The organism is Brevibacillus sp. IT-7CA2, assembly GCF_949767855.1.
Taxonomy (GTDB): Bacteria; Bacillota; Bacilli; order Brevibacillales; family Brevibacillaceae; genus Brevibacillus.
In genome coordinates, this window is the sequence record NZ_CATKQT010000054.1 from 173015 (window position 1) to 230685 (window position 57671).

Below are 57671 nucleotides of genomic sequence, written 5' to 3' on the forward strand. Positions count from 1 at the left end.
TTTCTTTATCCGGGCAAATAAATCGGAACAAGGCGAGAACACGAAGAGCCTTCATTGCCGGAGTGCGTCCTTTATCCTCCAACGGGGTTCCGGGAATCGCATTTAAAAAATTGATCGGGATGGAATCTGCGTCGAGATTGCGCAAGGCAAATGCCATTTCGACGATCTCCTCATCGCTCTCCCCCATGCCGATGATCACGCCTGCGCATGGCGACATCCCTGCTCTTTTCGCGGTATCGACTGTCTGTACACGTTGATCGTACGTATGTGTCGTAGTAATCGTTTCGTAATGATTGCGACTCGTGTTGAGATTATGGTTATAGCGGTGAACACCAGAATCTTTTAGGCGCGTTGCTTGTTCGTCGCTTAATATCCCTAAGCACGCGCAAATTTTCAGCGGCATCGTCTCGCGGATTTCTTTGACTGCCTCGATGACCTGACCCAGCTCTCTTTCCGTGGGACCACGACCTGAGGCGACAATACAGTATGTACCTGCTTTTCGATTCATGGCTTCTTGCGCACCTGCGAGCAATGTCTCCTTGTCCAGCATCGTGTACTTGGATACGGGAGCGTTCGAAACAATCGACTGCGAGCAGTAACCGCAATCCTCCGGGCAAAGGCCGCTCTTGGCGTTAATGATCATGTTCAGTTTGACCTTTTTTCCGAAAAAGTGCCTTCTGACCCGAAAAGCTTCGTTCATGACCAGCAGCAGCTCATCATCAGGCGCTTGCAATACCTTCATTGCCTCTTCCTGCGTGAACTCTTCTTTGATAATCGCTTTATGAGAGTATCCCTTCCAATCCAGACAGGTGCTTTGCTTCATTTTCTCGTCTCCCCTTCTTATTATTTATGGCTCCACTGACACAACTGTCCGATGTCTACACACTCTTGGATCAGCTGTGTCAACTGCTGACGCTCTAGCGGTTGGTCTATCCATGGAAGCACGCCCCATACGGGAACTCCCCCATAGCTCTCAATCATGCTCGCGTTTGTTTTAACACTCTCATCGGTGACGCCAGCTGAATTGTTTTGATTCAGGATGACACCTACAACCTCGATCCCGAGTTCCCGTGCATACCAAACGGACAAGAGCGTATGGTTAATCGTGCCGAGCCCAGCCCGTGCCACGATGAGCATTGGCAGGTTCAGTCGAGCAGCAAGATCCGCCATCGTTTCGGTTGGTGTCAATGGAACAATCAGACCACCTGCTCCTTCGACAAGGAGTGCCGGATAACGTTCCATCAGGGGTCGCCCGCAAGCGATTACGTCCTCCATAGTCAAGCTTTTCCCCTCTGCTTCCGCAGCCAGAAAAGGGGTAAGCGGTGCCTCAAAACAGAGCGGGGCTATCTCCTCACACGCGTCAGGAACTCCGCTCCACGACCTCAATTGCAATGCGTCACTGCCCTCATCATGTGCTCGTGCTCCTGACTGGACTGGCTTCCAAACCCCTATGTCCACTCCTGTCTCACGCAACACGGATGCGATTCCGCCAGTCACAACCGTTTTGCCTACCCCTGTATCTGTCCCTGTGATGAACAATCCGGAAAAGGGTCGATCAGCCATATCTATTACTCCTCCGTATCACCTGTCGTTACATCTTGAATCGATTCCGTTAAAATCCGAACCATGTCAGCTAATTCTTCAGTTGTAGATACAAGCGGTGGAATAAAAACGATGACGTTGCCCAACGGTCGTGTCAAAAGCCCTTTTTCTCTCGCTATCTGACAGACACGCACACCGATCCGCTCATTCCAGTGATAAGGCTCCTTGGTCCCTTTATCCCGAACCAGCTCAATTCCCGCCATCAAGCCTTTTTGCCGGATTTCCCCTACATGAGGCAGGTCGCGAAGTGGCTTTAACAATTGATCCAGATCGGTTGCTTTTTGTGCTACTTGTTGAACGACTCCTCGCTCCTCCATCAATCGCAGGTTGGCGAGAGCAACTGCACAGCCAAGTGGATTTCCCGTGAACGAATGTCCGTGGAAAAAAGTTTTCTGTTCCTCATAGTCAGCGAAAAAGGCATCATAAATTTGCTCGGTTACTAAGGTAGCCGCTACTGGCAAATACCCTCCCGTGAGCCCTTTTGCGACCGCCATGATGTCTGGCACGACCCCATCATGCTCACAAGCGAACATTTTGCCCGTGCGTCCAAATCCTGTCGCTACTTCGTCTGCGATCAGCAATACATCATAGGCGCGCAACAGCTCCGCGATTTTTTTCAAACAACCGTCCGGCATGATAATCATGCCGCTTGCTCCCTGCACGACAGGCTCCACGATCATCGCCGCAATCTCATGAGCTTTTTCCTTAAGCAAACTCTCCAGACTGCTCAATGTGGCCTGAACGGCTGCTTCTTCGCCGCCTTGCCGGTATGGATATGGGTATGGAATGACATGTGGAGAAAAGAGCAGTGGTTTGTAGACCTGATGGTAGAGAGGAATGGCTCCCACACTGGTGGCTCCAATCGTATCGCCGTGATAGGCGTTGTTCATCGTGATAAACGAATGCTTGCCGGTCTGCCCGCGATTTTGCCAGTATTGGAACGCCATTTTCAGTGAGATTTCGACCGCCGTTGCCCCGTTGTCAGAGTAAAAGACTTTGCTCAGTCCTTTTGGAGCGAGTTGGATCAGCTTTTCCGCTAATAGAATGGATGGGACGTTTGCCATGCCAAGCAAGGTAGAGTGGGCAATCTGGTCGAGCTGCTCCGTGATCGCCTGATTCAGCTCGGGAACATTGTGGCCATGGACGTTCAACCACACAGAGGAAAAACCGTCGTAGTAAGCCTTGCCGTTCACGTCGAACAGCTTGATCCCTTCTCCTCTCGCAATAATTAGTGGCTCCTGTGCGACATAGTCTTTCATTTGGGTGAAGGGATGCCAAACGTATTGCTTATTTTTGGCAGAGAGCTCTGCATAACTATTTAACAACCAAACCACAACCTTGGTTAACATATATTTGTTAACCTTTATTTTAAATTGGTTAACCTATTTTGGCAAAGATTTTTTCTGACTTTGAAAAATTAGCAAGATCTAAGAAGGTCCTTCTAGTTTGAGTCAACATAGTGGAGGAGAAGAAAAAGCACAGTTCTCTTCGACTCTGACACGCCAGCAGGGGGATTCACTGTCCGTCTCCACTTCCAAAAGGGGACCGTCGAGCCAAAGCCACCCTACGGGCGGAGGCTTCTCAAGGAAGAAGTGGTCGACAAACGTGGTCTCCTTTTGGAAGTTCCGACTGGGTAGGCGTGTCAAGGTCTACGAGCCCTGCGCTTTTTCTTCTCTTGGAAGGCCTATCTATTAGAAAACTCGGCCCTTCTGTCGATATGAATTTTATAAATTCTTATCGACAGAAAAAGGTCAAGCTCCTCTTCGTTAGAGAAGCTTGACCTTTTATATTCCGATTCTATTTATCTTGATGCATAATGCGATAAAGCGCTACGACACACACTGCTCTCGTCGTCGGTTTATTCGGCTGATAATTTCCTCCAACTGGATCAATCAGACCAAGTCCGACCATGTTGTTGATGGATGTAGATGCCCAGGATGGCCATGTCCCTTTATCGGAGACCTTTTTCGTCGCTCCCTTTTTATTCACGAGACGATCGAGAATGACTGCGGCCTCTGCGCGAGTCACCGGCTGATCCGGACGGAAAGTATTATCGTTATACCCCTTCACCAGGCCCTTGGAAACAGCTACCTGTACGGCACCTTGCGCATAGGAAGGCACCTTATCCTTGAATTTCAGCTTTGGTGAGGATGGAAGTTCCCATTCAAAAGTGCGCGCGAGCAAGGTGACGAACTGTGCTCTGGTCAAGGAAACCTCTGGGCCGAAAGTCGTCTCCGTCAAACCCTTCACGTAGCCCTGTTCCGTCATGTAGGTGATTTCTGCCTTGGCTGGATGCTTCGCGATATCTGTAAATCCAGTGCTGCTCGTGCCTGCATTGTCCAGGTAGTACGGAATGTACTTGCCGTAGCTATTGACTTCATATACCCACTGACCTTGAGCATTCATGGTTCCCAGTAGCGGATCCAATGTATTGTTCACTTCGTTTACGTACAGTAGTCCAACGCCTTTTCCAGCGAGCCATTGCTTCGGTGCCAAGGTCAACTGAATCGAGGAAGTGGAAATCGCGTCCTCTTGTCCTGCTTTTAGTTCGCCCGGCTTAATCGTAAACGAATAATCAGCAGGCACATATCCTGGCATCGGCTGAGTCACGATCGACTCCACATCAATCAGCGCACTATCCAGGTAAGGTGCAGTATTTGCAAGGGAATAATGGAGATCGAGCTCCGCCCCGAGGGACATGCTACCTGGCAGTTCAGGGACAACGGCTACATCGCTCGGTTGACCTGTCTGGTTGCCCAAAAGAAGCGAGAATTCGTCGATGTACAGTGTTCCTTTGTCATGTGTAATGCCATCATTGGCTTGGTCAACGACATACACACTCTTCAGTTGCAACGGATACGCAACATTGCTCGGGAAGTATCCTTTAACCTGTTTCCAGCCTGTCCAATTGATCTCTTTTGCCAGATCGAGGTAGACCGGCTTGCCGTTTGCATCGACTACTTCTGCACGGAGCCAATGTCCGCTGTTGTCACCATTGACCCACAAGCCCAATCCGAGTGGTTTGCCAGGGATGGTCACAGGTTTTGCCCCCAGAACGCCGTACGAAATCCGCATGTTGTTCGCTGGTGCTCCAGAGAAGTTGTACACCAGCTTCGCTGCCTTCTTCGTGCGGAATGTCTGATCGGAAACGAGCGCGAACGAACCAGCGGAACTGATGCTGGATGGATTTGCCGCATGGTACATACCGGCCTGATTATCGAAGGTGAGCCATGGCTGCTCAAATTGTCCGACAGCAAATGGTACGGTTGTCGACACGCCATCATACGTAATGGTCAAGTTTCCGTTGCCCGGCTCATTGCCTGCTACCAGTTGCAGATTGTCGTTAATCGTCGCTACAGAAGAATCGACACTCGCTTTTACGCTAAGTGGAGTCGCTTGTACGGTAGAGCCCTTTTTCGTTTTAATTTTGACATCGAGATTAAGGGATTGTCCCGGTGCAATCGTGATCGGATTCGGCGAAACGATGATTTGCTGCACATCGTTGCCGGAAATCACTTGAATATCTTTATTTTGCGTCACATTGCCCAATCGCGCAGTCAATGTGATCTTGCCGGATCGAGCTGGTGTGAATTGCTTGCCATTTACGGTTCCCGCTTCGGACTGACTACCATCCCAACTCACATCGCCTGCATTGATCGCATACGGCTGGTAATGAACGTCATATCCTTTGGATGCGTTGAGCGTGATGGTTTGTCCGATAAGCACATCTGACGGTACATCGATTTGGAAGCCTCTCAATTCTCCAGCAGGTGCCGTGTTGTATACAGCCAGTCCAGTAGGCACACGACGCTCAGCACCGCCGCTCGGCTTATTCGCCAAATTCGCGTGTGTCTCACCCAGCATGCGAGCTGCCATGGTCGTAGAGCCACCACCGTCAAAGTTTACAGCTCGATAAGAGCCGAGCTCCGCCATGATCTTTGCCAGCTCGTCCAAATAAACGCCTTGGCTCGCATCGATCGTGACCATGTACAAAGTCTTTCCGTCCTGAGAAACACCGACCGCTGTGCGCGCCGTTTTGTTCGTGATGGACTTGTCCGCTTGAAAGGATGACAGTGCTTTCCCTTGATCGACCAAAATGACATTGCCACCCACCGCATGTTTCAAGTCGAAGGTTTGCGGTGTCGTTTGATATTCAACTGTCGCAGTAGCGCCTACTGGGAAGTTTTGTTTGAGAAATGCTCCTGCTGCTCCATGTCCCCAAAGGACATAGCCGTTGTAAGGTATGTATACGCCAGGTTGATTCACACGAACTTCTTTGGCTACGTTGTCTACAAACAGAATCTCGACGACATCTTTATAGCCCGATATCGTCCCCAAGCTGTTTTTGCCAAAGGAAGGGGTATAGACGTTCAGTTGGTTCTGGTGACTCTTTCGTCCTTCACTTGGGTTGTACTCTTCCTTGTTAACTCCCTGAATCGAATAGGTAGCACCATTAGGAGCAGTAACCTTGCCGCCAAAACCAAACTTATCGACGATGGCCATCTTGTCTCCCGTCAAACCTAGGGCGTACCAGTAGGAGACCAAGCCCATGGAAGAAATGAGTTCATCGTCTTTCATGACAATGCCAAACGGCGCTCCCCGCTTCGACATGTTAAAAAAGTCGGCATTGATTGCTGATACAGCTCCTGTTTCACGCGCCATTTGTGTAACCGTCTGCCTGTCAGTCAGCTTGCCTTTCGTTCCGTATACCGGTTTTACCTCAACGTAAGGATTGTTCAGATCAACCTTGGTCACCATGATCGTGACTACTTGATTGGCAAATGATTTCGTATATTTCTGCAAAGTGGTCCCCTCACCAATTGGGGTTTGCCACATCATATTCAATGCACTGGTCTCCGCTCTGGCGTGTGCGACATTGGTCGCAAACGGCACAAACGGAACAAAAGCTCCCCAGGCCATAGTCGTGGCCGTGAGCAGCGTCACTATCCTTTGCGCTCTCATGTTGGTAACTCCTCTCCGTATTCCAAACTCTGTCTTTCTACCCTCTAAGCCAAGCAGCTAAATATTAGACGCAAAAGGTCATGGATAGTTTCGCCAATTCTCTCGATTCTCTATTAGAAAAACATACCAAATCGTCAGTCATCGAAAACAAAAATATCCCTCTACAACAAGAAACCCGCCCGGTTTTGACGAACGGTACCTGGCGGGTTTTCCTAGCTGTATGTTACTGACCTGGTTGGAAAGGCTCTGGTTGTTCAGCTCGCAAACCAAAATGATAGAGGATTGCTTCTACGATACGGCGGGAAGCCTCGCCATCCCCATACGGGTTGACAGCGTGCGCCATTGCATCGTAAGCCGCTTGGTTGGTCAGCAATTCTTTTGCCATTGCATAAACTTGCTCTTCGTCGGTTCCCACGAGCTTCAACGTGCCTGCTTCAATCCCCTCAGGACGTTCTGTCGTATCGCGCAGAACCAGGACTGGTACGCCAAGAGACGGCGCTTCCTCCTGCACCCCGCCAGAATCGGTCAGGATGAGATGGGCACGACGAGCGAAGTTATGGAAATCAAGGGCATCCAATGGTTCGATCAACGAAATGCGATCGTGGTTTCCGAGAATCTCCTGCGCCACTTCTTGTACAGCAGGATTCAAGTGAACCGGATACACAACCGCAATCTCAGGATGCTCGTCCACCAGTCTTCGAACTGCACGGAAAATACGGCGCATCGGCTCGCCCAAATTTTCGCGGCGGTGTGCCGTCATCAGCACCAGCTTCTGACCAGCTACGCGATCTAGCACCGGATGCGTGTAATCCTCGCGAACCGTTGTTTTCAGCGCGTCAATCGCTGTGTTTCCTGTCACGTAGATGCTCTCTTCCGGCTTTGCTTCGCGACGAAGATTGTCAGCCGATCCATCGGTCGGAGAGAAGTGAAGGTCAGCCATTACACCTGTCAACTGACGGTTCATCTCTTCCGGGAACGGCGAATACTTGTCCCATGTGCGCAAGCCCGCTTCCACGTGTCCGATCGCTACCTGATTGTAAAAAGCAGCCAGACTCGCAACAAAAGTGGTTGTCGTATCCCCGTGTACGAGGACAATGTCCGGTTTAACTTCCTTCATCGTTTCATCCAGACTCTCCAATGCACGAGTGGTCACACCCACCAGCGTTTGGCGATCCTTCATGATGTTCAAATCAATGTCTGGTTGAATATCAAAAATGTCCAAAACCTGATCGAGCATTTGACGATGTTGGGCCGTCACGCAAACGACCGATTCGATCTGCTCGCTGTACTTGTTCAATTCATGGACAAGCGGCGCCATTTTGATCGCTTCTGGACGTGTGCCGAATACCGTCATTACTTTTACAGTTTTCATCCGTTTTTCCCTCTCCGACTACTTCGTGCCGTACAAGCGGTCACCCGCATCGCCCAAGCCTGGCACGATATATCCATGGTCGTTTAAATATTCATCAACAGCCGCTACGTAAATATCTACATCAGGATGCTCGTCCTGAACTAGCTTGATTCCTTCTGGAGCAGCGATGAGGCACATCAGTTTCAAGTTTTTCGCTCCACGTTTTTTCAAAGCAGTAAGAGCGGCAACAGCAGAGCCACCAGTCGCCAGCATCGGGTCAGTTACGATCAACTCACGCTCAGCAACATCAGATGGCAGCTTCACATAATACTCAACAGGCTGCAGGGTTTCCGGATCACGGTAAAGACCTACGTGTCCTACTTTGGCAGCAGGAATCAGCCTCATCAGGCCATCCACCATACCAAGACCAGCACGCAGAATCGGTACCAACCCTACTTTTTTACCAGCAATTACATTCGACTGACAGGTAGCCACTGGTGTTTCGATGGTGGTTTGCTCCAACGGCATATCACGGGTAATTTCATAGCCCATCAGAGTAGTCACTTCATCTACCAGTTCGCGAAATTCCTTGGTCCCTGTATTCTTGTCACGAATATACGTAACTTTATGCTGAATCAGCGGATGGTCAAACACATATACACGGCTCATGTCATTTCCTCCGTTTCCCTATCAATACATCCTTTCTATAATAGCTGGTGAGAGTGGCTCCGTCAATTTGCCTAATCTTCGTACTTTTTCGCATCCTCGATCCCTATCTACAGCCGAGAAGTGAAAAAAAGCAGACCCGTATAGGAAAATTTCCACTGGGTCTGCTTCTCGTTGCCTTGATTAGATATTCAATCCTTCGTACATCGGGAAACGTTGGCACAAAGCTGCCACACGTTGACGTGCTTCCTCGTGCTTCGCAGCATCCTCTGGATTTTTCAATGTCAGAGCGATAATCGCTGCTACTTCCTTCATCGCTTCCTCATCAAAACCGCGGCTTGTTACTGCTGGCGTACCCATGCGCACACCGCTTGTAACAAACGGACTTTGTGTATCGTAAGGAATGGTATTTTTGTTCGTGGTAATGCTTACTTCGTCCAACAGATGTTCAGCCACTTTACCTGTCAGGCCGATTTTGCTTACATCAACCAAAACGAGGTGGTTATCCGTTCCGCCGGAAACAAGCGTCAGACCTTCAGCAGTCAAGCTTTCCGCAAATGCACGTGCATTCTTGATGATGCGAGCTGCGTAATCCTTGAACTCTGGTTGCAGGTTTTCGCCGAAAGCAACCGCTTTTGCTGCGATCACGTGCATCAACGGACCACCTTGAACGCCTGGGAACACGGATTTGTCGATGCCTTTCGCGAACTCTTCCTTGCACAAAATCAAACCGCCACGTGGTCCACGCAGAGTCTTGTGCGTCGTAGAAGTAACGAAATGCGCGTGCGGTACTGGGTTTGGATGCAGACCTGCCGCAACCAGACCAGCGATGTGCGCCATGTCCACCATGAAGTATGCGCCCACTTCATCCGCGATTTCACGGAACTTGGCAAAATCAATCGTACGCGGGTAGGCACTCGCACCACAAACGATCAGTTTTGGCTTGTGCTCCAATGCTTTTGCACGAACAACTTCATAGTTGATCAGGTGAGTATCTTCGTCTACCCCATAATCAACGAAATTGTACAGAGTACCGGAGAAGTTTACTGCACTACCATGCGTCAAGTGACCACCGTGGGACAGATTCATTCCCAGTACAGTGTCGCCAGGCTGAAGAATTGTGAAGTATACAGCCATGTTCGCCTGAGCACCGGAGTGTGGTTGTACGTTTGCATGCTCTGCGCCAAAAATTTCTTTTACGCGGTCGCGCGCGATATTTTCCACGATATCCACATACTCGCAACCACCGTAATAGCGACGACCTGGATATCCTTCTGCGTATTTGTTCGTCAAAACGGTTCCCATTGCTTCCATAACTGCGCGGCTTACGAAGTTTTCAGAAGCAATCAGCTCAATCTTGTCGCGTTGTCTCCCGAGCTCCAGTTGAACGGCTTCCATTACTTGTGGATCTTGATTACGCAAAAAATCTAGCATAATAGTTTCTCCTCCTCTTTTACGTGCAGCTTTCATTCGGTGGTGTCTTCTCATACACGGCACGCGGTCCGCCAATCAGCTTGGGGCGCGTACGCGCTGCCGTAACATGTGCTTGTCCAACGAGACGCTGTGTCGGACGCACCGGTACTGCCACATGCTTCAGATGCATGCCGATAAGCGTATGGCCGATATCAATGCCTGCGTGCGCGCGAATATGCTCCACAACGGTTGCATCCGTGAACTGTGTAAATGCATGCGCAGCCATAGAGCCACCAGCAGTCGGAACGGGAACAACCGAGACTTCTTCCAGTCCGTATCGCAATGCAACCTCACGCTCGACGACCAGAGCCCTGTTCAAATGTTCACAACATTGAAAGGCAACAGCAAAGCCGCGCTTCTCTACAACAGATTGAATCCCACGATACAGAGCTTTCGCTACGTCTTGGCTGCCAGCTTTACCGATATGCTCCCCAAGTACTTCGCTGGTACTGCACCCAACCACCATGAGTTGTCCAGCTTTCAGCTCTGCCATATCGACTACTTCTTCGACAATGTCACTGATTTGTTTTTCGATAGCGGATAAATCCACTTACTTCACTCCCGCATGCTTCGCTTCAATTTGGGAAATCTTTTCCACACGGCGCTCGTGGCGACCACCTTGAAACTCTGTTTCCAACCAAATTTTCACGATATCAAGCGCAAGACCCGGTCCAATGACCCGCTCACCCATCGCCAACACATTGGTGTTGTTATGCTCACGGGTAGCGCGTGCAGAAAACGTATCATGCACAAGTGCACAACGGATGCCTGGAACCTTGTTGGCTGCGATCGACATACCAATACCTGTTCCGCAAACGAGAATGCCTCGATCAAACTCCCCCGCTGCCACCTTTTCCGCTACCGGCAAAGCATAATCGGGATAATCAACCGATTCCTCGCAGGTGCAGCCGAAGTCTTCCGTCTGGATGTTCATGGAGGCCAGCAGAGTCTTGATCTCCTCTTTTAGCTTGTATCCACCGTGATCAGCAGCAAGTGCTACTTTCATCTGTCATCCCTCGCTTGTCTCATAATCTTCGTCTAGTATACATCAAAAAACAATAAGTAAAAAGTGAACATTTTTATCAAACCACTAAAAAATCGTTCGTACTCTCACAAAAAACAAGGCCCTGGCTATACACCAGCACCCTATTCATCCACTGATTTACGAAGACCTGGGTCCTTGAGCATCATAGAGAGTCTCTCCAGTGACTCTTCGATTTCTTCGGCACACCTGCGATAATCCATCAGTGATCCCCCATATGGATCAGCAATATCACTAAAGCCTTCTACCCCAACGAACTCCTGCAGGGTATGTACCTTTTCAGCCGCTGAGGGGAAATACGTCAAGATCGCGCGCTTGTGACCGTGTGTCATCGTCAAAATGACATCAGACCATTCAATCAACCCTTCGTCTACCTTGCTGGACTTATGATCGTGGGCAATTCCTCGTTCTTCTAATACTTGTTTGGCGTGCAAGGAGGCATCCTGACCGGCAAATGCCGCCACGCCAGCTGAGCGTATCTCAAGTCCCTGCCCGTCTGTCTTCGAACGGAACATCGCTTCTGCCATTGGGCTTCGGCACGTATTTCCTGTACAGACGAAAAGTATCCGTTTCACGTATCGTTCCTCCTCTCCTATTAATCAGTCCGGTTATATCATAAATTTTAACCCAAAACCAAACAAAATAAGTCCACCTACTAATTCGCTATAATCCCCAAGCCACCCTCCCACACTCCTGCCTAACAATAAACCGAAGTAGGACATGGTGGCACCCATTAATCCAAAAAGGGAGATGGCCAAAATTCTATTGACCTCGATCAAGCCGAACGAGAAACCGACGGTGAAAGCATCCAGGCTGACACTAAAAGCAAAGAGCATCAGTCCGAACCCTTTTGTCTTCAATACACTTTTTTGATCCCCTTGAACGAAGCCGTTCCATAGCATATGCAAGCCGATGATCATCAGGACACCGCCGCCAATAAACACGGCTATATCTCCAACCAAATCGGACAAGTACGCTCCAACGACAATCCCGATGATCGGCATCATAATGTGAAACAGTCCGATGGTGATACTTACTTTGATAATCTCTCGTAACCGAATCCCGACCATCCCTACGCCAATTCCTAACGAAAAGGCATCCATACTTAAGGCGAAAGCAATAATGAGCAACGTCAAAAATTGCCCCCATTGGAATAACACCTGGTCCAAGCAGCTCCCCTCCCGTCTCTTCACCTTATGCGGACAAGGGGGAGTTTAGGACAGGTTTACACGGACAAAACACGGCCTCCAGCAGCCTTTTCCAAGCGATTCATTACGGCCATACCCAACCCGTTTCGCGGGAAAGTCTCACCGACAATATACTGTACTTCTTGATCGTCGAATTCTCGCAGCACAGCATAAAGCTGTTGGGCAACCACTTCCAGATCCGCTTGTGATCCGATCACTAAAACGACATCTGCCGCGGCGTGACTTTGCCAAAAGGGAGCTATTTCTTCCGTTGCCAGCACACCCGTTTTTTGACCGTGCTGCTTCGCCTGTTGCAGCATGTCTTCCATTTTCGCCCGAACTTTCTCACTCTCTCCTGATACTAACCACATTTCCCCTTCAGGAGCGTAATGCGTATATTTCATCCCTGGAGAGCGCGGTGCCTCGGCTGCTCCCACTTGAAAAGATGGATCGAGCTCCACGTAGCCAATCACTGGTTCCATTTGCTCTCGTGTGATGCCGCCTGGGCGCAAAATCATGGGCGGGTCCTGCGTTACATCAATAACAGTAGACTCTACCCCAACACCTGTTGCCCCACCATCGACCACACCTGCTACGCGTCCATCCAAATCAGCCAATACATGCGCCGCAGTCGTTGGACTCGGACGTCCAGAGCGATTGGCACTCGGAGCTGCAATCGGTACCCCCGCTTCCTTGATCAAAGCCAAGGCAATCGGATGATCAGGCATGCGAACCCCGACTGAATCCAATCCTGCCGTTACCAGCGAAGCTACCTGATCCGTTTTTGGCAAAATCACCGTCAACGGTCCAGGCCAAAACGCCTCCATCAGCTTTTTCCCTTTCTCCGGAACCTCACTTGCTACTGTGGACAACTGGTCCCACGCCCCAATATGTACAATCAGCGGATTATCGCTGGGTCTGCCTTTTGCTGTAAATATTTTTTCCACTGCTTCATCTAATAATGCATTCGCTCCCAAGCCGTAAACCGTCTCTGTGGGAAACGCGACAACTGCCCCTTCTCGAAGAAAACGGGCCGCATCCACAATCTGTGCACAACTATGCTGATTTTCCACATCGTTATCCACAGACCAGACTTTTGTCACAAAATTCATTTCCATCGTTAAAAAATCCTTTCTCTAGCTCGTTTCTTTGTAAGGAGTGCCTTAAGTATAGATGTGCACCAAAAAGTTTTCAACAGGCTGTGGGTAACTTGTGAATAACTTTTCTGAACAGCGTGGAAAAGAGAACATTGTTACCTTTTTTTAACTTCATCCGTCTTTGCCTTGTAGTAGAATGAACACGAAAACAAAACAATAACTTTCCCTTTATCGAAAGGACCGTGAATGAAATGTCATCTTTTAAATCCTTAGCTTCCAGTCTGCTTGGCACTGCTGTCTTGTTAACAGCCGTCGCTGCTCCAGTATTTGCAGCACCTGCTTCACCTGCAACCTCCACAAAGCCTGCTGTACAAGCGCCAAAGCCACAAGCTAACGGTGTCGTGTTCACACCAAAAACCATTACGGTCGATACGAAAGAATTTCAAGGTAAAGTATCCATCCCAGTGATTAGCGGGATGAAGGATAAAGCTTTTGAAGCAAAACTGAACGCTACTCTGCTGAAAGAAGCACAAACAGGCCTGGCGGAAGGACAAAAAGCCGGCAAAGAGGATGCGGCAGAAGCGAAAAAACACGGCTGGGAGCCCCGCCCTCACGCACTCGACATCTCCTATGAGGTACACAATGCTGGCAAACTCGTTTCTTTTTCCGTACAAACATACATTTATACGGGCGGAGCACATGGCATGACGGATGTTACGTATTACTCCATCGATAATCAGGCCAAGGCAAAAGAGCTGAAGCTGGCTAACCTGTTCCAGTCTGGCTACGACTACCGTACCATTCTCAATCAAATCATTTCACAACAAATCAAAGCAGAGACCGAGGCGGATGGCTTTAACCCTTACGATGCATTCGAAAGCATCAGAGAGGATCAAGGCTTCTCCTTTAAAGACGGCAACCTGGTCATTCATTTTGGTCAATACGAAATTGCCGCTTATGCAGCAGGAATGCCAGAGTTCGCGATCCCTGCACATCGTTACCAAAGTCTGTTGAAGCCTGAGATTCGTGAGGCTTTGTTCAAAAAGTAATCGTAGCAATTCAAAACGACACCTGCACGTGCGGCGGGTGTCGTTTTTTATGTCCAACTTAGGAGAGCCAGCTCTCGATTTTTTCCCATAAGTAAAATCGCACTTCTACTTCAGGAGCAGAGGCTGTTACTTCTTCTACCTCTACTTCTGTTTGCTCAGCGTCCACCTTATTTGATTCGGAATTTAGCCCTACTTCATTCTCTTCTAGGGGTACGACCGCTACTTGCTTTCTATCAGATCGATCGTAGTCCTCCTCTTCCTCGGATACAGCTACTGTCGTTTGCTCAGATTCTTCAGGCTCTGGAGTTGGCTCAGCTTGTACAGCGTCGCCATTGGACATGTCAATAAAGCAGAGCGGCGGGAACAAGACACACCACCAGTTTTGACCTTTTGCCTCTCCAATTTGTACACGGACTGCTCGGTAATTACCCGCAGGATACACATAGGAGCCGTACAGCTTCGTCGGAAAAGGGACTTCGCCAAAATCCACTACAGCTTTGTACGAAAAACCGCGTTCCTTGATCGTCTTGTCTACGACTTGTTGAAGGACAGGCAATTCGGATTGAATGACTTGCTCTGCTTCCTCCAAAGTCTCGATATCGTCCGCCCACGTATTCATTTGAGCGATTATCGCATCTCTGACTTCGCGCTTTAACCATTGATCTTGGACAGAATCGCTGTTCGCAATAATGCGCAAGCGAACGGATTCCTGAGGGATCGGCCCATTATCCAACACATTGGCCGAAGTAAGCTGCCCCTCCCAGCTCATCATAAGCATAAACAGGCTAAATGCCATTAACAACATCCGTTTCATCGTTATCCGTCTCCCTCTATACTGATCTTCTCTCTTTAGCAATCAGTATGGACGGATTCACACGATTTCAAACATTCATTCCCTATATAAAAAAGGCGAGACGAGTCAGCGCTATCGTCTCACTCCGATAACAACTCGCTCGATCCCCGCCAAATCTGGAACAATCTCTACCTCATCCATGACACCAGATGCTTTCATCAATTCTGCTACATCCCCAGCCTGATAAATGCCTACCTCAAACGCTACGACCGCTCTTTCTTTCAATAGAATCGGCAGCGCCTCACACAGTCGACGATAGCAATCCAGTCCATCTTCGCCGCCATCCAAAGCCAAGCGAGGTTCATGTACGCGCACTTCATCGTCCAGCTCCTCGACATCGCGACTCGGGATATATGGTGGATTGGACACGAGAATGTCTACCTTTTCGCCTGCTTCCAAAAGCGGTTGCACCAAATCCCCTTGTAGAAAGCGGACATCTGCACCAAGACGACTTGCATTTTCCCTAGCGATTGCCGTTGCCTCAGGAGACAGGTCCACCGTAGTCACGCGCCATTGCGGTTTTTCTAACGCGAGCGTAATGCAGATGGCGCCGCTCCCTGTGCCGATATCCACCACGGATTGCTCTTCCCGCTCAGGCCATAGCTTTGCTGCTGCAGCCATCACTTGCTCTACCAGTATTTCCGTTTCCGGTCTTGGGATCAGCACACCTGGTCGCACTGTAAAAGGACGCCCGTAAAACTCCTGTTCGCCAAACATGTATTGTAATGGCTCGTTATTCGCCCTGCGCACGCACAGTCCGTCCAGCTTCACCAATGTTTCTGGATCGATTGAATCCGTCATCGCCATTAAAAAGCGCGTCCGATCCCAGTCGAGACAATGACGAATCATTAGCTCCGCTTCGAACAAAGGATCCTTTGTCCCTTTTTCCCGCAAAAAGGAAGAAGCCCGTAATAGGGCTTCCCGAATCGTCGTGACATCAGACCAATCAAGCTGAGTGTGCATGGCTTTTCAAAAGCTCCGTTTGTTCATGCATGATCAGGTTGTCGATCACTTCATCCATTTCGCCTTCCAATACCGATTCCAGTCGGTGCAAGGTCAGACCGATGCGGTGGTCGGTCACGCGGCTTTGTGGATAGTTGTACGTGCGGATGCGCTCGCTTCGGTCACCAGTACCCACCAAGCTTTTGCGCGTAGCATCTGCTTCCGCATTTTGTTGTTGCATATAGAAATCATACAGACGTGCGCGCAATACACGCAACGCTTTGTCTTTGTTGGAATGCTGGGATTTCTCGTCCTGACAAGAAACCATGATCCCTGTAGGAATATGCGTTACGCGAACCGCTGACTTGGTCGTGTTAACGCTCTGACCGCCTGCACCACTGGAGCAGAACGTATCGATGCGGATATCTTTTTCGTGTACTTCCACTTCCACGTCTTCTGCTTCTGGCAGAACCAGTACAGTTGCAGTAGAAGTATGGATGCGTCCGCCGGATTCAGTAGCCGGGATGCGTTGCACACGATGCGCGCCGCTTTCGAACTTCATTTTGCTGTAAGCACCGCGGCCAGACAGCGAGAAGACAATTTCCTTGTATCCGCCGATATCGGTTGGGCTTGCCTCCAGCACTTCAATTTTAAAAGCGTTGCGCTCCGCAAAACGTGTGTACATCCGGAAAAGCACCGCTGCAAACAGTGCAGCTTCATCGCCGCCCGCAGCACCGCGGATTTCCACAATCACGTTTTTCTCATCGTTCGGGTCTTTTGGAAGCAAGAGGATCTTCAAGCGATCTTCCAGTTGTTCCTTGCGTGCTGACAATTCACTGAGTTCGAGCTTGACCATTTCACGCATCTCGTCATCCAGTTTCTCTTCCAGCATCGCTTTCGCGTCGTCGATTTGACTCACCACTGATTTATATTCACGGTATGTCGTTACCGTCTCTTCCAACGAAGATTGTTCCTTAGACAGTTCACGCAAGCGTTTTGTATCACTAATGACGTCGGGGTCACATAGGAGATTCGTTACTTCTTCAAAACGCTCTTCGACTGCAGATAAGCGTGTAAACATTTTTATTTCACCCCATCGCAAAGAATAATAGCCTTTTGGCGCAGGCGAAGCCTTGGTAGCATGTATGTTAGATATGAATTGCGATAAAATGCTATCTACCATAAAAACGGTTATAACAGATAAATTATAGGAGGAAAGGCGTAAGAAGTCAAAGTGCATTATTACTGGAAATGTTTTACCGATGCCAAACAGGCCCGGCTATGCCGAGCCTTGCTACATACGTCCTGCTCACCTGTCAGCGATGGTAACCGTCATGCGAGGTTAAGTGAAAATCGTAGTTTGGAATTCTTTCCCGTAAAAGTGAAATCACCTGCTGCTCGATGGTACGCGCTTGATTCGCAGTGATGTTATGCACAAGGTCAAGAGTAACATATGCATTGGCATCGCTGAGTGTGATGCGAGCATTTTCTACACCTTTCACCGACATAGCCATCCTCTCCATATTGGTTACTTCGACTGGTGTATTGCGCACATTCGTTTGACCGGTAACCATATTCGGATTTTGATTGCGCCCCATTAGCGGGTCTCGATCTGCAGCAACAGGAGTACGGCCTTGCAGCGTATTGCCGCTTTGATCCCCTCTGACCTTCATATTGTGCTGCGTATTCCTCATATCCGTACTATAGCCCTGTTGCTTAGCTGTATTTCCTCCGCAGCCGACGGTGAGGGCAGAAGTGAGTGCCATCAAGCCCAGAATGACCAACGAGCTTCGCCAAATAGGCTGTGTCCGCATGAAAAAGCCACCTCCTGTTTTGCTTAGTCTGCGCATTGCCTCTTGGGCTCATGCACGGGACAAATAGGGGGTGGCTTATGCTTTCTTTATTCGGCAACTGGAGGCGTATAGTAATGCTTGCGACAGACGCTGCTGTACGTATCATTTCCAGCAATTTCAATCGTCTCCCCAGAGTAGACGGGTTGTCCATTTTTGAACTTGAGAATATGCGTCGCCTTTTTATTGCAATAAACACAAACGGTTTTAATCTCTTCGACCTTGTCAGCCTCGCACAACAGGGCGGCACTGCCAGGGAAGAGTTCATTCTTGAAGTTTTTCAACAGGCCATAGACGATTACGGGTATGCCCAGCTTGTCTACGATCCTGACGAGTTGATCCACATGGTGGCGGCTGATGAACTGAGCCTCGTCAACCAGCACGCAATGCGGCTTGACTGACTCTGCCTCTACGATTTGATACAGATCAGTCTCTTCGCTAATCGGAATTGCTTCCCGGCTAATCCCCACACGCGAAGCAACTTTTCCCACGCCATAGCGATCATCAACTGCCGGAGTAAACACTACTACTTTTTTCCCCGATTGCTCGTAGTTGTGGGCAACGGTCAATAATTGAATGGATTTGGAAGCGTTCATCGCTCCATACCGAAAATATAGTTGTGCCACGTCTCTATCTCCCTTTGCCTAAAAGTTGTTACTCAGTCTTTGCATGGCGGTCTTTTGCCTCCTGAAACAAGGCCATGGCCAGCTTTCTTCTTTGTGCATGTTCCACACAAGGAATCGGGTAGTCGAAGCCAATCTTACAGCCAGCTTGCTCTTGGATTTGCTCCGGCATGTCCCACGGTTTATGAATATATTGTAGAGGTACTTCACGCAAAACGGGAAGATATTTTTTGACGAAAACGCCGTCTGGATCAAACTTTTCCCCTTGTGTGACAGGATTAAAAATCCGAAAATACGGTTGCGCATCGGTACCAGTCGAAGCACTCCACTGCCAGCCCCCGATGTTTGCTGCTTCATCGAAATCGACCAACTGCTGTGCGAAATAGGCCATTCCCCAACGCCAATCAACAAGCAAATCCTTTGTCAAAAAAGAGGCAGTAATCATCCGCAGCCGATTGTGCATCCATCCCGTCTCATTCAACTGCTTCATTGCTGCGTCGACAATCGGGTAGCCCGTCTCCCCATGACACCAACGAGTGAATAGGTCCTTCCTGTTTTCCCAAGCAACCGTTTCAAATTGCGGAAGGTAGGCATGGTCAGTCGTGTGTGGATGGAAATAAAGCACCTGCTGATAAAATTCTCTCCAAATGAGTTCCGTAAGAAAAGCTTCGATCGAAGTAACCTGCTCACCCCGCGCCCCAGCAAGCACTTCCTGTACACTATGATACACCGTCCGTATAGACAGAGTACCTGTGTTTAGGGCAAATGACAGCCGGGAGGTCGCGTTCACCCCTGGCATGTCACGTTTTTCTTTATACGTATAAATGTCACCATCTAAAAATCGCTGCAATCGTTTCCGTGCCGCTCGCTCCCCGAACTGCTCCATTTCCCACTCGGTACCGATCGGTCGTTTTCGTCCAAACGCCTCCACAGTAGGAACTGGCTCACTCGCCAACTCCTTCAACCGATCAAATAGATTCCATCTTGTCGGCTGAGGGAACGGTCGGTCTTTTGGGAGCGTCTGCCAAACGCGGCGATAAGGGGTAAAAACGGCATACGGTGTCCGCTGTTTCGTCATAATTTCCCCGGGCTCATGCAAAATCAGATCCTTGCATGTATGTACAAACACGCCCTGACTGCTCAACACTTCTGATACGAGCTCGTCTCGCTTGCGAGCTTCTGGAGCATAATCGCGATTAAAAAACAGCTTATTTGCACCCGTCTCTTGCGCTAATTGACAGAGCACTTGCTGTGGGTTGCCGTGGCGAATCAAGAGGCGTCCTCCCAATTGAGTCAAAGCGTCGCCGAGTGCAGCTATCGCGGCAAAATGCGCATGCAGTCGCTTATCTCCTACCGCCGTAGAACGACAAAGCGAATCCTCCACTATATAAACAGGAATAATCGGATCGCCTGCGAGCATGGCTGCGTGCAGAGCAGCATGGTCGTACAAGCGCAGATCCCGACGGAACCAGACTATAGCAGTCATCGTTTGTCCTCCCGAAAAAATTAGTGCCAGAAAAAGACAAAACCAGGCAGATTGCTCTACCTGGTTGTTCCCATACATTCTGATTATTACAGATTGTATTTGCGTTTGAAACGGTCTACACGGCCGCCTGCATCAACGAATTTTTGTTTTCCTGTGAAGAAAGGATGGCAGTTGGAGCAGATCTCCACTTTCAGCACTTGTTTCACGGAACCGGATTCAAATTCGTTACCACATGCGCAGCTAACGGTTACTACGTTGTACTTAGGATGAATGTTTTGTTTCATCTCTTCTACACCTCTTTCCGCCCTGAATCGTTTGCCGAAACAGAGTTATATAAACACATATCAGATAGTAGCATGAATCACTGCCGAAATGCAACTGGTTGGCCGATTACGCCATGTTTTTCCTACGCTGAAGTTGATCTGGAGGAATGTGTGTAAACGAACCGATCACCACATCTGGCAGCTCCTGCTGATAAATTTCGATGGCTTGTTTCATCCCGAATACTTCGCCTTGTGCCTTTGGAATCATCGCCAAGTAGCTCTCTGGATCGATATTCAGATTCCGCAGCTGAATCAGCTTAATGCCTGTTCTGCGGATGAACTCGATCATCGCTTCCATTTCCTCTTCGCGGTCAAACACGCCAGGGAAGCACAAGTAGTTAATCGATGTATACACACCCTTGGATGCAGCGTACTCAGCAGAACGCGCTACATTTTCCAACGTGTAGTTGCGCGGGCGGTAGTAGGCATTATAGTGTTCGTCAATCGCACTGATGATACTCACGCGCATCAGATCAAGTCCGGCATCGACAATGCCTTTGATGTGATCCGTCAAGCCCGCATTCGTATTGATGTTGATAAAGCCCATATCTGTCGTTTCCCGTACACGACGCATAGCAGGAACAATGATGGAAGCCATCGTAGAAGGCTCACCCTCACACCCCTGTCCGAAGCTGATGATACTCTCCGGTGTCTTCAGGTGGTGTAGCATGACTTCCACCAGCTCGTCCTCTGTCGGCTTGAAATTCATCCGCGTCTGTGGAGAAGGGAATCCACTATCATCTGGTTGCTCGGAAATACAGCCGTAGCAACCGGCATTACAGGTATAGGAAACAGGCAAGCTGCCTTCCCAGCGGTTGAAAAAGTTATTGGAGGCCGTCAAGCATTCGTACTCCAACGCACAGTGGGACAAGTGGTTCAAAATGCGGTTTTGCGGAAACGTCTCCAACGTCTTTGCCACTCGCTGGCGCAGTTCATCCATCGGGAAATTCAACGGGTCCCATTTGTAGATATCGTCACTAGCCCGACCCGTTACCCAGAAACGGTTATCCTTCCAAACGACTGCGGAATAGCCAAACAACGGCAGCTTGCTTTCCTTGTTCGTTTTCACGTAGCCTGGCAGCAATAGCCTTGTAATTCCTTGTGGCACAAGTGCACCTACTGCTGTACAGCCATCCAACTTGACCATTTCACCTGTGTCAGGGTCCATTCCGATCGGCTCGGTGTCTGGCAAACTGACCAACGTCGATCCTTCCGGGAGCGGGATCAGTTCTTCTTCCAGAATTTCTGTCAATATATCTCCGTTACGAGCCACTGCAAAAAGACCTGGGTGGTCGTATACATTGCCTTTTTCATCTGCGTAAACTAAATACATGGGAAAATCGCCTCGCTTCTTTGCTTTGCCCATTGTATCGCATTGAAAAAGCAATGTAAATTGTATAGGGTTACCTGCCAAGATAGGGAAGTGGATTGATCGGCACATCATCCTGGCGCACTTCAAAGTGCAAATGGTAGCCCGTAGAGTTACCCGTTTGCCCCATGTATCCCAATATCTCACCCGCATCTACGGTTTGACCAGGTGACACGAGCAAGAGACGCATATGGGCATAAAAGGTTTGCAAGCCATCTCCGTGATCAATCACGACCATTCGCCCATACCCTGATCGGTTGGCGCCTGCCTCCACAACAACTCCTGCCCTCGCTGCCAAGATCGGGGTCTTTGATTCCTGTTCATTCCACAAATCCACACCCTTGTGTTCTTTTCCCCAACGCGCTCCAAATCCGCTTGTAAGCGTTGCTTCTCTGACAGGCCAACTTAGACTGCCGCGAATTCTTGTAATGACTTGCCGACTTGCCGCTTGAACGGCACTTCGCTTCTGCTGAGGATCATTGCCCAACATCGGATTGCCTTTAGCGATGGGGACGTACACGACCTGTCCTACATACAGGTTGTCCGACAGCCATTTTAGCAGCGGATTTCGTTCGATTAACGATTCCCGACTCACACCGTACCGCCTTGCTATGTAATCCAGTGTTTCTCCGCGTTTCACCATATGTCCGACTTCATCACGCTTGATGATTAGCTTCATGCCCACACTTAACAGATGGGGATTCGTAAGGCTATTAGCCTCTACCAAATTTTTTAAAGAAAGACCGTAGCGCTGGGCAATACCGGATAGCGTATCTCCTTGCCGAACAGCGTACACCACTGAATTTCCTTTCGTTGCTGGTGCAGGTGAAGCCAGACTGGCATAGGGATTAAACGCTTGAAATAGCGCCTGCTCCACGACTGCTTTTTTCGCTTCCATCTGTGACTCCACCGGAGCGCTAACTTGCACGTACTCCACGAAGCATCTCCTCCTTCTTTTCCAGCTCCCTTCCTAACGGTATGCCAACGCCACAAAAAAAATGACGGTGAGTCATCATGAACTCACCGTCGTGCTAGCTGCTTTCCCTCTGCCCTGTTGCTTAGACTCAAGGGTTTGCAAAAATTCTTCGTTTGTTTTTGTATCTGCCAACTTTTTAATAAAGGAGTCTACAAACTCATTTGTTTCATTCATGTTCTTCCGGATCATCCATAGCTTATCCAGCTCTTCTTTGGTGAGCAGAAGCTCTTCGCGGCGCGTACCCGAACGGCGGATATCGATCGCCGGGAAAATTCTGCGCTCCGCCAGCTTGCGATCCAAATGAAGCTCCATGTTTCCGGTTCCTTTGAACTCCTCATAGATCACATCGTCCATACGAGAGCCAGTCTCAACCAAAGCCGTAGCCAAAATGGTCAAGCTGCCGCCTTCTTCAATGTTCCGCGCTGAACCAAAAAAGCGCTTCGGACGATGGAAAGCTGCCGGATCAATACCACCGGACAACGTTCGACCACTTGGAGGAATAACCAAGTTGTAGGCACGCGCCAGACGCGTAATGGAATCCAGCAGGATCACCACGTCTTTTTTGTGCTCAACCAGTCGCTTCGCACGCTCCAAGACAAGCTCAGCAACTTTGATGTGATTCTCAGGCAACTCGTCAAAAGTCGAGGCAACTACCTCTCCTTTGACAGATCGCTGCATATCTGTCACCTCTTCCGGACGCTCATCAATGAGCAAGACAAACAAGTGGATATCCGGGCGGCTTTCAGTAATGCTGTTGGCAATCTCTTTGATCAGCATGGTTTTCCCCGCTTTTGGCGGAGCCACAATCAATCCACGCTGACCCAGTCCAACAGGAGAGAGAAGATCCATTAGGCGAGTGGAAACACGTGCAGGAGCTGTCTCCAGTACAAGCTTGGTTTGAGGATACAACGGTGTCAATGCGGGGAAATGCAGACGCTCTGCAGCTATCTCAGGGTCTTCTCCGTTCACTGCCTCTACTTGAAGGAGTCCAAAATAACGTTCATTCTCCTTCGGTGGTCTTGCTTTTCCTGATACTACATCCCCCATCCGCAGATCAAAACGGCGAATCTGCGACTGGGAGATGTAGATATCTTCCGAGCTGGGGAGATAGTTAATGGGGCGGAGGAAGCCATATCCCTCCGGCAATATTTCGAGAACCCCCTCCATAAACATGAGACCATCCCGCTCCGCACGCGCCCGAAGAATCGCGAAAATCAATTCCTTCTTCTTCAGCTGGGAGTAGTACGGAATATGGTATTCCTTGGCCAGCTTATAGAGGTCGGTCAGCTTCTTTTCTTCTAGTTCAGAAAGTAACATACATCCACCACTCTTTATTTACTCTTGAAAAACCTAGCTCAACATATAAATGCGAAAATTGTTTTCTTACAAACCGTTACTCGGATTGCGTTCTAAGCGGTGGTTCCCTTCAATGAAACGTACCGTTCCGGTTTTTGCACGCATAACAACGGAATTGGTCGTGGCACGAGTTCCTTGGAAGCGAACCCCTTTGAGCAACTCGCCATCCGTTACACCCGTCGCTGCAAAAATGGCGTCATCACCTTTCACCAAATCATCCATGAACAGTACTTGATGAGGGTTCGTCAATCCCATTTTGACACAGCGTTTAATCTCATCTTCATTTTGTGGCAAGAGCTTGCCCTGAATTTCTCCCCCGAGGCATTTCAAGGCAACAGCTGCCAGAACACCTTCAGGAGCTCCTCCAGAACCGAACAAAATGTCTACACCTGTATCTGGGAAAGCGGTATTGATCGCAGCCGCTACGTCTCCGTCTGAGATGAGGCGAATACGCGCGCCTGCCTCACGAATTTCGTGGATCACCTTAGAGTGACGATCACGGTCAAGCACAATAGCGACCAAATCGCTGATATCTTTCCCCTGTGCCTGCGCTACCGCTTTCAGGTTGTCACGAACCGGTGCGTTGATATCGACTTTGCCGATTGCTTTAGGCCCTACTGCCATTTTCTCCATATACATGTCAGGAGCATGCAACAAATTTCCACGGTCTGCAATGGCAATGACCGAAATCGCTCCCCATGTACCTTTTGCGAGGATATTTGTTCCCTCCAAAGGGTCAACAGCCACATCGACTGCCGGAGCCACTCCCTGACCCAGACGCTCACCGATGTACAGCATTGGGGCTTCGTCCATTTCGCCCTCACCAATAACTACGATGCCATCCATCGGTACTTTCATAAATTCATTGCGCATTGCGGTCGTTGCCGCATCGTCAGCCTCATCTTTTTTTCCGAGACCCATCCAACTGGCAGAAGCCAAAGCAGCTGCTTCAGTCACACGTACCAGTTCAAGTGTTAAACTGCGTTCCATTCTGGAAGACTCCTCTCCTGGTGATTGGTTAACGCTGGTGGTTTTCCATGCTTTGCAGGCCTACCCGAGTAATATCGGCTCCCAAGGCTTGCAGCTTGCCCACCAAGTTTTCGTAGCCACGATCTATATGTTCGAGTCCTTCTAATTCTGTCGTGCCGTTCGTTGCCAAGCCAGCAATGAACAAAGCTGCTCCCGCACGCAAATCCGAAGCTACCACTTTGGCACCATTCAGTTTGCTTCCGCCTTCGATGACAGCGGATCTTCCTTCAATCTTCAAGAAAGCTCCCATACGGCGCAGTTCATCTACATGTCGAAAACGCGAGCTGTAAATATTGTCCGTCACGATGCTTGAGCCTTTTGCAAGAGTCAACAAGGTCGTGATCGGCTGCTGGAGATCCGTTGGAAAGCCCGGATACGGACTCGTTTTCACATCGATTGATCGATAAGAATCATGTCCGATGACTTGAATACTGTCATCCTGCTCTACCACTTGCGCACCGATTTCGCGCAGCTTGGCCGTTACAGACTCCAAATGCTTCGGAATAACATTCTCCACCATCACATTGCCGTTCGTAGCCGCTGCCGCAATCATGTACGTCCCCGCTTCGATTCGATCTGGGATAATCGTATGACGGCATCCGCGCAAGCGTTCTACGCCTTTAATGCGGATCATGTCCGTTCCGGCACCTTTGATGTTTGCTCCCATGTTGTTGAGCAAGGTCGCTACATCGACGATCTCAGGCTCACGGGCAGCGTTTTCAATAATTGTCACACCGTCTGCTTTGGCAGCAGCCAGCATGATGTTAATGGTCGCACCAACACTGACCAAATCAAGATAAATTCGCGCACCCTGCAAACGTCCATTTTGGGCACGGATGGTCATGACGCCGTTTTTGTTCTCCACCTCGGCGCCCATCGCCTCAAAGCCTTTGATATGCAAATCTACTGGACGCGGGCCCAAATCACAGCCACCTGGCAAGCCAACCTGCGCTTCACCGAACTTGGCGAGCAAGGCTCCCCACAAATAGTACGAGGCACGAAGCTTTTTAATGCGACCATTTGGCATGAGCATCAGTCTCATACTACGTCCGTCGATTTCCATCCAATCATCTTCGAACAGCACGTCAGCTCCCATTTCCTGCAAGAGCTCGTGATAAATACCTACATCCTGAATACGGGGGAGATTCTCAATAACAACGGGTCCATCTGCCAGCAACGCTGCTGGGATGAGTGCGACTGCGCTGTTTTTTGCTCCGCTGATGGTCACCGTCCCCGCGAGCGGTTTTCCACCGTTGATGATCAGCTTATCCATGCTTTGCTCTCCTCAGGCGTAATCGGGAAAGAAGCACCTTCCCCAATGGAAAAGGTGCTTGGACTTTCAACACGTGTCCTTATTTTTGCATGCTTGCCCAGTCAGCGAGGAATTTCTCCAAGCCACTGTCTGTCAGTGGATGGGCAATGAGTTGTTTGAATACTTTCGCTGGAATGGTAGCGAAGTGAGAACCACGGCGTGCTGCCTCCGTTACGTGAACAGGGTGGCGCACAGATGCCGCAATGATCTCGGTGTCGATACCGTGAACAGAAAAGATTTCTGCAATATCTTCGATCAATTGCATGCCATCTTGACCAATATCATCCAGGCGTCCCAAGAACGGAGACACGAAGCTCGCACCTGCGCGCGCAGCCAAAAGTGCTTGGTTCGCAGAGAACACCAGTGTTACGTTTGTTCTGATTTTGCGTTTAGCAAAATACTTGGTTGCCTTCAAACCTTCTGCGGTCATCGGCAGCTTGATGACGATGTTTTTCGAGAGAGCAGCGAGCTTTTCTCCCTCTTCGATCATTCCTTTTGCATCTGTACTGATGACTTCGGCACTGATCGGACCGTCAACAATATCGAGAATTTCTTTCAGAGTTTCTACAAAATCGCGTCCTTCTTTGGCAACCAGGGACGGATTTGTCGTTACGCCCGCTACAACTCCCCATTCGTGAATCTCGCGGATTTCTTCAACGTTTGCTGTATCAATCAAAAAACGCATGATTATCCTCCCAGTTACGCGCGGTTGCTACTTCCGAACAGGCGCATTTTTCCTTTTACTACTTCCTTGATCGCATCGCGAGCAGGGGTCAGGTATTTGCGTGGGTCGATCTCATTCGGCTTGGCAGCCAGCACTTTGCGAACTGTTTCCGTGCATGCGACTTGGCTTTCTGTATTTACATTGATTTTTCCTACGCCCAAACGGATGGATTCGATGATCGCTTCGTCTGGTACGCCGGAACCACCGTGAAGAACGATCGGCGCTCCAATGTTGCTCGCTACTTTTTCGATGATGTCGTAGCGGATCTTTGGAACTCCTTTGTACATACCGTGTGCTGTACCTACAGCAATCGCTACGTAGTCGACTTTTGTTTCTTCCCAGAAGCGGATTGCTTCCTCAGGATTCGCCAGAGTAGCATCTTCCTCGTCAACAGACAAGTCGTCTTCCACCCCGCCGATGGTACCGAGTTCACCTTCTACCGATACGCCTACAGCGTGAGCAGCCTCTACAACCTGTTTGGTCAGGCGGAGGTTATCTTCAAACGAATGATGGGAACCATCAAACATAACAGAAGAGAACCCAGCGCGAATGCACTTCATTACCATGTCGAAATTGCTACCATGGTCAAGATGCAAAGCAACAGGAACTCCTGCGCGTTCAGCAGCCACTTTTGCAATCGCTACTGTATAATCGATCCCCATATATTTCAGTGCACCCTCAGAAACACCAAAGATCACAGGCGACTTTTCTTCCATCGCGGCTTCCGTAATCGCTTGAGTAAACTCCAGATTGTTCAGGTTAAATTGTCCGACGGCGTATTTATGCTTTTTGACGTCTTCGGTAAAAGCGGTCATAGGTACCAGTGGCATTTTGTAAATCCTCCTCTAGCAGACTTCAGTCATGTGGCTTATTATACCACAGACAAGCATTTGTTAACAGGGACGCTTGTACCCTGACCTTAGCAGTCAGTTCTTAACAAGCTAATTGCTGATGTACCGCCATTCGTAGTTCATCGATATCAAATGGCTTTGTAAAATGAGTCAATGCTCCCAGTTGTGTTGCTTCTTTGATCATATCCAGCTCTCCGTAAGCTGTCATCATAATGACTTTGATTTCCTGATTGATCTTCTTGATGTGTTTCAAGATCTCAATACCATCCATCCCAGGGATCTTCATGTCGAGGATAACCAAATCTGGCGATTCTTTTTCCACGATTTCCAATGCCATTTTCCCGTTTGCTGCCTGAAAGGTCTTGTACCCTTCTTTTCCCAGCACCTCATACAGTAAAATGCGAATCCCATACTGGTCATCCACAACCAGTACCTTTTTATCTTGTTTGTCGAACATTCTGATTCCCCCCCTGACGAATGCGTTTTCTTAATTATTATGGGTTCGCCTAAAATCAGGAAACTCCTTCACCTTTTTTGCTGAACCTCTGCTTAAAATTTCCCACAGGCCTCATTTCGAGTATAATGGGAAAAACTAATTTCCCCTACACACAAGGAGCCAGATACTTACTATGGATGCTCTGTGGCTGATTTGCTTGTTAACATTTATTATCCATACGACAGAGACACTTACCTACGGAATCCGGTTTGCAGGGGTACAAACGGGCAGGATAGCTGTAGCGATGTCTCTGGTCGGGATCGTGTTGCTCCTCTCTCGTACTTCCAACCTGATTCAAGGACCATTCACTGGGGGGGTGATGGATCAAGCCGCGATCGAGCACTTTGATCCTAGCACGCAATTGCACGTGATTATTGCAGCGTCCTCGCTCGGAACCTTGGCGGCTATCGTACTGTTTCCCACTTTTGTCCAAATATCGAAACGAATGATCTCGCACTTGGAGCTAGCGGGCTCGATTCCGCAAATGATTCGCACGGCAGTTACTGTCGAAACCATTCGCCGTGTCCACCAGCATGTCCGGATTCCTAGCTGGCAAGCCATCTCTCGGTTTCGAATCAAAGGCGTTCCCAAACGATTACTGTTATTAAATGCATTGGGGACAGCTATCTACACAAGCAGCGTACTGTCCGTGTTGTACGCGACATTACTAGCCCCGGATTACAAAGCAACCGTTCTGATGTCTTCTGGATTAATCAATGGTTTTGCCACGATTTTCATGACGATTCTGGTAGACCCGCAAATTGCCCTTTTGACAGAAAAAGCAATGCAAGGAAAAACCACGCAGCAATCGATTCGTGACATGTACTTGTGGCTAATGATCTCACGTTTTATCGGAACGATTTTGGCTCAATTCCTGCTCATTCCGTCCGCCTACTGGGTAGCCTGGCTATCGCCCTTGTTCCATTGATCTGCTTTTGAAAGCACAAGACGCACCTGCGACCATACATCGCGGGTGCGTCTTTCTATTTATCTGCCTATGTTATCTGTTCAGGTTCAGGGAAGCCTTCACGAAATCACGGAACAGTGGCTGTGGACGGTTCGGACGGGATGTGAACTCTGGATGGAACTGTGTCGCTACATACCATGGATGTTCTGGAACTTCCACGATTTCAACCAGACGACCATCTGGAGTTGTACCCGCAAAACGCAAGCCCAATTGCGCCAATTGATCGCGGTATTCGTTGTTCACTTCATAGCGATGACGATGACGCTCATACACGAGGGTACTTCCGTATGCAGCCTCAGTCAGCGTGCCTTCTTCCACTTTGGTTGGACCGAGACCCAGACGCATTGTACCGCCCTTGTCCTCGATATCTTTTTGCTCTGGCAAGAGGTCAATAACCGGATACGCTGTATTCGGGTTGATCTCGGAGCTGTTTGCGCCGTCCATACCCACTACGTGGCGAGCGAACTCGATCACAGCGATTTGCATACCCAGGCAAATTCCGAGGAAAGGTACTTTATTTTCACGAGCATAGCGCGTAGCGATGATTTTGCCTTCGATACCACGATCGCCAAAGCCGCCTGGTACGAGGATACCATTTACATCACCGAGCAGTTCGCCAACATTTTCTGGCGTAACTTCTTCCGCGTGCACCCATTTGATTTCTACTTTGGAGTCGTTCGCATAGCCACCATGGTACAGCGCTTCTGCTACGGACAAGTACGCATCATGCAATTCTACATATTTACCAACGATTGCAATGGTAGTCGTCTTGGACAGGTTTTTGATTTTCGATACGAGCGATTTCCACTCGGTCATATCCGCTTCCTGGCAAGTCATACCCAAATGGCGGCATACATAATCGTCCAAGCCTTGTGCTTGCAATTGCAGTGGTACATCGTAAAGGCTATCAGCGTCTACACATTCCACTACCGCGTTTTTATCGATATCACAGAACAGAGCCAACTTGTCTTTCATTTCTTGCGTCATCGGTTGCTCCGTACGTGTCACGATCACATTTGGTTGAATACCCAAGCTGCGCAGTTCTTTCACGCTATGTTGCGTAGGCTTGGTTTTCATTTCACCTGCTGCCTTGATATATGGTACCAGGGTTACGTGAATGTACATGACGTTTTCACGACCGATGTCACTTTTGATCTGGCGGATGGATTCAAGGAATGGCAAGCTCTCGATATCTCCAACAGTTCCACCGATCTCGGTAATCACTACATCTGCCCCGGTTTCGCGACCTGCACGGAAAATGCGATCTTTGATTTCGTTCGTGATGTGAGGAATAACTTGAACGGTTCCTCCCAAATAGTCGCCACGGCGTTCTTTAGCGATGACAGTCGAGTAAATTCTACCAGTCGTCATATTGGAGTTAGCGCTCAGGTTGATATCGATAAAGCGCTCATAGTGGCCCAAGTCCAGGTCTGTTTCCGCACCATCGTCCGTTACGAAAACTTCCCCGTGTTGATACGGACTCATCGTTCCCGGGTCAACGTTGATGTATGGGTCACACTTCTGGATGGTTACCTTCAGACCCCTATTTTTCAAGAGTCGGCCCAGAGAAGCCGCTGTAATTCCTTTTCCCAACGAGGATACAACCCCGCCTGTCACAAAAATATACTTCGTCATCGTTTACGTCCCCTCTTTCCCTCACCCTTAAGTTGTTATAAAAATCGAATGAAGACGGCTCCAAAAAAAAGAAAAACAAAAGCGAGTCCTATCCCGTAAAGAAATGGGGTAGGGGCACTTTTGTTTTATAGTTTCCCATATTTGATCCTTCTTCATGTGAAGCCCAAGGAGTATTTTATCTGTCCCTTAAGCGGAAGTCAAGGACCTATTTCTCGTCTTCTTCGTCGAGCTCTTCGTCAGATTCCTCTTCCGAAAGCTCTTCGCCCTCTTCGAACATCTCATCCTCTTCGTCTTCGAGTTCTTCCTCGTCGATTTCTCCATCGATTTCTTCTTCTTCGATTTCAGAATCTTCGTCGACGAATTCCTCTTCGTCCTCAAAGATGACAACATCGTCGTCCTCGAATTCTTCGACACCTTCGTCTTCGGAATCGTAATCGTCGAAGTCGTCTTCCGTGACGATTTTCTTCTTCTTCGTTCCGCCACCCTCTTGGGTTTCTTCCACGGTGTCGGTTGGGTACCAGCGTTTCAATCCCCATACATTGTCACCGAGGCAAACGAAACGGCCATCAATGTTAATTTCTGTGTATACTTGCGCGATGATTGCCATGAGTTGTTCATCTGTCAGCTTGCGCACTGCAACCAGTTCATTCATCAGCTCGCGGAAGTTGTAAGTGCGGTTAGTTTGACGCAAAATTTCATACGCAATGTCAACTAACGCCATCTCACTCAGTTTCTCGGAATCAATATGAGCAAACAATTGACTCACTCAGGGCACGTCCTTTCCATATAAAAACGATTGATTTGAATACTGACCCGGTGCCCTGTTCGGGGGACGCAGGCTTGTATAAGTCATTCATAAATGATATCGATTTCTTCGATTGTACAACGTACAACATAAGAAGGCTATCATACAGTATTCCTTATTTTAGACGAAAATGCAAGGCTTTCAAACGGGGGCTGACTAATTCTTGTCGACACCAAAACCAAAGACATCCCTCGGCAATCGCTACCGAGGGATTTGTCTTACATATTTCTTCGGTATTGGCCGCCCACTTCATACAGAGCAGCACTGATTTGTCCAAGCGATGCTACTTTTACCGTCTCCATCAGCTCGGCAAAGATATTCTCTCCCGCCATGGCCACTTCCTGCAGACGGCGCAGCGCAGCCGCAGACACATCCTTGTGGCGCTCCTGGAATGCACGGAGATTTATGATTTGCTGTTCTTTTTCCTCTTCGGTTGCCCGAGCCAATTCAATCTCGTAATCGTCCTCAGATGCATTCGGATTAATGAACGTATTTACCCCAATAATTGGCAGCTCTCCCGTATGCTTTTTCATTTCGTAATACATGGACTCGTCTTGAATTTTGCCGCGCTGGTACTGAGTCTCCATCGCCCCTAGAACACCTCCGCGAGAACTGATCCGCTCGAACTCTTGCATAACTGCCTCCTCTACCAGATCAGTCAGCTCATCGATGATGAATGCCCCTTGAAGCGGGTTCTCATTTTTCGCGAGTCCCATTTCCTTGTTGATGATCATCTGAATGGCCATCGCACGCCGCACAGAGTTCTCTGTTGGGGTCGTAATCGCTTCATCGTATGCATTCGTATGAAGAGAATTACAGTTGTCGTAAATGGCAATCAAGGCCTGCAAGGTCGTTCTGATATCATTGAAATCCATCTCCTGCGCGTGCAAGGAACGACCGGATGTCTGGATATGGTACTTCAGCTTTTGGCTGCGGTCATTTGCATCATAACGATTTTTCATCACGGTTGCCCAAATTCGGCGAGCCACACGTCCAATCACGGTGTATTCCGGATCGAGACCATTGGAGAAGAAGAAGGACAGGTTTGGTGCAAAGTCATCGATGTTCATGCCGCGGCTTAAATAGTACTCGACATAGGTAAATCCGTTAGACAGCGTAAACGCAAGCTGCGTAATCGGATTCGCCCCCGCCTCCGCAATATGATAGCCGGAAATGGACACAGAGTAGTAGTTCCGCACTTTCTGGTCGATAAAATACTGCTGGATATCCCCCATCATCCGCAAGGCAAATTCTGTCGAGAAGATACACGTGTTTTGCCCCTGATCCTCTTTCAAAATATCTGCCTGAACGGTTCCGCGAACAGTCGACAGCGTGTACGCTCTGATTTGCTTGACTTCGTCCTCGGTAGGCTGGCGCCCTTCTTTTTGGACAAAAGCATCCAGCTGCTGCTCGATCGCCGTATTCATGAACATGGCCAAAATCATCGGCGCAGGACCGTTGATTGTCATGGACACAGAAGTGCTAGGCGCACAAAGGTCAAAGCCGGCGTACAGCTTTTTCATGTCATCCAGGGTGCAAATACTGACCCCACTCGTACCAATTTTCCCGTAAATATCCGGGCGATAGTCAGGGTCCTCACCATACAACGTAACCGAGTCAAAAGCCGTACTGAGTCGCTTCGCTTCATCATTTTGGGACAGGAAGTGGAAGCGTCTGTTCGTCCGCTCTGGGGTACCTTCACCTGCAAATTGTCGCTTGGGATCTTCTCCCTCGCGTTTAAACGGAAATACTCCTGCGGTATACGGGAATTCACCTGGGACGTTTTCTTTTAACGACCACTTTAAAATTTCGCCCCAATCTTCGTAATCAGGGACGGCTACTTTTGAAATACGTGTACCCGACAACGATTCGCTGAAAAGCTTGGTAACCAATTCCTTGTCGCGAATTTTCGTGACGAATTGATCCTTCCGATACGCTTCCTTGAGCTTGGGCCAATTTTCCAGAATACGTCGGCACTCCGGATGCAGCTTTTCTTCAAAGAGAACGATTTGTTTATCGAGCACCGCTGCCAGCTCAACAGCTGCAGAATCTCCCGAGGCAAGAACCGTCTCCTTTGCGCCCTGCAACTGGAACAGCTTGCGCGCAATCAACGACTGCTCTTCGGCATAGGCACGGTATTGGCGGACCGTGTTGGCAATATCTTGCAAATAATTGATTCTCTCTGTCGGAATCAACGAAGTTTTATGAATCTTTACAGGCGTCGTATCCAAATTCTCTACAGACCAGTCAACGCTAGTCTTTTCTACAATTCGATGCATCAGAGCAGCAAACAACACATTCGTTCCTGGATCGTTAAACTGGCTCGCAATCGTACCATACACAGGAACCTTCTCATCTGGCAGCTCAAAAAGCTGGTGATTGCGTCTATATTGCTTGCGAACCTCGCGAAGAGCGTCCTCCGAGCCTTTGCGCTCAAATTTGTTGATCGCGATGACATCAGCAAAGTCGAGCATATCAATCTTTTCCAATTGAGATGGTGCCCCGAATTCACTGGTCATGACGTACATGGAGACGTCACACACTTCTGTGACCTGCGCATCCCCCTGACCAATCCCGCTCGTTTCCACAATAATCAGATCAAAATGGGCAGAACGGGTTACTTGAATCGCGTCTTTTAATGCAGCAGACAGCTCCATGCCCGATTTGCGGGTGGCGAGACTGCGCATATAAACACGCGGTGTCGAGTTGGCATTCATGCGGATGCGGTCACCAAGTAACGCTCCACCTGATTTTTGCTTGGATGGATCGACAGACAAGATCGCAACCGTCTTCTCGGGATAAATGCGAATAAATCGTCGAACAAGCTCATCAGTTAATGAGCTTTTTCCTGCTCCACCCGTACCTGTGATCCCTAATACCGGAATGGTTGAATCAGCTTCCACTAAACTTTCACGGAGAGCTTTTGTCCATACGGGCTGTTCCACTGCATACTCTGCAACGGAAATAAGCCGGGCAATCGCCTGATGGTTTTGCTCACGCAAGCCTGCTACTTCTTCCTCCAGCTGCTTAACGGTTGGGAAATCGCTATGTCTGATCATGTCGTTGATCATGCCCTGCAAGCCCAATCGTCTGCCGTCATCTGGCGAGTAAATTTTACAGACTCCGTACTCTTCCAATTCCCGAATCTCGCGTGGAACGATAACACCGCCACCGCCGCCAAAAACACGGATATGCTCTGCTCCCCGCTCGCGTAATAGATCAATTACGTATTTGAAATACTCCACATGACCGCCTTGGTAGGAACTGATGGCAATCCCTTGCACATCCTCCTGGACAGCGGCTGTTACAATATCGTCAACAGAGCGATTGTGTCCGAGATGGATGACCTCTACTCCCGACGATTGTAAAATACGGCGCATGATATTAATCGAGGCGTCGTGACCATCATACAGACTGGCTGCGGTCACAAAGCGAACCTTGTTTTGCGGACGATACACTTCCGTTTCCATCGTTCCACTCTCCTTTTCATAAGTTTAAAAAGGAGGAAAAACAGGGCCAAGCAGATCAAGGCACGGTAGACGCGAGGTATGCTTGGCACTCTATGTTTCCCAGACTTTTTAAACTCTCTAATTAATCGGAGACACTGATTTCGCGAAGCAGAAGCGCAATTTGCTTCTCTGTGTACTCCTCAATGGTATAGTGCTTTTTCAATGCCCAGCGGCGGAACACCCACATTTCGCCCAGTACCATGATATTGTCCGCCATCAGCTTGACGTTCTTTTCGTCAATGCGCAGCGAACCATCAGCAATCCCTTTTTCCAGGATTTCGACGAAAATATGCGAAATGGCTTCTTCACGCCCCAACACGTAGCGGAGTGTTTCTTTCGGCAATGATTTGGCTTCCTGATAAATAAGCAAAACGCGGTCGCTCATCTGATCCATCACGCGGATCAGACTCTTTAGTGCTACCTTTAATGTTTTCAAGCCAGTTCCGTTGAAATTGATCGCTTCACGCAAGCGCGTCTCCATCTCCGCATGAATGGCATCACAAACAAGATAGAGCACGTCTTCTTTTGACTCGATATACTCGTACAACGTACCAATACTAAATCCAGACGCTCGGGCAATCTCCCTTGTCGTCGTTTTATGAAAACCTTTATTAATGAAGAGATGAACGGCAGCCTCAATAATCTGCTCTCGTCTTCTCTCGATCAGTTTTGGGTCCTTTACCAGGGACGGTATCGTTTTTCTCTTGTCAGACACTCCAAAATCCACCTTTCCAACCGACTGAGCGTTTGGTCAGACGCCTCATAGAAAAGAAGGCGCAAACACTCTACTTTTGTATCATTCGCAGATCATTATACGCGAGTAAGAGCACAAAGCCAAACTTTTCTTTTCTATGTGTGTAATCGTGTTGGAAGACTGGACAGCTTCCTACTCTTTTAGCACGAAGTTGCTGATCACGACACGTTGGATTTCATTTGTTCCTTCATAGATTTGTGTAATTTTGGCATCACGCATGAAGCGCTCCACAGGATACTCCCGCGTGTAGCCGTAACCACCGAAAACTTGAACAGCTTCGGTTGTTACTTCCATTGCGGTATCTCCTGCAAATACTTTGGACATTGCAGATGCTTTGCCATATGGTAGACCTTGATCCTCCAACCACGCTGCTTGGTAAGTGAGCAAACGGGATGCCTCGATCTTGGTAGCCATGTCTGCCAATTTAAACTGGATTGCCTGCAAGGAAGCGATTGGTTTGCCGAACTGATTGCGTTCTTTGGCATAGTTCCGCGCATGCTCGTATGCACCTTGTGCAATTCCTAATGCTTGAGCAGCGATACCGTTTCTTCCACCGTCCAACGTCATCATCGCGATCTTGAAGCCTTGGCCTTCTTCGCCCAGCCTATTTTCAACCGGCACGCGCACATCTTCAAAATTGACCGCAAGTGTTGGCGAGGAACGGATACCCAGCTTTTTCTCCTTTTTCCCCATCGTGAAGCCGTCCATGCCTTTTTCTACGATGAAAGCCGTGATGCCTTTATGCTTCAGCTCTGGTTGGGTGACCGCGAATACGATGTAGATTTCTGCTTCGCCCGCATTGGTAATGAAAATTTTGTTGCCATTAATAATGTAGTGATCACCATCGCGTACGGCTGTCGTGCGCATTCCAGCAGAATCGGAGCCAGATCCCGCCTCGGTCAAACAGTACGCACCCATCTTCTTGCCTTCTGCTAATGGACGCAAAAACTTTTGCTTTTGCTCTTCTGTCCCGAATTTGTAAATCGGCCAGCTCGCCAAGGAAACATGTGCGGACAGTGTCACACCGATGGAGGCATCCACACGGGAGAGTTCTTCCACTGCAATGACGTAGCTCAGGTAATCTGCACCTGCTCCGCCGTATTGTTCCGGCCAAGGAATGCCTGTCAGTCCAAGCTCAGCCATTTGCTCAAAAATCGAACGATCAAAGCACTCTTCTTCGTCGCGCTCGGCTGCTGTCGGAGCTACTTGATTCTCTGCAAAGTCGCGAATCATTTTGCGCATCATGTCATGTTCTTCCGTCAGTTGGAAATTCATATGAATCACTCCCCCATGTGTTTTTCATCTTTCTATTAATCAGCAAGCAAATGCTTGGCGATAACGATTCGCTGAATTTCGTTGGTGCCCTCATAGATCTGCGTTACTTTCGCATCTCGGAATAGACGCTCAACCGGATATTCTCTGGTGTAGCCATAGCCACCAAAGATTTGCACGGCTTCTGTGGCGAGCTCCATCGCGGCGTCTGTAGCAAAGCGTTTTGCCATCGAGGCTTCCATTCCACAAGCAATTCCTTGACTGCGCAGCCACGCCGCTCGGTATACCAGCAATCGAGCTACTTCTGCTTTCGTCGCCATATCAGCCAGCTTGAAGGCGATGGCTTGCTGCTTGGCAATCGGTTGTCCGAACTGCTTGCGTTCCCGCGCGTACTCTGTCGCGTACTGGACTGCGGCCTCGGCAATACCAAGGGCTTGTGCAGCAATCCCGATCCGACCGGAATCCAGATTCGCCATCGCGATACAGAAGCCTTCCCCTTCCTGCCCCAGCAGGTTGGCAGCCGGTACACGTGCATTGTCGAATACGAGCTCTGTCGTATAGGAACCGTGTAGTCCCATCTTCTTTTCCTTCTTCCCAACCGTGAAGCCCGGTGTATCCTTGTCTACGATAAAGGCCGATATTCCCTTGGTTCCCTTTGTAGAGTCAGTTACGGCAAACGCGATATACGTATCTGCCTCTCCACCGTTCGTGATGAACACTTTGTTTCCGTTCAGGATGTACTCGTCGTCTTTTTTCACGGCTGTGGTTCGGATACTGCTCGCATCAGAACCTGCATGCGGCTCGGTCAAGGCAAAAGCCCCGAGGTATTCCCCACTCGCAAGCTTGGTCACGTATTTGCGTTTTTGCTCCTCGGTACCGAAGTAGAGAATCGGATTCGTCCCGACGGAGGTATGCACGGACAAAATGACGCCTACTGTCGCACTCACCTTGGAAATCTCGTGAATGGCCAAAATGTAGGACATAAAGTCCGCTCCTGCTCCTCCCCACTCTTCGGCAATCGGAATGCCCATGAGCCCCATCTCGCCCATCTTTTTCAGGATCTGACGCGGGAACTGGTCCGTCTCTTCCATCACAGGGACGAAAGGTGCGATCTCTTTCTGGGCAAAGTCTCGCACCATACGGCGCATCATCTCTTGCTCTTCGTTCAATCGGAAATCCATGTCCGTCCTACCTTTCTGCGAAAAATACCTCTGTTAGTTGTACACGTAGAAACCACGACCGGATTTTTTGCCTAGCCATCCTGCTTTGACGTACTTGCGCAGCAACGGGCATGGGCGGTATTTCGAATCACCGAACCCTTCGTGCAGTACCTCCATAATGTAGAGGCAAGTGTCCAGCCCGATGAAATCAGCCAGCTGAAGCGGTCCCATCGGATGGTTCATGCCCAGCTTCATGACTTCGTCGATCGCTTCCGGTGTTGCAACTCCTTCGTACACGCAATAAATGGCTTCATTCAGCATTGGCATCAGTACCCGATTGGACACAAAACCAGGGAAATCGTTTACGCTCACGGGTACCTTGCTCATTTGCTTGGACAAATCTTCTGTCAGCTGATAAACCTCGTCGGCTGTTTGCAGGCCGCGGATAATCTCAACCAGCTTCATCACTGGAACGGGGTTCATAAAATGCATCCCGATTACTTTTTCCGGCCGCTTCGTAACTGCGGCAATCTCTGTAATTGGCAGGGAGGATGTATTGCTCGCGAGCACCGTATGCGGCGGACATACCTCGTCCAGCTTGGAAAAGATTTGCGTTTTGACCGCCATGCTTTCCGTCACCGCTTCTACCACAAAATCTGCGTCAGACGCATCTGCCAGATCAGTGGACAGTGTCAAACGACCGAGAATCTCTTCCTTTTCTGATTCGCTGAGCTTGCCTTTTTCCACGTTGCGCGACAAGTTTTTCGTAATCATAGCCAGGCCGCGTTCCACAAAAGCCTGCTGGACGTCGTTCAAATAAACACGAAAGCCAGCCTGTGCCGCTACTTGGGCAATCCCGCTGCCCATCTGTCCTGCCCCGATGACCATAATCGTTTGTACGTTCATGCAAAAAGGCCTCCCTTACTCTACTTTAATCAAGATGGCGTCACCCTGTGCGGCACCACTGCAAATTGCCGCGATCCCTAAGCCGCCGCCTCGTCTTTTCAATTCATAAGCAAGGTGCATAATGATCCGAGCGCCACTCGCGCCAATCGGGTGTCCGAACGCAATCGCTCCCCCGTTTACATTCACTTTCTCTGCGTCCCAGCCAACGATTTTGCCACTGGTCAAAATCACCGCGGCAAATGCTTCGTTTACCTCAAATAGATCGATCTCCGAAAGCGAGACACCTGTCTTTTCCAAGAGCTTGTTGATCGCAAGCCCCGGAGTTGTCGCGATATAAGGAGCCTCTGCGCCAACCGCGGCGTGTCCCAGTATCGTCGCAAGCGGCTTGATGCCCAGCTGTTGTGCTTTCGCGTCTGACATCAGCACCATTGCTGCCGCTCCGTCGTTGATTCCCGGTGCATTGCCTGCCGTGATTGTTCCGTCCTTTTTGTACACGGGTGGCAGCTTCGCCAATCCTTCCTCGGTGGTATCCGGACGTGGTCCTTCATCGACGGTTACTTGCAGTGGCTCCCCTTTTCTTTGCGGAATGGAAACCGAGACAAGCTCGTCGGCAAAAAGTCCTTTTTCCATCGCTTGTGCGGCTCTCTGCTGGCTGCGCAGCGCCCACGCATCCTGCTCTTCTCGCGTAATCCCGTTCTCTTCCGCCACATTGCTGCCGTGAACAGCCATCGCCACTTGATGAAACGGGCAAGTGAGGCCGTCGTACATCATGAGATCGCGAACGGTCGAATCTCCCATCCGCATTCCGTAACGTGCATCCGGCAATGCATACGGTGCGTTGCTCATGCTCTCCATGCCGCCCGCGACGATGATTTCTCCGTCCCCTGCGCGAATGATCTGGTCCCCCATCGTCACTGCACGCATCCCGGACGCACATACTTTGTTGATCGTCTCACTCGCTACATTCCACGGCAAACCAGCCTTGCGAGCCGCCTGGCGTGAGGGCACCTGACCCGCACCTGCCTGCAAGACCATACCCATGATCACTTCGTCCACCTGATCGCCGGAAATGCCAGCGCGTTCTACCGCTTCCTTGATCACGATAGAGCCGAGCTCTACTGCCGATAGCGCTTTCAAAGATCCGCCAAGCTTACCAAACGGGGTACGCGCTGCCCCTACAATGACTGTTTTCATCGAATGACCTCCATTCGGATGATGTTTCACATCAATAAAAACTAAATCGATCGAGCGTTCGTTCATTTTGCATACTTTTATTTTGCCGTCTTCCGTACGAATAGTCAATCAATAATGAAAAAAAGAACAGCCTGACTTTTGTGGAGTCAGGCTGCTCTTGCTACTGCTGCGGCCTCCATCTTATTTTCCAGATACCCTGGTCGTCTTGCCGCATGATATACCCCGTTGTCTCGTGGCTTTTATCCTTGTACTCAGTCCAGACAATCGTTTCGTCTTCTTTATGTTCAACCCAAATTTTACTCCCCAGTTCAATCATTTTTTTATTACTTCTCCAGAAATTTCGTTCTCCAACTGGATCTTTCTTCACTTCTTTCAAATATTGCTCGAATGTCGGCTTCTCCACGCCTTCATCCACGATACGCAAGGCGTACTGCATTTCGAGCTGCCCATCTTGCACTGCTCTTACATAAAGCTTCACGATGTCACTCGGAGATAGCCCACGTAATAGCTCATCCTTTTTCTCATACATGTAATTGAAATAGCGATCTTCTTCCTCCGGCTTTAAATCGAATATGGACGAAGCGGCAGGACTCCCGGTACCGCCTTGGCTCAAATCCACAATATCTTCTTGGATGGTCCCGTTGCTGTTCAGTTTGAGAAGATAGACGTCTTTGTCTTGGACATAGCTTACGGTATACCAATGAAGCTTTTTATCCTTCCATCCAACTAACACCTCCAAGCCCACGTCTCTTTTTAGCAGAGCCTCTGTCTCGATCATTGTCCAGTCTTTTCGCTGATATCCTTCTTTTGCGAGAATCGAATAGCCCCAGTACTCTTCTGTGCCATCGTCCCCGCTTCCGCCATAATCCTCTACAACTGTGTAAGGGACCGAAATCTTTTCTTTAATTTGTTCTTGTGTCATCCCAACACGCAAGACATCGACGATCTCATCTACCGTTTCCATAATCACCTGATCATCAGAAGCCGAGTGAGCCTTTGGATCAGGCTTTTGATGGGTCCCTGGCTCGGCAGACGTTCCCTTCGGCGTATGTGTACTCGTCGTGCTTTCCTTTTGCAGTAAATAAGGGGTAAACCCGATGACAAGCACAACCGCGACAAGCGCCGCGCTTACGGGGTAGGTGAATCGAAACCTTCTCTTGGCTTTCTTCTCCACATTCATGCGAATCCGCTCCTCCAAGCCTGTCGTATCTTCCATTCCGTGCAACAACGTTCGGTCAGCCGTTTCCTTGAATTCTGCCAGCAATTTATCCAGGTTCATTCGATTCCCTCCTTTTCCAGCAGCGCTTTGAGCTTTTGGCGTGCGCGGTGCATCTTCGTATAAATCGCTCCTGCGGACGTATCCAAAATGACCGCGATCTCCTCTACGGACAACTCCTCGTAGTAGTGAAGGACAATTAATTGACGATAGCTATGCGGCAGCTTCATGACGAGATGGGCAAAACGGGCACGAAGGTCATTTTGCAAAACGGCCGACTCTGCTCCCTCGACTACCTCTATGTCCACTTCCGGCTTGAAAAACAGGTGACGAAACGACCACGAACGCAGATGTTTTTTCGCTTCGTTGACGGCGATTCGGTACACCCATGTTTGTAGTGAGCTTTCTTGGCGGAATTTCCCCAAGTTTTTGTAAGCTAACAGGAACACTTCCTGTGTGATATCTTCAGCCAAGCTGCGGTCCTTGACCATCAAATACACGAGGCGCAGCACCTTTTTCAAATAGTGCCGAATTAACTCATCAAATAACGCTTCACTTGTTTTGGTTAAACTTTTCTCTGCAAGCTCCAGCTTCCTCACTCCCTTCCCACTTCTTTAGATTCAGCTGGCTCCTCTATCTTACAGTTTTTTGCAAAAAAATAATGCGCAAGCCTCGTCGCTTGATTAGCACCGAGACTTGCGCATGATATGAACCTAGATGGCGTCTGCGAGAATTTCCGCGACGTCGCGTGTTTTAACGTGATCTTCCTGCTCTTTGGTCTTGATTCCGTCGTTCATCATCGTCAGGCAGTACGGACATGCACTGGCGATTTCCGTCGGTTTGACCTCCAGAGCTTGCTCCGTACGTGTGACGTTGACACGGGAGCCCTCATGTTCCTCCATCCACATCAAGCCGCCGCCCGCTCCGCAACACATACTGTCGCAACCGCTGCGCTTCATTTCGACCACCTCTACGCCAGGAATGGCTTCGAGGATCACGCGTGGCTTGTCGTAAATTTCGTTGTAGCGGCCCAAGTAGCAGGAATCGTGGTAGGTGATGCGCTCTTTGACTTCCTTGGTTGGCTTCAATTTGCCTTCCTTCACCCACTCCGCCAACAGCTCAGAGTGGTGATACACCTCTGCATTCAACCCAAACTCCGGATACTCGTTCTTAAACGTATTGAACGCATGCGGGTCGCAGGTGACGATTTTTTTGACTTCATACGCTTCAAACAAAGCGATATTTTCTTGGGCGAGCTGCTGGAACAAGAACTCGTTCCCAATGCGGCGAGCCGTATCGCCAGAGTTCTTTTCCTCGTTGCCCAAAATGGCGAACTTCACGCCTGCTTCGTGCATGAGCTTCACAAATGCCTGCGAAATTTTTTGGCTGCGCAAGTCAAATGATCCCATCGAGCCTACCCAGAACAAGTACTCGAATTCCTCGACCTGCTTCACAGTTGGCACCTCGTACTCACCGTTCAGACCTTCAATCCATTTCGTCCGGTCTTTGCGGTTGATTCCCCACGGGTTGCCCTGACGCTCGATATTGTTCAAGGCACGCTGCGCTTCTGCTGGCATGCTGCCTTCTGTCATAACCAAATAGCGGCGCATATCGATGATTTTATCTACGTGCTCATTCATTACCGGACATTGGTCTTCACAGTTGCGACAGGTCGTACAAGCCCACAGCTCCTGCTCGGTAATGACATCGCCGATCAAGCTTTTCTCATAGACCGCGGTTGCTCCTTCCGCCGTCGCCGCTACTTCAGATGCTTGGAACGCAATCTGGTTGGCAGTCGTCTGCGAAAAAGCGAAGCTCGGCATCCATGGTGTACGCGATGTCACCGACGCACCTTTTTCGGTCAAATGATCGCGCATTTTCGTAATCAGATCCATTGGGGAGAGCATTTTTCCCGTTCCAGAGGCCGGGCACATATTCGTGCAGCGACCGCACTCCACACAAGCGTACAGGTCGATGAGCTGCGTTTGTGTAAAATCCTCGATTTTGCCGACACCAAATTCTTCCTGCGTCTCGTCCTCGAAGTTAATGCTGGTCAGCTTGCCTGGCGGGTCCAGCTTCTTGAACCACACGTTGACAGGCGCAAACAGCAAATGCGCGTGCTTGGACTGCGGCACATACACCGCAAAGCCGAGCAAGATGATCAGATGCAGCCACCAAAAAATGTAAAAGCCTACCGCTGCACCCGTTGTCCCTACCCCAATCGCAGAGAAGACGATCGCGAAAACAGATGAGATCGGAGCGAACGCCGATGGCTCATGTCCGAGCCAAATTTGTTCAAAAGCGAGCGAGAGCAACACGGTCGCCATCAGGGAGGAAATCAGCAAGAGGACGAGCCCCGATTTGAAGCCGCGCTTCAGACGCTTGAGCTTTTCGATATAGCGGCGGTAAAAAGCGTAGCCGACCGCAGCCAAGATGAGAAACGTAGTGATCTCCTGCATGACAGAGAAGTACTTGTGAGCGCTACCAAAAGGAAGCTCGTAGCCTTTCGAAAGCCCTTTGATAACCAGCTCAATGGCTCCGAATTGCAGGGTGATGAAGCCGTAAAACATCACGACGTGCATCACGCCACTCTTTTTGTCCTTCAGCAGCTTCTTGTGGAAAATGACGTTGTCCAGCATCAGATTGATGCGTGCCCCAAAGTCATTTTTCACATCCGGCTTTTTCCCCAGCTTGATAAACAAGTATCTGCTGTACACGACATGTCCAGCTAAATATAGCCCGTAAGCGAGAACCAGGAAAAAGGCGATCAAATTAATGAGTGCCAGCATGTTTTCTACTCCCCTCTATTGCAAGTTTGTCTTTGGACGTGGAAATCGTTTTTTCTATCTTATCAGAATCATGGAAATAAATGAATGAGTATTCAGTCAGTCTGTTTATTTTTTTCGAAAAATGAAACGATACTGAGCGACCGCTCATAATGGATATAACTCGATCTTATCACACAAGTTGCAAATCATCCATCCTCTTCGAAGAGTTGGAAATATTCTTACGAAAAAAGAAACAGCTACCTTCATACGGGTAGCTGTTGATCCTGCTTATTTTCCTGAGGCTTCCTTCGTCTCGGCAGTAGGTTGTTCTTTCTTGGCCTTTTGCTCCGTCCGTACATCTGCGAGTGATTTGACCTTGGTTGCTTTGATGCGCTTGTTGCGCGGCAGATCAGTCGGCTCCAGATTGTCTACCTCGTCTTGCATGAGTGCTGCGATACCAACTGCTTTGCCTTTTGCAGCCATGCAGTATTCGCAGTTTTCTTCATCATGCTCATGGTATTGCTTCGGCTCTGGATACGAAGTGATCACACCTTCAAAGTTGCGCAGGACAACTTTATCGGAGGCTTGCGAAATGATGTAGTTCGGGCTGACAGGAATTTTGCCTCCGCCGTGTGGAGCGTCTACTACAAAGGTCGGCACTGCATAGCCGGAGGTATGGCCGCGCAGGTGCTCAATGATTTCGATCCCTTTGCTGACAGGCGCGCGGAAGTGTCCGATTCCCTCTGACAGGTCGCATTGATAGATGTAATACGGGCGGACACGGATTTTGACCAGGTCCTGCACTAGCTTTTTCATCGTATTCGCACAATCGTTAATGCCAGCCAAGATTACTGCCTGGTTGCCGAGCGGAACACCTGCGTTGGCGAGCATTTCGCAAGCCAGCTTCGCTTCTGGCGTAATTTCTTTTGGATGGTTAAAGTGTGTATTGAGCCAAACCGGATGGTATTTTTTCAGGATATTGCAAAGGTTTTCGGTAATGCGCTGCGGGAATACAACTGGTGCACGCGTACCGATCCGAATAATTTCAACATGCGGGATATCGCGGAGGCTGCTGATGATGTATTCCAGTACGCGGTCATTGATCAACAGACCGTCTCCACCGGAGAGCAGTACATCGCGGACTTCTGGTCTTGAGCGGATGTAATCGATACAGGCATCCAGCTGTTTCTTTGGCACGCCCATGCCGATCTGACCGGAAAAGCGACGGCGCGTACAGTAACGGCAATACATGGAGCATTGGTTCGTCACCAGGAAAAGCACGCGATCTGGATAACGATGTGTCAGACCAGGTACAGGAGAATCAGTATCTTCGTGGAGTGGGTCTTCCATGTCGTATTTTGTACGAACCATCTCAGAGGACAAAGGTACAGACTGCATGCGAACTGGATCGCTTGGATCATCTGGATCCATCAGATGAGCATAGTACGGTGTGATGTTGAGTGGAATGGTTTGCGTAGAAATCCGTACGCCCTCTTCCTCTTCCGGTGTCAGGTTGATTACCTGCTTCAAATCATCGACCGTCTTGATGGTGTGCGTAAGCTGCCACATCCAGTCATTCCATTGCTCGTCCGTGACATCCTTCCAAAGTTCTATCGAACGCCAATCGCGTTTTGTCGCTACTGTCATGTGCATCCCGTCCCCTCTCGTCTTATGGTGAACCTCTTCGTTTCACTCAACCAACAAGAGATGCAAGTGCCATGCCAACAAATCAAAAGATTTAGAAAATAAGGAATAGAGCGTTTCGTGGGCGCTTCCTTCCCTTTTGTACCTTCACGAGTCTGCCGAATTTTCAGCACTCAACAGGGAGGGATCATCCGCTGCGAGAGCTTGTATTGCAGCGTCTGTCTTGGGATGCCCAAGAGCTTGGCAGCACGAAGTACATTGCCGTCTGTTTGCTGCATCGCATCCTTGATCACCTTTTCCTCTACCTCACGCAAAATCTCGGGCAACGTACAGCCTTCCTTTGACAGGAGTTGTGCCGAAATTGGAGCTTCATCTTTCTCAGACTGCGAGCGCTCCAGCAAATGAGCCGGCAGATGATCCAGTAAAATGATGTCCGACTCCACCATATTCATGGCTGCTTCTATGACATGTTCCAGTTCACGTACGTTCCCGGGCCAATCATACGCAGCAAACAAACGTGCCACTTCACTGCTGATTCCACGTACATTCATACCAAAGATCCGGTTGAACTTTTGCAAGAAATGATCAATCAGCATATCCACATCTTCTCTGCGCTCGCGCAATGGCGGCAGCTCAAAAGAGACGACGTTGATCCGGTAGTACAGGTCGGTTCGCATGACTCCTCGCTCCATGAGCGACTGAGGTGCTTCGTTGACTGCGGCGATTACCCGTACGTCTACTTTGGTCGATTGGCTCCCGCCGATCCGTCTGATCTGCCCATCCTGGAGGACTCGCAGCAACTTCGCCTGCAAATCGAGCGGCATACTGTTCAGTTCATCCAGAAATAAAGTACCGCCGTCCGCCAGCTCGAATAACCCTGGCCGATCATCGGCTCCCGTGAAGCTTCCTTTTGTGGTGCCAAACAGCAAGCTTTCGAGCAGCGCGGCTGGCAGCGCGGCACAGTTTTGCGCGATAAACGGGTTGCTGCTGCGAACAGACGCGTGATGAATGGATTGGACAAACAGTTCTTTTCCCGTCCCTGTTTCGCCGTATATCAACACGGGAGAAGTTGTCCGCGCAGCTTTTCGAGCGCGTTCTTTGAGGCGCTTCATTTTTTCACTCATCGTCAAAATGTCTTCGAAATGGAAAGTCGTTTCATCCATCGAGCGTTTTGTTCGTTTCGGCTTGCTAATCTTGGCCTGAAGATCGACCAAGCGCTCCGACAGTTCTTTTAGCTTGCCGATATCCTTCGCCACCTCGACTGCCCCGACTAACCGTTTGCCTACTCTCACCGGAAGTGTCGTGTTGATTGTCTCCACACGCATTCCCTTCCAGTTCTTATATGTCTGTGTCTGGTTGTAGATTGATTCGCCACTATCGATGACACGAAGCAGGGTACTCGACTGTCGATCAAGCGAAGGAAAAACCTCCAACAACGGCTTCCCCAACACCTCTTCTGAGGTCAGCCCATCAAGCTTGGCTGCGACGTGATTGTAGAAAATCGTAATGCCATTTGCGTCCACAACGTGAATTCCTTCATCGATAGCACCCAAGATCGCCTGCAACATTTCTACCGTATCTGACAACGGCATCCTGGCTTTCACTCCTTCCTTCCATCCATGCTGCCAAAAAATCATCACTTCGCCGAATATTCGGCACTTTTACGATGTTATCGATTACGCCCTACCTGAATGGCAAGCATTGCAGTATACAATAAATGTCCCAATACCCAGATGAAAAACGCTGTCAAACTCATCGCGGATTGACTCAACAGGCTAAATGGGAAAAACGCGATAGAAAAACCGAGCATCCAGTACAGCAAGTATCGTACCGATCGGGCTTTTCGTTCCCGCGGGTAAAAGTGCATGAGAAAAAAGGCGACGATCACACTAATCAGCAGATGAATCAATAGTTCTACAATAGAGGGCAGATTTTCCATGCCCGGTACATAGCTGACATCAATTAAAACGGGAAAGGTATTGGTATCAAACAAACCATCTCCGAGCGCTAAAAAAGCAGCAAGACCCAGACCGGCTATTAGTCCATTTGCGAGTACAAACATGCTGTATCCCCCTTTCACTTCAGCCGCAAGTAATCCTATTGTACGTGCAAAAAACCGCCCTTGCAAAGGGCGGCTTATTTTCCTAGCTCTATTTTCAGCTCATGCTCACCTGCGTACTGCTCATTCATCCATAGCTGGTACGCGATTTCTACCTGTACAGGAACCTCTGCTTCGTAACGGATTCGCAGCTTGTTCGTATGCGTCTCCATGGCAAACGGACCATAGGGACTTTGATAGGTAGAATGGGTGCTGGCTCCTTTTTCGAATTGCTGTCTGCTTGAAACTCCGCCCTGACGAACCAGCGTAATGGACGTATCTGTCAGTTTCAATGTCGTGCTTACTTCACCTACGCTTTCCATCTGCTCTTTGTAGGTCAAGTACCACGCGGATGCTTTTTGCACACGCTTGCCTTCATAGCTGTGGGTCGTTTCTTCCCAGTTGCCTTCGACATGATGCCGTGCCGTCAATTTTACATGTATGTCTTGCATGCTACTTCCACACTCCACTTTCTTTCGCTTCCCCTTTATCCCTACATTCTACCCTTCATCGCTCCTGTGTGGCAACCGCCGCTTCCGCTTTGGCATCCGCCAGCAGGTATCTCATGGTAGCAGCAATCCCGATCGCCGCAAGCAACAGCAGACCCGCCAACACCAAGTACCCGACTCCTGCGCCCGTGTAATCGATCATAGCCGTAAACAAACCGATAAGGATCAAACGCATCATCATGCCGATTGAGTTGAAAAAGCTCATAACCCGCCCCATCTGATGCTTCGGCACAACTGTCATATAGAGCGATTGTCGAATCAAGCGCACAGAAGCGTTACTCCACCCGTAAAACGTGTACGCCGCAATCAGCGCCCAGCCATACGGTAAAGCAATCATGACGACAATGGCAATCGCGAACAACAACGTATTGCCGATCATGGCTGCCAACTGCCCCATCTTGCGAACGACGATAGCAACGAGTAAACCTGCCGCCACGGCACCCGTTGCATACGTGACCTCTCCTAGCGAATAAACCGAGACACCCTCCTGCAGCGTTTGGCTTATGTAAACAGGCTTCAATAAGTTCGTCGCCATAACAGCAATGAAGGGCATGAGTGCGGATATCCCAAACAGCAGGAATCCTTTCTTTTGCCGGATGTACCGCCAGCTTTCCATCAGCTGCTCCGTCCACCCGACCCCCTGGTTTTGCTTCGCCTCTTTTTCCAGCGTGAAGGTATACGTCATGCTAGACAGCAAGGTAAAGGCGAACAAGTAGGTAATCGCATTGAAAATAATCACCACATGCAGCCCGTAGGAGCTAAGCAAAATCCCCGCAAACGCGCCAGCAAGAACGGATGCAGTCTGTCCTTCGATCTCGAGCAGACTGTTGATGCTGTTGTAGTGCTTGGGCTCAAACGTCTCCTGAACCAGTGCGGACTGCGTCGGGTAATGAATTTGGTACATAAAGGTCGTCGTCAAATAGATGACAATCAGCATCCACTCGGTGTACTCTCCAAAAAAGCCCCAGATCGCAAGCATGCCAAGTACGCTAAATCCGATCAAGTTTTCTACCAGCAGCATTTTTTTGCGGGAATAACGATCGATGAGCGTCCCGATATACGGACCAATGAAAAACATCAGTACCGCAGAAGTAAACATGGTGGAGCCCAAAAGTTGAGCAGAGCCTGTCGTTTCCACGAGGAACCAGGCAATCCCGATCATCGTCATGCCTTGCCCAAAGCCGGAGAATAAATTGGAAAAGAACAGCTTTCGAAATGGTGCGTAGGCAAATACTTCTCTCATGCAGACAACTCCTTTGTAAGAAAACCTCCGTCGACTATTAAATCATCTCACTATTATGATTGTACTGACAATTTTAAACTTTGTAAACCAAAATGTTTATTAATCTAATTGAAAGTTTACCAGCAATAAGAAAAGCCCCCGGTCTTTTTGCAAAACCGAGGGCTTATTTAGCGGATATCTTATTTTACAAAGCTCAAGAGCAGCTCGCGAACGAATTTGGACGCCGCGATTTGCGTCATTTCACTGTGATCATACACAGGAGCAACCTCCACCAAGTCACAACCGATGACATTCGCACCGTTGTTTGCCATGAAGTGAATAGTATCGAGCAGCTCACGAGACGTGATGCCGCCTGCTTCTGTTGTACCTGTTCCTGGAGCGTGCGCAGGGTCCAATACATCGATGTCAATCGTCAGGTAGATCGGACGGTTGCCGATGGTAGGCAGCACTTGCTTCACTGGCTCCAGTACATCGTATTTGTACAGATGCATGTTTTCTTTTGCCCACTCAAACTCGTCCTTCATCCCGCTGCGGATTCCGAACGAATATACATTTTTACCGCCGATCAGGTTACATACCTTTTTGATCGGAGTGGAGTGGGAGTATTCGTATCCCTCGTAGTTGTCACGCAGGTCTGTATGCGCGTCAAAGTGGAATACGACCATATCCTTGTACTTTTCATAAACCGCTTGGAATACTGGCCAGGAAACCAAATGCTCTCCGCCCAGACCCAATGGGAATTTGCCATCTGCCAATACTTTTGCCACGAATGTACGGATCGCATCCAGGCTACCTTCCACGTTTCCGAAAGGAAGGGGAATATCGCCAGCATCAAAGTATTTGATGTCTTCCAACAGCCTGTCCAAGTACGGGCTGTACTCTTCCAGACCGATGGAAACCTCACGAATACGGGCAGGGCCAAAACGAGAGCCCGGACGGAAGCTCACTGTCCAGTCCATCGGCATACCGTAAATAACCGCTTGGCTTTCTTCGTAATTCCCGTGACTACGGATAAAGACATTTCCAGAGTATGCTTCGTCAAAACGCATAGGTGTAGTTTTCCCCCGATTAGTCGCGGGTCAGCTCAGCCACAAAGTTAGGCAGTTTGAAAGCAGCGTGGTGAACTTCCGCATTGTAGTATTTGGTGCCCAAATCTTTGATTTTCGCTGGATCTACTTCCAACGGATCGTGTTGCTTGGAAGCGATAGTGAAGCTCCACAGTCCGGATGGATAAGTAGGGATGCTGCAAGTGTAGAGACGAGTAACCGGGAAGATCGATTTCAGGTCTTTGAACACGCGCTTGATCAGTTCACGGTTGAACCAAGGAGATTCCGTTTGAGCAACCATGATACCGTCTGGTTTCAAAGCATCGTGAATGCCTTGGTAGAAACCTTTTTCGAACAGACCTACAGCCGGGCCAACTGGTTCTGTAGAGTCAACCATGATCACATCATACTCACCTTTGTGGTCATGAATATGTTTAATACCATCGATTACTTGTACATCTACACGCGGATTGCCTGTCAATGCACTCGCAATCTCAGGGAAATATTTTTTGCAAGACTCAATGACGCCACCGTCGATTTCAGCCAGAACTGCTTTTTCTACAGACGCGTGCTTTACGATTTCACGAATAGCACCGCCATCGCCGCCGCCCACAACCAGAACCTTTTTAGGGTTTGGATGCGTATTCAACGCGATATGAGAAATCATTTCATGGTAGACAAACTCATCGACATCGGTAGTCATAACCATGCCGTCGAGCACTAACATGCGACCGAACTGCTTCGTATTAATTACGTCGATTTGTTGAAACTCGGATTTCTCACTGTATAGGGTCTCTGTAATTTTCGTTGTTATCCCGTGATTTTCCGTCTGTTTTTCGGTGTACCACAATTCCATATTCATGGCTATGTAACCTCCTTCAATTAACCGCATGAAAATACAATATAACAAGATGATTATAGTAGCTGTCTTCCAAATTGCAAGATATTTTTCTAGCGAGGAAAGTTTAACCAGCTTGCAAGCGACACATACTACTAGTAACGTAGTATGTCCTATTTTATTGATTCAACCGCAGAAAGGAGGAGAGGCACACATGGAAGTCATTCGCGAAGCCCCATTGCTGCGCTATTTGCGTTGGGCTAAGAAATTCGTAAAATTTATCATTCTCAGCCTATTATGTTTCTCTTTTGCCATCTTGTTACTCATTTTGTACTTACGCTCACAACCACTCCCGGAAACGTTTGTGAAGCAAACCACAACGATTTACGCTTCCGATGGAGAGGTTTTGGATACGATGCACCGTGGCGAGAACCGGATTTCTGTGCCGCTTGCAGAAATTTCACCCGCATTGCTTGATGCGACCATCGCGATCGAGGACCGTTCATTCCGCGAACATTTCGGTTTTGATTGGAAACGATTAGCCATGGCCGCTTATGTCGATGTCATTAACATGGACAAACGTCAGGGTGCCAGCACCATCACTCAACAATTGGCAAGAAATCTGTACCTCAGCTTGGACAAAACATGGGAGCGAAAAATCAAAGAAGCCTTGCTTTCGATTCAGCTTGAACTGAATTACAGCAAGGATGAAATATTAGAAATGTACGTGAATCAGATTTATTATGGTCATTCAGCTTATGGTGTACAAGCTGCTGCCCAAACCTATTTCGGCAAGGACGCCAAAGATTTGACGGTCGCAGAGAGCGCCATGCTGGCAGGCATTCCTAAGGGTCCTACTTATTATTCACCATTTGTCGATTTGGAACGCGCCAAAGCCAGACAAAAGCTCATTTTGAATGCCATGGAGCGCGACAATTTACTGACATCGAAGGAAGTAGAGCAAGCCTACGCGGAACCAATCAAGCTGAAACAGCGAACAAACGAGAATGTAACTGAGCCAGCTCCTTATTTCCGCGATTACATCGCCAATTTGGTCAAAAACAAATATGGCATTGACGAAGAAAAATTTATTCATGGTGGCCTGAAAATCCATACGACCCTTGATCCAGTCGTACAAAAAAAGGCCGAGGATATTGTCGCCTCCGTCTTACCGAAGAACAATACGAATTTGCAGGTAGCCCTCGTCGCCATGGACCCTGCTACCGGCTATATCAAAGCGATGGTAGGTGGACGTGACTACAAGGCGAGTCAGTTCAATCGCGTGCTTGGCAAGAGGCAGCCCGGTTCCTCCTTCAAGCCGATCATGTATTTGTCAGCCTTGCAAAACGGCTATACACCGCTCACTTTGATGAAAAGCGAACCGACCGTTTTTACCTACGATAACAATAAGCAGTACATCCCCGGCAATTTTGGTGGAAAATATGCAAACGCACTGATCAACATGCGTGAAGCAATCAAAACCTCCGACAACATTTATGCCGTCAAGACCATTGATTTTCTCGGGCCGCAAAAAGTAGTTGATCAGGCAAAGCAATTAGGTATCACCAGCTCAATGCAAGCAGTTCCCTCTCTGGCACTGGGAACTTCACCCGTCTCTCCCTTGGAGTTAAACGCAGCTTATGCTGCAATCGTCAACAAGGGACAAGCAGTGAAGCCCATTGCCATTACCTCCATCGAGGACAGCGAGGGCAACATTTTGGTTGAAGAAAAACCTGAGAAAACACAGGTAGCCGATCCTGTCGCGTCTGCTCTCTTAGTGAATATGATGCAAAGTGTATTTGAACAAGGTGGTACCGGATATCGCGTGGCTGGTGAAATGAACCGACCGGTAGCAGGGAAAACAGGATCAACGGATTATGACGCTTGGCTGAGCGGATTCACTCCGCAGCTGGTTTCGACCGTATGGGTGGGTTACGACAAAAACCAAAAGGTCGATGATGTAAAGGAAGGTTATCTGTCCAAAAAAATCTGGGCCCAGTTCATGGAAAGTGCGCTCAAAGGTCAGCCTCCTGCACTTTTTGACATGCCTGCTGGTGTTGTTTCTGTCTATATCGATCCCGCTTCTGGAAAACTGGCGACCGAGCATTGTCCAAATCCACAGCTCTTTTATTTCGCCAGCGGAACAGAGCCTCAAGATTATTGCACGGATCACATCCCGAAGAATGAGACACCAACACCTTTAAAGCCGCCAGATTCTTCGACCTTCTGGCAGCGCATGGGCAGTTGGTGGAAACCGAATCAATAAAAAAAAAGGACGTTCCTCTTCATCGAGTACGTCCTTTTTGGTATGCCTATTAACCTTGCATGCTCTGATTGTCCCCGCCGCCCACAACTCCATCTCCATCGGCAAAAACATGGTCGTTGATGATCGTAATCAGACCGGCATTATCAAGCTGTTCCAATACTTCAAACAAGCTGTCCCTTTTTCCAGCAGGGAGCTTGCGTACAAAGTTGTTTATCTCGGTCGGAGTCACGTGTGTGCGGAAATGGACGCCACCGTGCTTCACAAAATGATCATGCGATTGTTCATTACCACGGAGATCTTCTCCCAATGGGTACCGCCCCTTCCGTCAAACAGTTTGGTTCAATCCTCATTAGTGTTCCGCGATATCCCAAAAACTATGATCAATCAAAGAAATTATATACACAAACAGGGAAAGAGTGACGGCTCTCTCCCTGTTTGTTGACCTAGTGTACATGTACACAGATATGGAAATAAGTTTACCTGACTTCAATTGTGTGAACAATTGATTTCACGATTTGTTCACAGACCGTTCACGATTTCCAACTTTAGGACAAATTTCGCTTTAATTCCTCAGTGGAATTCTCATACATCTCCGCGCTATTATCAATCAAAAGCTTTTTCAGAGCGGTTTTTTCCTTCTCGGATAGATCGGACAGCATAATACGTCTCTTCATGGAGTAATCCATGCGATTCACGTGATCTGCCAAAATTTTGTAGCCCCGACGCGCTTCTCGATCGATTTCCATGTAGCACGCGGTTGCCCCTGCATAGTAAGGACCAGCTTCATTGCGATCGACTGTTACCCAAACGAGCCAATAAGGCTTTCCATTTGGTACTTCTTCTTTATTCATCGTCCATTTGATGCCCTTTTCTACAGAACTTTTGGCATGCAAGGCACCCATGTCAATGTACGCTTCGTCCCCATCGATAATGACCGAGGACACAGCATTCAGGTCGAGTACACCTTGACCAAAACCTCCGTGCACATCGGTTTTTCCACTCATGATGGTAAAGCCGCCTTTTTTATTATCAAAAATATCCATTTGAATAACCTCCAGACAATCATTCTCCTTCCTTTTATTCTACTCGAAAAACGTGCTGTGACGCAATTTGCGTATGTGCCCAGTTATTTATCCATGGGTTTTTGGGTGTTTCGTTTTTTATTTACCAACTGGATGATTTTTTCGATGCCCCACATGATCAGGATCGTTACGATGGCTGTATGGACCGCCATTGCAACCTTCATGACAAACAGTTCACCTAGCATCGTGTCAGAGGGAACAGTAAACAAGTAGTACACAAAGCTGATAAAAAGAACACTTAGAAAGATCAACCAGCCGCGAAAGCCTAGCGTGAAGCGAATGAAAGCGGCGATGAGCAAACCAATCAAAGGCCCTGCAAACATCAATGAAAAAACGAAAGGGCCGAGTATGAACCAGACAAACCAATTATCATCCATTGTCTTACACCCTTTGCTTTTGATGACTACACATCATTGGAATCTGCAGACTCTTCTACCTCTGTCAGTCCACGCTCATCGAGCACGTAATGTCTGCCTGTTTCTTTGTAACGCTCCGAATCATCTGACGAGAAACGTTTGATCAGAAAGCGCGCTGACTCTTCTCCCTCTACAGCTAAAGGAGGCTGGAATTCCAGGTCTTCACCATCTCGAACATGGATGACAACGATGCGATCGTGATATTCAATAGACAGGTCTTCCCGTACTTCTTTTTTATTGGCGTCGAGCGTAAAGGTCTGGCCGGCTTTGTGTATCGTCACTTCAGGGAAGCTTTTGTCATCTTGTGCAATGATGTAATACAGGTAGTCAGCATTTTGGTCCGGAGCATTGCGCAATCCTGGTTGTAATTCCTCATCTCCCTGTAGCAATCGCGTTACTTGGTCGATAACTTCTGGAATGGTCGGCAGCTTGGCGTGTTCGCCTTTTACGTAGTAACGTTTTTTCATATCCTTCTGGGCGTAATTGGCACTCATATACGGCACGGTACCGTCCCCAACGCCAGGATCGAGAATCGGGGACCATTCGTTGTAAAAAGAATCATAAAAGTAACCGAGCAGTGTTACTTGGCCTGTACCCACGATGGAATACTGTGGAACATTGATCGTTTTGTTATCCCATTTTTCATGCATCTTGCCACCATGCCTGACAAGCGGCTCATAGTCGAGGCGAATATTTTTGTCCTTTAAAAATTCGTCGTAGGTGTAGTACTGAATGTTACTCTTTTTCAGGAAACCAACTGTTTCAAAGTATTTTTTGGAGGGTAGCAGCTCGTAAACGGCAGGTGCATAAGAGGAAATCACTTTCCCTGTTTCTTCATCCAGCCAAGGGATCGAAAAATTGTATCCGTGCTTAAGAGCCTGATATGCCCGTGGAGAGCCAAGGAAGGGTGTGCCCATATACACGACACGATTCACTTTGCGCTGGTAGGACACATTGGATAGAAGTGTTTCTTTTACCAAGAGCCCACCCATGCTATGTGCCACCAAATGCACCTGATTTGCCCCACTTGCCTTTAGTGCCGCATCGATTTCTTCTTTTAGAAGTTTGGCATTTTTGGTGCTGCTGTATCGCCAATCGTACGGCAGTGCAAATAAGGTGCGGTGCTTTTTGTATCCCTGCTTCTCCAGTTCCTTTACCATGCTGTAATACTGTTCGGTAAGTTCTTTTAAAAACGGCGCATAGGAAAGATATTCGATGGCGTAAAAATCGTCTTTTTCCGGGTGGATCGTCGCATCACGGACGACTGGCTGTACATCTACACTATTTGGCTTGATTGGCTCCAGAGAGAGTAGCCTGCGGTGTTTGGGATCATTAATACCAATGAGACTATCTCCAAGTCCCAACCATATTTCCGATCTCTTTCCATTCTGCTCCACTTCGAGTCGCGATCCACCTACTCCCGGGATTAAGATAACTGGGATCGTTCTGTCTCCAATATAAAGACTGTACGAGTTAGCGGTAAATCCCGAGCGTTTGCTGGCCATGACCTTGACTTTGTAAGTTCCAGGATAGGCATTGAAAATAATATGCTCATCCGAATTCTTCGCTTTCTCGGATCTGGCGACTACTTTTCCAGCCTCGTCGAGCAGAAATACGTCCATATCCATACCAGTAGGGATATCCTTGAGGGAGACCTCCACAGTAGAGGAGAGCGTAAAGGATAAGCTGTAAAAATCCACATCCGTCTTTGAATGAAGATTTCC

General features: G+C 48.9%; 52 protein-coding genes (2 of these 52 running past the window's edge). 3 read left to right on the forward strand and 49 right to left on the reverse strand.

Annotated elements, in window-relative coordinates; all coding sequences use genetic code 11:
* From bioB to ACM6JA_RS29705, 12 genes are all read right to left on the reverse strand, one after another.
* On the reverse strand, positions 1-823 hold the 5' portion of the coding sequence (gene bioB / locus ACM6JA_RS29650; protein WP_414855282.1) for a biotin synthase BioB. The gene continues 173 nt to the left of window position 1, outside the view; only the first 823 of its 996 coding nucleotides appear in the window; its start codon is at positions 821-823; the stop codon falls past the left edge of the window.
* Positions 824-843: 20 nt separating this feature from the next.
* On the reverse strand, positions 844-1563 hold the full coding sequence (gene bioD / locus ACM6JA_RS29655; protein WP_414855283.1) for a dethiobiotin synthase: 720 nt from the start codon (positions 1561-1563) through the stop codon (positions 844-846).
* Positions 1564-1568: 5 nt separating this feature from the next.
* Entirely contained in the window at positions 1569-2951 is a 1383-nt protein-coding gene (bioA, locus tag ACM6JA_RS29660; RefSeq protein ID WP_414855284.1) for an adenosylmethionine--8-amino-7-oxononanoate transaminase, read from the reverse strand.
* Between the two features lie 448 nt (positions 2952-3399).
* Positions 3400-6564, reverse strand: coding sequence for a phosphodiester glycosidase family protein (locus tag ACM6JA_RS29665; RefSeq protein ID WP_414855285.1), 3165 nt, complete (start codon positions 6562-6564; stop codon positions 3400-3402).
* A 223-nt stretch (positions 6565-6787) separates the two neighbouring features.
* Positions 6788-7936 (reverse strand): non-hydrolyzing UDP-N-acetylglucosamine 2-epimerase, encoded by a 1149-nt coding sequence (gene wecB / locus ACM6JA_RS29670; RefSeq protein ID WP_414855286.1) that lies wholly within the window; start codon positions 7934-7936, stop codon positions 6788-6790.
* Between the two features lie 18 nt (positions 7937-7954).
* Positions 7955-8584: a uracil phosphoribosyltransferase gene (gene upp, locus ACM6JA_RS29675; protein ID WP_007725492.1), complete on the reverse strand. Its 630-nt coding sequence runs from the start codon at positions 8582-8584 to the stop codon at positions 7955-7957.
* A gap of 180 nt (positions 8585-8764) precedes the next feature.
* Positions 8765-10015 (reverse strand): serine hydroxymethyltransferase, encoded by a 1251-nt coding sequence (gene glyA, locus ACM6JA_RS29680; protein WP_007725498.1) that lies wholly within the window; start codon positions 10013-10015, stop codon positions 8765-8767.
* 19 nt (positions 10016-10034) lie between these two features.
* Positions 10035-10604, reverse strand: coding sequence for a TIGR01440 family protein (locus ACM6JA_RS29685; RefSeq protein ID WP_414855287.1), 570 nt, complete (start codon positions 10602-10604; stop codon positions 10035-10037).
* Positions 10605-11060, reverse strand: coding sequence for a ribose 5-phosphate isomerase B (rpiB, locus tag ACM6JA_RS29690; protein WP_007725502.1), 456 nt, complete (start codon positions 11058-11060; stop codon positions 10605-10607).
* Between the two features lie 140 nt (positions 11061-11200).
* Positions 11201-11671 carry a low molecular weight protein arginine phosphatase gene (locus ACM6JA_RS29695; RefSeq protein ID WP_390240017.1) on the reverse strand — a complete coding sequence of 157 codons (471 nt, stop codon included), beginning with the start codon at positions 11669-11671 and terminating at the stop codon, positions 11201-11203.
* A gap of 33 nt (positions 11672-11704) precedes the next feature.
* Complete coding sequence (locus ACM6JA_RS29700) at positions 11705-12265, reverse strand: manganese efflux pump MntP family protein (RefSeq protein WP_414855288.1); 561 nt, start codon at positions 12263-12265, stop codon at positions 11705-11707.
* 56 nt (positions 12266-12321) lie between these two features.
* Entirely contained in the window at positions 12322-13401 is a 1080-nt protein-coding gene (locus ACM6JA_RS29705) for an L-threonylcarbamoyladenylate synthase (RefSeq protein ID WP_414855289.1), read from the reverse strand.
* Between the two features lie 230 nt (positions 13402-13631).
* Between ACM6JA_RS29705 and ACM6JA_RS29710 the strand changes: the two genes are divergently transcribed.
* Positions 13632-14429 carry a DUF3298 and DUF4163 domain-containing protein gene (locus ACM6JA_RS29710; RefSeq protein ID WP_414855350.1) on the forward strand — a complete coding sequence of 266 codons (798 nt, stop codon included), beginning with the start codon at positions 13632-13634 and terminating at the stop codon, positions 14427-14429.
* 58 nt (positions 14430-14487) lie between these two features.
* Here the strand turns inward: ACM6JA_RS29710 and spoIIR are convergent, their stop codons facing one another.
* The 15 genes from spoIIR to ACM6JA_RS29785 form a co-directional block, all read right to left on the reverse strand.
* Positions 14488-15243 carry a stage II sporulation protein R gene (spoIIR, locus tag ACM6JA_RS29715; RefSeq protein WP_414855290.1) on the reverse strand — a complete coding sequence of 252 codons (756 nt, stop codon included), beginning with the start codon at positions 15241-15243 and terminating at the stop codon, positions 14488-14490.
* A gap of 111 nt (positions 15244-15354) precedes the next feature.
* A complete protein-coding gene (prmC, locus tag ACM6JA_RS29720; RefSeq protein WP_414855291.1) occupies positions 15355-16245 on the reverse strand; it encodes a peptide chain release factor N(5)-glutamine methyltransferase in 891 nt (296 codons plus the stop codon).
* Positions 16229-17305, reverse strand: coding sequence for a peptide chain release factor 1 (gene prfA, locus ACM6JA_RS29725; protein ID WP_414855292.1), 1077 nt, complete (start codon positions 17303-17305; stop codon positions 16229-16231). The genes prmC and prfA overlap by 17 nt, the downstream gene beginning before the upstream one ends.
* Before the next feature lie 235 nt (positions 17306-17540).
* On the reverse strand, positions 17541-18038 hold the full coding sequence (locus ACM6JA_RS29730; RefSeq protein ID WP_007725512.1) for a hypothetical protein: 498 nt from the start codon (positions 18036-18038) through the stop codon (positions 17541-17543).
* 86 nt (positions 18039-18124) lie between these two features.
* Positions 18125-18700: a thymidine kinase gene (locus ACM6JA_RS29735; RefSeq protein WP_007725515.1), complete on the reverse strand. Its 576-nt coding sequence runs from the start codon at positions 18698-18700 to the stop codon at positions 18125-18127.
* 28 nt (positions 18701-18728) lie between these two features.
* Positions 18729-20183, reverse strand: coding sequence for a cryptochrome/photolyase family protein (locus ACM6JA_RS29740; protein ID WP_414855293.1), 1455 nt, complete (start codon positions 20181-20183; stop codon positions 18729-18731).
* A gap of 86 nt (positions 20184-20269) precedes the next feature.
* Positions 20270-20467: a 50S ribosomal protein L31 gene (gene rpmE, locus ACM6JA_RS29745; RefSeq protein WP_007725524.1), complete on the reverse strand. Its 198-nt coding sequence runs from the start codon at positions 20465-20467 to the stop codon at positions 20270-20272.
* Positions 20468-20573: 106 nt separating this feature from the next.
* On the reverse strand, positions 20574-21839 hold the full coding sequence (locus ACM6JA_RS29750) for a radical SAM protein (RefSeq protein WP_026043394.1): 1266 nt from the start codon (positions 21837-21839) through the stop codon (positions 20574-20576).
* 70 nt (positions 21840-21909) lie between these two features.
* Complete coding sequence (locus tag ACM6JA_RS29755; RefSeq protein WP_414855294.1) at positions 21910-22812, reverse strand: peptidoglycan DD-metalloendopeptidase family protein; 903 nt, start codon at positions 22810-22812, stop codon at positions 21910-21912.
* A gap of 75 nt (positions 22813-22887) precedes the next feature.
* Positions 22888-24168, reverse strand: coding sequence for a transcription termination factor Rho (rho, locus tag ACM6JA_RS29760; protein ID WP_007725530.1), 1281 nt, complete (start codon positions 24166-24168; stop codon positions 22888-22890).
* 66 nt (positions 24169-24234) lie between these two features.
* Positions 24235-25197: a class II fructose-bisphosphatase gene (gene glpX / locus ACM6JA_RS29765; RefSeq protein WP_414855295.1), complete on the reverse strand. Its 963-nt coding sequence runs from the start codon at positions 25195-25197 to the stop codon at positions 24235-24237.
* Positions 25198-25225: 28 nt separating this feature from the next.
* Positions 25226-26509 carry a UDP-N-acetylglucosamine 1-carboxyvinyltransferase gene (locus ACM6JA_RS29770; protein ID WP_414855296.1) on the reverse strand — a complete coding sequence of 428 codons (1284 nt, stop codon included), beginning with the start codon at positions 26507-26509 and terminating at the stop codon, positions 25226-25228.
* A 79-nt stretch (positions 26510-26588) separates the two neighbouring features.
* Entirely contained in the window at positions 26589-27233 is a 645-nt protein-coding gene (gene fsa, locus ACM6JA_RS29775; RefSeq protein WP_007725535.1) for a fructose-6-phosphate aldolase, read from the reverse strand.
* Between the two features lie 14 nt (positions 27234-27247).
* Positions 27248-28102 (reverse strand): class II fructose-1,6-bisphosphate aldolase, encoded by an 855-nt coding sequence (gene fba, locus ACM6JA_RS29780; RefSeq protein ID WP_007725536.1) that lies wholly within the window; start codon positions 28100-28102, stop codon positions 27248-27250.
* A gap of 103 nt (positions 28103-28205) precedes the next feature.
* On the reverse strand, positions 28206-28580 hold the full coding sequence (locus tag ACM6JA_RS29785) for a response regulator (protein ID WP_007725537.1): 375 nt from the start codon (positions 28578-28580) through the stop codon (positions 28206-28208).
* A 172-nt stretch (positions 28581-28752) separates the two neighbouring features.
* Here ACM6JA_RS29785 and ACM6JA_RS29790 point away from each other — a divergent pair, with 172 nt between their 5' ends.
* Positions 28753-29547, forward strand: a complete 795-nt coding sequence (locus tag ACM6JA_RS29790) for a lipid II flippase Amj family protein (RefSeq protein WP_414855297.1) — start codon at positions 28753-28755, stop codon at positions 29545-29547.
* A gap of 72 nt (positions 29548-29619) precedes the next feature.
* On the opposite strand, the gene ACM6JA_RS29795 is transcribed toward ACM6JA_RS29790, so the two are convergent.
* From ACM6JA_RS29795 to speE, 18 genes are all read right to left on the reverse strand, one after another.
* Positions 29620-31221 carry a CTP synthase gene (locus ACM6JA_RS29795; protein ID WP_414855298.1) on the reverse strand — a complete coding sequence of 534 codons (1602 nt, stop codon included), beginning with the start codon at positions 31219-31221 and terminating at the stop codon, positions 29620-29622.
* 205 nt (positions 31222-31426) lie between these two features.
* Positions 31427-31987 (reverse strand): DNA-directed RNA polymerase subunit delta, encoded by a 561-nt coding sequence (gene rpoE, locus ACM6JA_RS29800; protein WP_414855299.1) that lies wholly within the window; start codon positions 31985-31987, stop codon positions 31427-31429.
* 257 nt (positions 31988-32244) lie between these two features.
* Entirely contained in the window at positions 32245-35496 is a 3252-nt protein-coding gene (gene icmF / locus ACM6JA_RS29805) for a fused isobutyryl-CoA mutase/GTPase IcmF (protein WP_414855300.1), read from the reverse strand.
* Positions 35497-35617: 121 nt separating this feature from the next.
* The gene (locus ACM6JA_RS29810) at positions 35618-36250 is read right to left on the reverse strand and encodes a TetR/AcrR family transcriptional regulator (RefSeq protein WP_007725542.1); all 633 of its coding nucleotides are present in this window, start codon (positions 36248-36250) and stop codon (positions 35618-35620) included.
* Between the two features lie 171 nt (positions 36251-36421).
* Positions 36422-37564: an acyl-CoA dehydrogenase gene (locus ACM6JA_RS29815; RefSeq protein ID WP_414855301.1), complete on the reverse strand. Its 1143-nt coding sequence runs from the start codon at positions 37562-37564 to the stop codon at positions 36422-36424.
* A 35-nt stretch (positions 37565-37599) separates the two neighbouring features.
* Entirely contained in the window at positions 37600-38742 is a 1143-nt protein-coding gene (locus ACM6JA_RS29820) for an acyl-CoA dehydrogenase (RefSeq protein ID WP_414855302.1), read from the reverse strand.
* 33 nt (positions 38743-38775) lie between these two features.
* Positions 38776-39627 carry a 3-hydroxybutyryl-CoA dehydrogenase gene (locus ACM6JA_RS29825; RefSeq protein ID WP_414855303.1) on the reverse strand — a complete coding sequence of 284 codons (852 nt, stop codon included), beginning with the start codon at positions 39625-39627 and terminating at the stop codon, positions 38776-38778.
* 15 nt (positions 39628-39642) lie between these two features.
* Positions 39643-40821, reverse strand: coding sequence for an acetyl-CoA C-acetyltransferase (locus tag ACM6JA_RS29830; protein WP_414855304.1), 1179 nt, complete (start codon positions 40819-40821; stop codon positions 39643-39645).
* 160 nt (positions 40822-40981) lie between these two features.
* Complete coding sequence (locus tag ACM6JA_RS29835) at positions 40982-42100, reverse strand: hypothetical protein (RefSeq protein WP_414855305.1); 1119 nt, start codon at positions 42098-42100, stop codon at positions 40982-40984.
* Positions 42097-42636 (reverse strand): sigma-70 family RNA polymerase sigma factor, encoded by a 540-nt coding sequence (locus ACM6JA_RS29840; RefSeq protein ID WP_414855306.1) that lies wholly within the window; start codon positions 42634-42636, stop codon positions 42097-42099. The genes ACM6JA_RS29835 and ACM6JA_RS29840 overlap by 4 nt, the downstream gene beginning before the upstream one ends.
* A 114-nt stretch (positions 42637-42750) precedes the next feature.
* On the reverse strand, positions 42751-44826 hold the full coding sequence (locus tag ACM6JA_RS29845) for a heterodisulfide reductase-related iron-sulfur binding cluster (RefSeq protein WP_414855307.1): 2076 nt from the start codon (positions 44824-44826) through the stop codon (positions 42751-42753).
* A gap of 267 nt (positions 44827-45093) precedes the next feature.
* Positions 45094-46458, reverse strand: coding sequence for a lysine 2,3-aminomutase (gene ablA, locus ACM6JA_RS29850; RefSeq protein WP_414855308.1), 1365 nt, complete (start codon positions 46456-46458; stop codon positions 45094-45096).
* Positions 46459-46622: 164 nt separating this feature from the next.
* On the reverse strand, positions 46623-48041 hold the full coding sequence (locus ACM6JA_RS29855) for a sigma-54 interaction domain-containing protein (RefSeq protein ID WP_414855309.1): 1419 nt from the start codon (positions 48039-48041) through the stop codon (positions 46623-46625).
* Positions 48042-48118: 77 nt separating this feature from the next.
* Positions 48119-48511, reverse strand: a complete 393-nt coding sequence (locus ACM6JA_RS29860; protein WP_414855310.1) for a hypothetical protein — start codon at positions 48509-48511, stop codon at positions 48119-48121.
* Positions 48512-48585: 74 nt separating this feature from the next.
* Entirely contained in the window at positions 48586-48999 is a 414-nt protein-coding gene (locus tag ACM6JA_RS29865; protein ID WP_414855311.1) for a DUF1934 domain-containing protein, read from the reverse strand.
* A 55-nt stretch (positions 49000-49054) separates the two neighbouring features.
* Complete coding sequence (locus ACM6JA_RS29870) at positions 49055-50299, reverse strand: MFS transporter (RefSeq protein WP_007724779.1); 1245 nt, start codon at positions 50297-50299, stop codon at positions 49055-49057.
* Positions 50300-50478: 179 nt separating this feature from the next.
* Positions 50479-51348 carry an agmatinase gene (gene speB, locus ACM6JA_RS29875; RefSeq protein WP_064200366.1) on the reverse strand — a complete coding sequence of 290 codons (870 nt, stop codon included), beginning with the start codon at positions 51346-51348 and terminating at the stop codon, positions 50479-50481.
* A 19-nt stretch (positions 51349-51367) separates the two neighbouring features.
* Positions 51368-52201 carry a polyamine aminopropyltransferase gene (speE, locus tag ACM6JA_RS29880; RefSeq protein WP_026043396.1) on the reverse strand — a complete coding sequence of 278 codons (834 nt, stop codon included), beginning with the start codon at positions 52199-52201 and terminating at the stop codon, positions 51368-51370.
* Between the two features lie 196 nt (positions 52202-52397).
* On the opposite strand from speE, the gene ACM6JA_RS29885 reads away from it, so the two are divergent.
* On the forward strand, positions 52398-54449 hold the full coding sequence (locus ACM6JA_RS29885; RefSeq protein WP_414855312.1) for a transglycosylase domain-containing protein: 2052 nt from the start codon (positions 52398-52400) through the stop codon (positions 54447-54449).
* Positions 54450-54498: 49 nt separating this feature from the next.
* On the opposite strand, the gene ACM6JA_RS29890 is transcribed toward ACM6JA_RS29885, so the two are convergent.
* The 4 genes from ACM6JA_RS29890 to ACM6JA_RS29905 form a co-directional block, all read right to left on the reverse strand.
* On the reverse strand, positions 54499-54756 hold the full coding sequence (locus tag ACM6JA_RS29890) for a hypothetical protein (RefSeq protein WP_414855313.1): 258 nt from the start codon (positions 54754-54756) through the stop codon (positions 54499-54501).
* A gap of 238 nt (positions 54757-54994) precedes the next feature.
* Entirely contained in the window at positions 54995-55492 is a 498-nt protein-coding gene (locus ACM6JA_RS29895; RefSeq protein WP_414855314.1) for a YwhD family protein, read from the reverse strand.
* A gap of 83 nt (positions 55493-55575) precedes the next feature.
* Positions 55576-55908, reverse strand: coding sequence for a hypothetical protein (locus ACM6JA_RS29900; RefSeq protein WP_414855315.1), 333 nt, complete (start codon positions 55906-55908; stop codon positions 55576-55578).
* 26 nt (positions 55909-55934) lie between these two features.
* On the reverse strand, positions 55935-57671 hold the 3' portion of the coding sequence (locus ACM6JA_RS29905; protein WP_414855316.1) for a lipase/acyltransferase domain-containing protein. 1050 nt of this gene lie beyond the right edge of the window; the window shows 1737 of its 2787 coding nt (coding positions 1051-2787); the start codon falls outside the window, past its right edge; the stop codon is at positions 55935-55937.

Excerpts from the sequence above, each read along its gene's own strand:
- bioD (WP_414855283.1), bottom strand. The coding sequence starts at position 1,563 with ATGGCTGATCGACCCTTTTCCGGATTGTTCATCACAGGGACAGATACA.
- bioA (WP_414855284.1), bottom strand. The coding sequence starts at position 2,951 with ATGTTAACCAAGGTTGTGGTTTGGTTGTTAAATAGTTATGCAGAGCTC.
- ACM6JA_RS29665 (WP_414855285.1), bottom strand. The coding sequence starts at position 6,564 with ATGAGAGCGCAAAGGATAGTGACGCTGCTCACGGCCACGACTATGGCC.
- wecB (WP_414855286.1), bottom strand. The coding sequence starts at position 7,936 with ATGAAAACTGTAAAAGTAATGACGGTATTCGGCACACGTCCAGAAGCG.
- upp (WP_007725492.1), bottom strand. The coding sequence starts at position 8,584 with ATGAGCCGTGTATATGTGTTTGACCATCCGCTGATTCAGCATAAAGTT.
- glyA (WP_007725498.1), bottom strand. The coding sequence starts at position 10,015 with ATGCTAGATTTTTTGCGTAATCAAGATCCACAAGTAATGGAAGCCGTT.
- rpiB (WP_007725502.1), bottom strand. The coding sequence starts at position 11,060 with ATGAAAGTAGCACTTGCTGCTGATCACGGTGGATACAAGCTAAAAGAG.
- ACM6JA_RS29705 (WP_414855289.1), bottom strand. The coding sequence starts at position 13,401 with ATGGAAATGAATTTTGTGACAAAAGTCTGGTCTGTGGATAACGATGTG.
- ACM6JA_RS29710 (WP_414855350.1), top strand. The coding sequence starts at position 13,632 with ATGTCATCTTTTAAATCCTTAGCTTCCAGTCTGCTTGGCACTGCTGTC.
- spoIIR (WP_414855290.1), bottom strand. The coding sequence starts at position 15,243 with ATGAAACGGATGTTGTTAATGGCATTTAGCCTGTTTATGCTTATGATG.
- prmC (WP_414855291.1), bottom strand. The coding sequence starts at position 16,245 with ATGCACACTCAGCTTGATTGGTCTGATGTCACGACGATTCGGGAAGCC.
- prfA (WP_414855292.1), bottom strand. The coding sequence starts at position 17,305 with ATGTTTACACGCTTATCTGCAGTCGAAGAGCGTTTTGAAGAAGTAACG.
- ACM6JA_RS29730 (WP_007725512.1), bottom strand. The coding sequence starts at position 18,038 with ATGCGGACACAGCCTATTTGGCGAAGCTCGTTGGTCATTCTGGGCTTG.
- ACM6JA_RS29740 (WP_414855293.1), bottom strand. The coding sequence starts at position 20,183 with ATGACTGCTATAGTCTGGTTCCGTCGGGATCTGCGCTTGTACGACCAT.
- rpmE (WP_007725524.1), bottom strand. The coding sequence starts at position 20,467 with ATGAAACAAAACATTCATCCTAAGTACAACGTAGTAACCGTTAGCTGC.
- ACM6JA_RS29750 (WP_026043394.1), bottom strand. The coding sequence starts at position 21,839 with ATGTATTTAGTTTACGCAGATGAAAAAGGCAATGTATACGACCACCCA.
- rho (WP_007725530.1), bottom strand. The coding sequence starts at position 24,168 with ATGTTACTTTCTGAACTAGAAGAAAAGAAGCTGACCGACCTCTATAAG.
- glpX (WP_414855295.1), bottom strand. The coding sequence starts at position 25,197 with ATGGAACGCAGTTTAACACTTGAACTGGTACGTGTGACTGAAGCAGCT.
- ACM6JA_RS29770 (WP_414855296.1), bottom strand. The coding sequence starts at position 26,509 with ATGGATAAGCTGATCATCAACGGTGGAAAACCGCTCGCGGGGACGGTG.
- fsa (WP_007725535.1), bottom strand. The coding sequence starts at position 27,233 with ATGCGTTTTTTGATTGATACAGCAAACGTTGAAGAAATCCGCGAGATT.
- fba (WP_007725536.1), bottom strand. The coding sequence starts at position 28,102 with ATGCCACTGGTACCTATGACCGCTTTTACCGAAGACGTCAAAAAGCAT.
- ACM6JA_RS29785 (WP_007725537.1), bottom strand. The coding sequence starts at position 28,580 with ATGTTCGACAAACAAGATAAAAAGGTACTGGTTGTGGATGACCAGTAT.
- ACM6JA_RS29790 (WP_414855297.1), top strand. The coding sequence starts at position 28,753 with ATGGATGCTCTGTGGCTGATTTGCTTGTTAACATTTATTATCCATACG.
- ACM6JA_RS29795 (WP_414855298.1), bottom strand. The coding sequence starts at position 31,221 with ATGACGAAGTATATTTTTGTGACAGGCGGGGTTGTATCCTCGTTGGGA.
- icmF (WP_414855300.1), bottom strand. The coding sequence starts at position 35,496 with ATGGAAACGGAAGTGTATCGTCCGCAAAACAAGGTTCGCTTTGTGACC.
- ACM6JA_RS29815 (WP_414855301.1), bottom strand. The coding sequence starts at position 37,564 with ATGAATTTCCAACTGACGGAAGAACATGACATGATGCGCAAAATGATT.
- ACM6JA_RS29820 (WP_414855302.1), bottom strand. The coding sequence starts at position 38,742 with ATGGATTTCCGATTGAACGAAGAGCAAGAGATGATGCGCCGTATGGTG.
- ACM6JA_RS29825 (WP_414855303.1), bottom strand. The coding sequence starts at position 39,627 with ATGAACGTACAAACGATTATGGTCATCGGGGCAGGACAGATGGGCAGC.
- ACM6JA_RS29830 (WP_414855304.1), bottom strand. The coding sequence starts at position 40,821 with ATGAAAACAGTCATTGTAGGGGCAGCGCGTACCCCGTTTGGTAAGCTT.
- ACM6JA_RS29835 (WP_414855305.1), bottom strand. The coding sequence starts at position 42,100 with ATGAACCTGGATAAATTGCTGGCAGAATTCAAGGAAACGGCTGACCGA.
- ACM6JA_RS29845 (WP_414855307.1), bottom strand. The coding sequence starts at position 44,826 with ATGCTGGCACTCATTAATTTGATCGCCTTTTTCCTGGTTCTCGCTTAC.
- ablA (WP_414855308.1), bottom strand. The coding sequence starts at position 46,458 with ATGCACATGACAGTAGCGACAAAACGCGATTGGCGTTCGATAGAACTT.
- ACM6JA_RS29855 (WP_414855309.1), bottom strand. The coding sequence starts at position 48,041 with ATGCCGTTGTCAGATACGGTAGAAATGTTGCAGGCGATCTTGGGTGCT.
- ACM6JA_RS29860 (WP_414855310.1), bottom strand. The coding sequence starts at position 48,511 with ATGTTTGTACTCGCAAATGGACTAATAGCCGGTCTGGGTCTTGCTGCT.
- ACM6JA_RS29865 (WP_414855311.1), bottom strand. The coding sequence starts at position 48,999 with ATGCAAGACATACATGTAAAATTGACGGCACGGCATCATGTCGAAGGC.
- ACM6JA_RS29870 (WP_007724779.1), bottom strand. The coding sequence starts at position 50,299 with ATGAGAGAAGTATTTGCCTACGCACCATTTCGAAAGCTGTTCTTTTCC.
- speB (WP_064200366.1), bottom strand. The coding sequence starts at position 51,348 with ATGCGTTTTGACGAAGCATACTCTGGAAATGTCTTTATCCGTAGTCAC.
- speE (WP_026043396.1), bottom strand. The coding sequence starts at position 52,201 with ATGGAATTGTGGTACACCGAAAAACAGACGGAAAATCACGGGATAACA.
- ACM6JA_RS29885 (WP_414855312.1), top strand. The coding sequence starts at position 52,398 with ATGGAAGTCATTCGCGAAGCCCCATTGCTGCGCTATTTGCGTTGGGCT.
- ACM6JA_RS29895 (WP_414855314.1), bottom strand. The coding sequence starts at position 55,492 with ATGGATATTTTTGATAATAAAAAAGGCGGCTTTACCATCATGAGTGGA.
- ACM6JA_RS29900 (WP_414855315.1), bottom strand. The coding sequence starts at position 55,908 with ATGGATGATAATTGGTTTGTCTGGTTCATACTCGGCCCTTTCGTTTTT.